Genomic DNA, 57671 nt, shown 5'->3' on the forward strand with positions numbered 1-57671 from the left:
ATCGGAACTTACCAAGTCTGGCCTGGGCGCCCAGGGGGAGTCGAATCAAGGTCAACCAGGCTTCTTCCAGGCCGACTTCACTTTCATCTCCTAAAAGGTTTTCTCCGGAGAAGAACACATCGGCTCGAGCATAAGGATCTACCGAGGCTTGAAATCCAAGTTCGACCTCTTTCACGGTGAATCGATTTCGAAGTATGTCTGACTCTGATTCTGCTTCAGGGCCTTCTTCATTACCTTCCCCCTTAAAGGTTTTATTTCCGATGAAATTAACTTCTACCCGTATATCCGGGTTGAGGGATTGTAAAAATCCGGGCCGCGGTGGGGGAGCTTGTTGTAGGAGCGGAGGTTGTTGGGCTAGGGAAGATAGGGGAGAGGGTGCTGAAGGAGAAGCCTCTCCGGACAGAGTTTCTGAAGAACCCGGCGCCTGGGAAAGATAAAAACCGGGTGGTCCCAACCCTACTTGGGTTGAGGGAATATCCGGTGACAACTTCAGAGAAACATAAGGGGGATCCATGTGATTGGCCCAACCTATCTGGAGATTTAGATTTAAAGTGAAGATCCAAAAACCTGCGAGAACCGCATTTTTAAGAAAAGTTCGCTTCAGAACTCCTATCATTCTTTGCCTCCTTCGCCGCTTTAGTTTTATTCTGTTTCTCAAAACCCCTGCTATGATCGCATAGATATCACCTACGTATTTCCCAGAGGAATCTCTTCGGCTTTCCCTCACCCCCAACCCTTCTCCCAAAGCTTCGGAAGAGGGGAACTGGTAGATCTCCAAGCCAACCTCTCACAGGAGGTTCAGTTAATCTTATCCTGGTGCTTATGTCCCTTAACTCCCTTCCCGTGTCGGGAAGGGAAGTCGGAGGGGTTAAGCCCAAAAATCTACCCCACAAAGAGGTTAGGGTGGGGCGGTCTCTACTTTATACCCCATTTCAATACCGACTTGGTATAAGACATTCCCCTCAAAGAGGGTCGCTGGCCGGGTATACGGAAAAATAGCCGAAAATTTAAGCCGATTAAGACTCTGAACAATTTAAAAAGCAGGGTCTATACCAACCGGAATGTGAAGGGATTGAAGTAAAGGGAAACTCTGTTTAAGATCTGCTATTTTGAGGGCTTAGAAGATAAAATAATCGACTTGAGGTTTCCGTCTAAAGGAAGAAAAAAGATGGGTCAAATCCCCCAGTGGGGGAAATCACACACCGGATTCAGGAGGAGTGATTCCAAATTTCTCCATCCGATATCGAAGGGTATCTCGGGTCAATCCCAAGAGTCTGGCGGCCTGAACCCGATTCCAGTTGGTATGCTTAAGGGCTTGCAGAATAATTTGCCGTTCCAGTTGATCCAAGATAATCCCTCCCGGCGGGAAGTTTATAACCGGTTCTTCCAGGTTTATCTGTGCTGTTAAATTTTTAACCTGACTCAAGGAGCCCAATCCCAGATGCTCCGGTTGAATTTCCTCGCTATCCACCAATAGGACAGCTCTTTCCAAGACATGACTCAACTCCCGTACGTTACCAGGCCAGGGATAGGTGGTTAGAACTTTTAGGGTCCGTTCTGAGAGTTTCTTCATGGATTTATTGTATCGGGCGCTGAATTTTCTAAGAAAATGCTGGGCCAGCAGGAGGATATCCTCTCCCCGTTCCCTCAAAGGAGGAAGGTCGATGGTTAAGACCTTCAATCGATAGTAAAGATCTCTTCGGAAAGATCCTTCCCTCAAAGCCTTATCCAGATCTTTATTGGTAGCGGCCAGGATTCTTACGTCTACCTGTCGGTCCCTCAATCCTCCTACCCGCCGAACCACTTTTTCTTCTATGGCTTTCAACAGTTTACCCTGTAGACTCTGATCTAAATCTCCAATTTCATCTAAGAAAAGAGTTCCCTGATCAGCCGCCTCGAATAAACCCATTTTAGATGTTTTGGCATCTGTAAAAGCTCCCTTTTCATAACCGAATAACTCTACTTCCAGCAAGTTGGTTGGAATAGCTGTACAATTAACTTCTATAAAAGGTCCCTGAGCCCTACGGCTGGTATAGTGAATGGCTCTGGCTACTAACTCCTTGCCGGTTCCGGTTTCTCCGGTGATCAACACGGTTAAAGCCTCACCGCCTTTTGCTATATCCAACTCGGCAATTTGCCTGATTCTCTTGAGAACCAATTGCATCTTCTCACACTGACCGATAATATCTCTTAACCCAAATCTTTTGGATGCCCGGTCCCGGTAGTAGCTGAGCTCCTGTTGAAGTTTGACCATCTCCTGAACTCGATCTGCTAAAAGCTTTAATTCGTCGAGATCTACAGGTTTCCTGATATAATCGTAGGCACCCAGCTTCATGGCCTCAACGGCACTTTCTATAGATCCATAGGCCGTTATTATGATGACATAGATCGAAGGGTCCAGCTCTTTAATTTTCTTTAAGAGTTCCATACCCTCGATTTTAGGTAAACGCATATCCAGAAAGACGAGATCCGGCCTCATTTCCCGGACGAGTTTTAACCCCAACTCCCCGTCCTCGGCGGTCAGGGTTTCATATCCGTATCCAGATAAAAATTTCTGGATAGATTTAGCCAACATTTTCTCATCTTCGATAACCAATATGGTAAAAGACATACCGATAACCTCTTACTTCTTCAAAGCCCATCTGAAAATCTCCAGAGAATCCGATTTCTCGGAGAGAAGATTTGTAAGCCTGACCTTAACCGGTTAAGATTTAACCGGCAATAAGATCTTTACATGGGTTCCATGGCGGTATTTACTTTCTATGTGGATTTGGCCCCCATGCCTTTCAACTACTTTCCGTGCAAAAGCCAGACCCAATCCACTGCCGTCGACTTTTGTCGTAAAGAAAGGATCAAAGACTCTGGGTAAAGCTTCCTCTGGAATTCCCTCACCTGTATCCTGAAATTCAATCTGAATATACGCCTCTCCAGGATCAGGATGGGAAGATTCCGATAAAACGAGTCGAGATCGGATGAACAGGTTGCCACCGGTGGGCATCGCCTCCAGGGCGTTTGAAATAATCTCCGATAGAATCTGCTCCATCTGGACAGGGTCCAGGAAAATCTCCGGAAGATCCTCTTGTAAATCCGTTTCCAGACAGACTCCTCGCCCGGCGAACTGGTTTTGGAAGGTAGAAATCAGATGGCCCAAAAGGATATTAATGTTTTCTTTAAAGGGATTAAAAGGAAACGGCCGGGTAAAATCCAGTAAGTGGCTGATCCTCTTCTCCAGTCGATCAACCTGGGAGATAATATCCCTGAGGTTTTCTTCCAGGTTCCCGTTATTTGAGTTTAATTCCCGCAAACTTACCTGTGCAACCGCCCGGATATTGGCCAGCGGATTTCTCATCCCATGGGCTACGGTGGCCGACATCTGTCCAATGGAGGCCAGCTTTTCAGACTGAATCAGTTGATTTTGAGCCAGTTCGAGTTCTTTTATTTTAATCTGTAAATCGAGGTTGGTTTGGGTCAGGTGTTCCTGAAATTCTTTAAGTTTTTTGGCCATTTTGTTAAAGGAACTGATCAAGGCTCCTATTTCATCCCGGGTCCACAAGGGAATTTCATACTCCAGGTGACCTTCCCCAAAAATTTCTGTAGCTTTTTTGAGCTCCTCGATGGGTCGAGAAATGTTAATAGAAATAAAGGTTGCTGCAATAATCCCAAAAATCAAAGAACAAAGGATTCCTATGATCAGAACAAGCCAGGAGTCACTTTCGATGCGTTTAATAGTCTGTAGAGCGGTTATGGAAGCCTGTTTAGAAACCCAGATAAGTTTCTGAATGATATTTTCAAATGCCTCTAAAGTCGTTTGTTCCAGGACTTTTTCCATCAATTCGATTGCTTTTTCCTTCTCACCCCGGTCGTAAAGGGAGAGGATCTCCTGGGTTTCTTTATCGATCTGTAGGTAAAGAATTTCCAGATCTTCAATATCACGGGCTTCGCCGGATGGAGGGGTGAGCTTTTTCAAGTCCTCTATTTTTTCCGCTAAAATCTGATGGAATTTAATCAGTTCCTCTCTGGCATCAGTATCTCCTTCCGTAAGGTAATCGGAAATCTCTTTAAGTTGCCGGTTAACGGTGGCTTCTATCTCTCCCAACATAAGCGTCTGGATATATTTCGGTTCTAAATCTTGAAGAGCCGAGTGAATATGTTGAGAGGTCCAGATCGATAACCCTCCCACAAAAAGCAGAGGAAGCATCATGATCAGGGAAGCAAGTAAAAGCTTTTTCTTAAAGGTCATATTGTTTTCTTAAAGAAGGTATGCATTTACCCTCAATAGAATCAAATAATCCACGGATTTAACTTAAAAAGTCGATAACGGTTACTTTTTGCTTCATTTTTGCTTTAAAAGGCCGGATCAAACCCGATAGAAATATCTAAATTATATAGTATTACAAGTTCAAAGGGAGAAAAAGTTCTATCTTTACCTTCATCAGTTACGGTTGAACAGGTTAAGATTCTTGATGATTGATTCAGTTTAAAAATGGGATGTGGGCAAACCTACATAATTCAGTTTGCAAATTTTTACGGACAGAAACCAAATCCAAGGATATTGACGGCTCTCTTTTCAGAGCATAATCTAAAGAGAGGAACCCGAACACTTTCTACTCGGTTCTTTCCCTTAGGAAATAGGGACAAAAAAAGTAAGGTTATTCATTCTGCTTCAGAATTAACCGATGATTCCAATAGGTATTTTAAGGTTTAAGGAGGAAAGGTAATCAACTTGAAAAAAATTGCAGTTTTAACCAGTGGGGGGGATGCGCCGGGGATGAATGCCTGCATCCGGGCCGTTGTTCGTACTGCCCTTTACAAAAATCTCAGGGTGATTGGAATTCGACGGGGCTATAGCGGTCTTCTTTCTGGGGATTTCATGAAAATGACTACCGGCTCCGTCGCCAATATCATTCAACGAGGGGGGACTATTCTGGGTACTTCCCGGTGTGAAGAGTTCAGAACTTCAGAGGGGAGGGCCCGGGCCTTTGAGATGATTCAAAAAGAAGGCATTGAAGGGCTCATCGTCATCGGCGGAGACGGAACCTTTCGAGGGGCTTATGAGCTGTCCCGACAGGGAGATGTTCCCATCGTGGGAGTTCCAGGGACCATCGATAATGATGTGTATGGGACTGATGAGACGATCGGTTTTGATACGGCCATCAACACGGCCCTGGAAGCCATTGACAAAATTCGGGATACCGCGGCTTCCCATGAGCGGGTTTTCTTTGTGGAGGTGATGGGGAGATCCTCGGGTTTTATCGCCGCCCAGGTGGGACTGGGTGGAGGTGCTGAGTTCGTGGTAGTTCCCGAAACAAGAACCGATCTCAACGAGCTTTGTGAAAGACTTCTTAAAAGCATTCGACGGGGTAAAAAAGCCTGTATCGTCATCGTAGCCGAAGGAAAGGAATCTGGAGGGGCTTTCCAGATAGCCCAACAAGTCAATGCCTGTATTGGAACCGAATATCGGGTTTGTGTACTCGGGCATATTCAACGGGGAGGTTCCCCCACAGCCCGAGACCGCGTCCTGGCCAGTAAATTGGGCTCTGCTGCCGTAAACGCTCTACTTGCCGGTCATAGAAACGTCATGGTTGGAGAAGTCAAAGGAGAAATCGTCTTGACCCCCTTGGAAGAAACCTGGACCAAAGTTAAACCCATCGATCGCTCCTTGCTGGAACTGGTCGATATCCTGGCCGGAGGCACTAAGAATTGACGGGAGTGTGGGAGGTGTGGGAGCATGGAAGTATGGAAGTATGGAAGTGGGAGAGTATAGAAGTGAGGGATTTCTTCTATACTTTCCCACCCCTATACCTCCATACTCCCCTACTTCCATACTCCCACACCTCCCACACTCCCATACATTCTTTAGATGGACCTGTTATCACCTGAAGTTCAAAGTGAAATACTTAAGTGTGTTAGATGCCGGACTTGCTTGCCAGTTTGTCCTACCTTTGCAGAACTAGAAGTAGAGATGGATTCTCCCAGAGGACGTATTGCCCTGGCCAAAGCCTTATCCGAGGGAAAAATTTCAGTTACAGAAAGACTGGTTGGACATTTGTACTGTTGCCTGGATTGCAGAGCTTGTGAAACGGTCTGTCCCTCGGGGGTTAAATATGGAGAGATTATTGAAAGTGCAAGGTCTTATGTGGAAGAACACTGGAAGCGCCCCAAACCGGAGCAGTTCCTTAAAACCCTCTTTTTGAAAGAAATCTTTCCTTATCCCAGACGGCTGGAAGGGTTAGCCTGGATACTTCGACTTTATCAGAAAAGTGGTCTTCAAACCTTCCTTCGTAAATTCAATTTGACCCGTTTATTGCCTGGAAATTTAGGAGAACTGGAAAAAATGACGCCGGTTCTGTCCAATCGATCATCCCGCTCCACACTTCCTTCGATCATCCCTCCCAAAGGAGAGAGGCGATATCGGGTAGCCCTGCTCTTAGGATGTATCACAGATATCGGTTTTGCTTCTTTGAATGAAGCAACGGCCCGGGTTCTCTCCGAGAACGGATGTGAAGTCCTGACGGTCAAAGAGCAGAAATGTTGTGGAGCTTTACAGGTCCATAACGGAGAGTCTAAAATAGCCCGAGAGATGGCCAGATACAACCTCCAGGTCTTTGAAAGCGCGGGGGTCGATTACGTGATTGTAAATGCGGCAGGGTGTGGAGCCATGTTGAAAGAATATGGCTTCTTACTGGGCGACGACTCGCAATATCGGGAACGGGCCCGAATCTTCAGTAGCCAGGTACGGGATGTCAACGAATTCCTGGTCGATGTGGTACAGGCTAACGGAGGACTTCGAGGAACCCTAAATCCGATACCCAAGCGGGTGGCTTACCATGATGCCTGCCATCTGGCCCATGGTCAGAGGGTCAGAAAACAACCCCGTAAACTCCTCCAGTCCATTCCGGCACTGGAACTTGTCGAACTCAAAGAATCCGACTGGTGCTGTGGAAGCGCCGGAATTTATAACATCACGAACTATAACATGTCCATGCGGTTACTGGATCGAAAGATGGATAACGTGGCAAAAACTCGGGCAGAAATCCTTGCTGCTGCCAACCCGGGATGCATGATCCAACTGGAAGTAGGGATCAAAAAGAAGGGTCTGGCAATGAAGGTCATGCATCCTATTGAGCTTTTAGATAAAGCCTACCATCCAGAACATCCTTTCTTATAATAAAAAGTTATTAAGAAAGATAAAAGAAAAGGATGGAAAACCCATTTTTTGATCTTTAGGCCCTTCCAGGGGTTAGAGGGAAGAATAAATAAGGAAGTTATAAATCTTCCAATAACTCCGAAGCCCGTTTACTTACGGAACGAGGAACGACCTTCTGCCCAGGGAAGCGAAAGCTGCTATAACCCAGGACTCCGGAGAAGACCAGGGAAGCGAAAAGAACAATGCTGGCTCCGGAGGCGATATCCAGATAATAGCTGAGATACATGCCTACTACGGCAGTTAGAGACCCCAGCAGAACCGATAAACCCACCAACTTACTGAAACTATCGGTTAGGAGGCGGGCCGTAATGGCCGGGGTAACGATGGCGGCAGCGATCAAAGTGACGCCCATGACCTGCATGGAAGCAATAATAGCCGCAGCCAGGATGAGAGAAAACAGGGTGTTTACCCGGCGGGTGGGAACTCCATAAACTCTGGCGACTTCTTCATCAAAGGTGCTAAAGAGGAGCTGTTTATAAAAAAAGAAAATTCCCATGGCTGCAAACAGGGTCACTATGAGAATAACCACAAGATCGGTGGAAGTAACCCCTAGAATATTACCGAATAGAGCGGCCTCAAAGTTCCTTGTAAATTTTCGGGCCCGGCTGATCAATGCGACCCCCATGGCGAAGCTGGCGGTGGTAACAACCCCGATGGCGGCGTCTGCTCCGATTTTTCTCCGTCGCGTAACCTCGTTAATCACCAACGCAGCTAAAAATCCCCACAACGCTGCACCTACATAAAAATTAAGACTTAATACATAGCTGATAACCGCTCCCCCAAAAACGGCATGGGATAAACCATGGCCAATGTAACTCATTCTTCTTAAAACAATATAAACTCCGATGAGTCCACAAAGTCCTCCGACCAGAAAGGCGGCCAGGAGTCCTCGGCGAAAGAACTCATATTGGAAAGGATGTAGGAGAAATTCCATGGGAGAACGGGAAGGTGGGAGAGGGAAAGAATGAGGTGTGGAAGAAATATGCAGACTCCCACACTTCTATCTTTCCACACTTCCACCTTTTATTCATGGGATTTAAGCACCAGAGCGCTATTGGCAATCAGAGTAAGTGGACCTTGCTTGATAACCATCATCTCCGAGTTATAGGTTTGCCGCAGGACTTCGGTTGTAAAAATTTCCTCAGGAGCCCCCTGGGCAATAACCCTTTGATTAAAGCAAATAACCCAGGGAAGATGCGCGGCGATTGCATTAAGATCATGGGTAGTTAAGAGAATCGTAACCCCTTTTAAATTAACTTCTGCCAACAGATGCAAGATATCATGTTGCGTTTTGAGATCTACACCGGCCGTCGGTTCGTCCAATAAAATCAGCTTGGGGTTTCCAATAAGCGCCCGGGCAAGAAAAACGCGTTGTTGCTGTCCACCGGAGAGGTTTCGTATCTGACGTTTTGCATAGGCCGTCAGCCCAAGCCGTTCCAGAAGTTCTGAGACCAGCCGACGATCTCGGGAGTTAGGCCATGGTAAGATCCCCATCTCTCGATATCGCCCCATCAGGACCACTTGCTCTACGGTTACCGGAAAGTCCCAATCCACACTTTCCAATTGGGGCACATATCCGATGAAGGGAGGGGCTTTTCCTTGAACCGGTTGGCCTAAAACGGTAACCATCCCCTGTAAGGGTTTAACAAGGCCTAAAATAACTTTAAGCAATGTCGTTTTACCAGATCCGGTTGGACCTACAATTCCTGCAAACTGACCTTGATATATGTTTAGATCGACCTTCTCAAAGACTGGAGAGTGATCATACCCACAGGAAACATCCACCAATTCAATAACCGGACGTTCTTTGATCCGAGTCTGTTGTCCACTAATTGTTGTCGGGGGTTGACTGTTCATCTATTTTTTAGCCTCCAGAGTTATTAAACCTCTCCTTTTAAGACTTGTACCTTTTCCGGCCAGAAATACTATCCCGGTAAGGGCGGATTTTAAACCCACTCTCTTTCTTCACCTTTGATTTCTAATTATTAAGATCTGCCGGATCGATCAGATCTAAGCCTTTGGGGTCACCTCCCAGGGAACTAACCATCGTCCGTACGTCTTCGATCATCATACCAATGTAGGTATGCTCAGGGGATCCCACAGGACCTGGCAAATCATCGTCTCGCAACGTATCTATATACTTTACTCCGGCTTCCCGGCCTATTTGATCCAGGACCTTGCTGGGAAATACCTCAGAACCAAAGATGGCAGGGACCTTTTCTTTTTTAATTTGGTCGATGAGCCTTGCTACTTCTTGAGGAGAAGGCTCTGAAAAACTGGCCGGTTGAATAGCCCCTATTACAGTCATTCCATAACGTCTGGCAAAATAAGCCCAGGAATCATGATAGGTTAATAATTTTCGATTCTGAGGGGGAATAGTCTGAACGGCCGCTTCAATTTCCTTATCCAATTGTTTCAGTTTCTCCAGATAAACCTCAGCATTTTTAGCAAAAAAATCTTTATTTTCGGGATCCAGGGCTATCAATTTATCCCGGATGAGCTCTACATACTTCATGGTGTAAGGAACATTGAGCCAAAGGTGAGGATTGGGATCTCCCTGTTCTTTGGGAAAGCTGAAGTCAAAAATCCAATCCTTTTCGGTAATGGTATTATCTCCCAATTTAAGCACGACTACCCCGGGTTTCCCATTCGCCTCGATCAATTTCTCTGTGGGAGTTTCCAGATGTAAGCCGTTGAGGATGATTAAATCTGCGGCAGCAATATAACTGATGTCCGAAGGTCTAGGTTCAAAGGTATGGGAATCTGTTCCTTCCGGAATGATCCCGTGCAAGTCAATCCGAGATCCTCCTACGTTTTTAACCAGATTGGTAAGGGGAGCCACCGTCGTAACCACCTTTAACTTTTTCTCCGCTGCTAAGGAAGATATCGAGGTTAACCCCAGGATCAGGAACAGCATAAAACCCCAACCAAACCAGGACCGACAAACCTTCTTCCAATAAACAAAACTTTTCATAGAGATCTTCCTCCTAAAAAATCAGGCGCAAGTTTTCTGATTCCATATTTCTGTAAAGCATAAAAATTTTATGTTTGTATTAACAATTATTAAAGAAGATCTCGTTTTGTCAAGCTTTTAATCTAAAAAATTCAAGGTTAATCCACACGCTCTTAAATATCTTTACCTGAGGTGGTTTTGGTAAGCTGGCCGTGTTTAACCCCTTTGATTCCGATGAGTTTATAAGCGAATTTTTCTATCTCAGAACTCTTTCCTTTCACAACAATGGCTTCCAGGCAATTATCGGAGTCCAGATGTACATGGAGTGCAGAATTAATCATGGTGTTGTAGGCATGCTGGATATCCGCCAGTTTATCGGTTAATTCACGGATATGATGGTTATATACGATAGTGACCACACCCACCGTTTCTTCATCACTTTCCCATTCACTTTCGACAATATAGTTACGAATAAGATCCCGAATAGCTTCCGAGCGATTTACATAACTTTTCTCTTCGATAAGTTTATCGAATTTCGCGAGGAGGTCTGAGTTGATCGAGACTGCAAAGCGAACCAGATTTGCCATAGCCCTCCTTTACAAATTAATCGTAAGGACACCACCGCTTATTAATGCTTTAACAGCAATAATAAAGCCTAAGATGGTGACAACAAATGCACTGATCACCGGTAACCTTCTCATAAAGGTCCCATGACCTGTGTAACGATCCAAGAGAGGTCTGGCCAGAACCATTAAAATACCAATCGTAATTAAAACCGCGGCCAGACCTAAACTAAAAGCCACCAAAATAACCAATCCAAAGGCAATACGGTTCAAAGCCACAGCAATCAACAAAACCACTAAAGCATCCGGGCAAGGAACAATACCTCCTGAGACCCCCAGGGATAAAAGATTCCAGAAGGAAACTTCAGATTTGCGGTGCAAGTTCCAAAACCCGGGTTTTCGGGGAGAGGTCTGAATCACGGTAGCAGAATCCGTTGAAGACCCATGGGGATGGGGGTGGGCCTCAGCGGGGTCTTGATCATGCCGGTGAGGGTGATCAGGTCCATGATGATCATGCCCATGAATAGGGTGATCATGATGATAACCGGGTTCATAATCCTGTCCTGGATGGACATGCTCGTGGCGATAGTCTTGGGGAGGATGATGGGGGTTTAAGAAAACGGACGATGGCACATCTAGAGTTGTCTCATGGGAAAGTTCAAAAGAGCCGGCTTGAGAGTCAGGTTTATGGGGAGAGGGGTGGGAATGGGTATGACCCTGGAATCCATGACTGTGGGAATGGTTATGATGGTGGGTATGCCCATGATGATGGGTATGTTCGTGTCCGAAAGGATTTTTGAGTCGTTTAATAAAGAGCCAGATACCCATACCCATGATTAACAGCCCGGAGAGAAATCCCAGCCATGGGAAGATATCCTGGGGAAGCACATATTGGGAAGCATACAGGGTAATAAGTCCAAGCAGAATAACACTGGAGGTATGGGTGAAAGTTACTACCGTTCCCAGAATAATGGCGTCGAGGACACGGCCTTTACTCCCAACCAAATAGGCCGCCACTACCGTTTTACCGTGACCCGGCGTCAGAGCATGTAAGGCGCCCAGGATGAAAGAAATAACCAGAGCCATCAGGATAAATCCAATTCCCAGTCGAGGATTTCGGATCATATCTTTTAAATGCTCGCTAATTCTCAAACCTCCAAAAGCATAGGAAGATTCCAGATCCTTCCTCGAAGAAGATGGAGAAGAGGTATCTTCTGAAGAAGCAACCACTCTCTCTGCATTTAGCTGGTCTTGAGGAATATTTCCTAACTCGGATAAAGCTGCTTCCCCGGTTAAATAGACCGCCGTTAGCATCCGCTCCAGGTCATTGGAAGATTTCTTACGAGAAGCTGGGGAAATTTCTTTTTTTGTTTTCCAAAGAGAGGTATCGATAACTTTGACACGACCCACTTCCACCAGGGAAGTTTTCATAGAGCCAGGAATGTCTGTAAACGTCCAATCGTAAAAACTTACTTTATGCTTACCGGAAGGAAGCCCCTTAAGAAGGGCCGTAAATTCGTACTGTCCGGCTCGAGGCGTATAAGAAATAACTCGCCAGGATAACTCCTGCTCCTTACCGTCAACCTCAACGGATAGAAGGGTTTTTAAAGTGTTCATCATTTCCGTTACAAAGAGCTCTTCCTCCTCCTTGGAAATTTCATTATCTCCGTTGATATTCATGGTTTTCATATCGGTCAAAGCCGCTAACTCGGTAAGTGCAGTTGAATAAATAATAATGACCCGATCCTCCAGGATTTTTACCTGAGTCCAATGATCAACCCCGGTTCCGGTAAAGGTATGAGCAGCCGATAAGCCGGGAAAGGTCAGAACAAATAAAACAAGGATAAGATAAAATTTGATAGAATATATCATAATCTCCTTATTCGACTGAATCTCCACAAAGTAAAGGGTCAGATTAAATTAAAATAACAGATTACTTAAATACTGAAATATAAAAAAACCAGAAGTGCAAGAAAAATCTTTAAAAATCCCTAAGTTCCTTCGACTCCAGGTATCCTAAAAGGGACGAAGACGGAATTTTTGAAAAGGTTTTCTGAAGTCCTGGTTTATCCTCACCCTCAACTCCCATTGCACCAGGGTAAGGCATCCCACCGGTCTCTCCCTCGTTTCACAGGGGAGGGGACTTCGCTTCAAAGTTCCTTCCCCTGCCAAGCGGGGAAGGTGAGTAGGTTAAACGTCTCGTTTGACAGGTAGGTTAAACATCTCGTTTGACATTAAGGGGGGCCCTTCATGGACCTCACTCTTATCCTGACCCCTATGCCCCCTTGCTCCTTCTCTCCTGAAGCTTCAGGAGAGAAGGACGGGAAGCAGGGTCCAGCTTTTCTACCTTATCCTGGTGCCTATATCAGTAACCTTTCTTCCACAGTGTGGGAGAAGGAAGGGGGCTTATAAAGTGGATCTATATAATAAATAATATAAAAGTTACCGGTTTGCATAATTATTTGCCCTACCTTAAAGTTTAATTGCTATAGTACAAACTGAGGTGATAACAGGTTAAAATAAAACTCGGGTTATTTGAACCCATCTGCTCTAAAATTCTAAAATAAGGCGGAAAACCGATGTAATTGTAACAAGAACCGATTTTTTCTTTGACACACAACCCTCTGTTATGTTACAGAATAAAAAAACCATGAAGGATCAGTTCCTATATAAATTGGAAAGTCTTCTCGATAAAGGAAGCCTCTGGATAGGATCGAACATTCCAGGGAAATATTATACCGATGAAACCGGCGAAGTGGGAGAGCCTGAAGGCGTAGGTCTACCTTCTTCTGTGGAGGAGGTGAAAGCATTAATTCAAGTTGCTTACGAAGAGGAGATTCCCATTACCCCTCGAGGGGGGGGAAGTGGTTTACGAAGAGGAGCTGTCCCCTCAAAAGGGAGTTTTGTGCTGAGTTTGGAAAAACTTAATAAAATAATCGATCTTGATAGGGTCAATTACATTGCTAAGGTTCAACCGGGTGTTATTACGGCTGATCTTCGCCGGGCAGCCCAGGAACAAGGGTTGTTTTATCCGGTCGATCCTTTAAGCTCCGAGATAAGTACATTAGGGGGCGATGTTGCCGAGAACGCCCATGGTCTCCATGGAGTTCGGTATGGGGAATTAAGGGATTATATTCGACGGCTTGATTTCATTCTCCCTACAGGAGAGATTGCACATACCGGTGCAGTTCCCATGAAATCTGTGAGTGGATACGATATGAATAAACTTTTCATCGGTTCAAAGGGAACCTTAGGTATCTTTACAGAAATTACCCTCAAGCTCCTCCCCCAACCGGAGACCACCAGAACCCTTGTAGCCGGCTTTCGGCATCTGAAGGAAGCAGCGGCGGTGGCAAGTGCCATAATAACTCATCTACTAACTCCCTCAGCCCTGGAAATCCTGGATAAAAATTTTATTCAATTTCTTCAGAAAAATTATAGAGACAGCCTGCCGGCTCTTCCGATCCCGGAGGGAGAGGCCCTCCTACTTATAGAAGTGGACGGATTTGAAGATTCGATTAAGCAACAACTTCAACAAGTGGAAAATATTTGTCAAAACCACAAAGTCCTTGACATACTAAGAAATCTCTCCCAGGACCAGGAGCAAAAGCTCTGGGATGCGCGAAAATTGTGGTCTTACGTTGTACTGAACAGCAGAAGAAGCCAAATTTCCGGACCGAAAATTTCCCCTGTAGAAGACATCTCCTCTGTATTATTTTTAAGTTTTTTTATTCCTCCGGCTGATTTAGAGAAAGCCATAGCAAGGTTAGAAGCCATTCTAAATCAAGTTCCTGGGTTTACCACTCTTTTCGGCCATGCCGGTGAAGGAAATCTTCATGCTGCCGTTTCTTTCCCTTCAAATCAAGACTTCAAGTCCGTTGTCCCTTCCGTTTGTCGGCAGGTAGCCGAGATGGTCCATACATTTCAAGGTCTTTATGCTAAAGAGTACTTTATAGGTATGTCTCCGATATCCACGGCTTTTTCTCAAAGGATCTCACCCGGTCTTCAGGAGGTTTTTTCTCAATTCAAAAAGAAGGTAGATCCTCGCAATATTTTGAATCCGGATAAGGTTTTGGTATAAAACCCAAAGGGTAAAACGTAAATAAGGTATCCCCCTTTCCTCCCCCTGTGTACGGGGGGAATTAGTCCGGATCTTATCTTTTATGTTTTACCTTTGAGGTTTTCAGGTATTTATGAAAATAGACAAAGCCAAATGTGTAGGATGTGGCAATTGTACGTATGTCTGTCCTATGGGAGCTATCTATCTCGATCCCGCAGATCACCGGGCAACCATTGATGCCGATGCCTGTGTGGAGTGTTATACATGTTATCGCGGAATGAGCACAGAGCACCTCTATCCACCTCTTATTAGAGGTATTCGGAAGCTCCTAAGCTTTTTCCGTCTTCGTTTTGAGCCGGAGCCGGATGTTTGTCCAACTGCCGCTTTTGTTCCAGATGACTTACAATGGCCTCGAATCGTTCGGAGAGCTTTTAGTGATCCTCAAGTTCCCCATGAAAGTACCGGAATTCATGGAAGAGGAACCGAAGAAGTGAAAACCAATGACGTAACCAACCGGGTAAAGCAGGGAGAGGCCGGATTTGTAGTAGAATTTGGTCGTCCGGGAGTCGGCGCGCGTTTTTATGATATCCAGAAGATGACCATGGCTTTGGCCCGGCTTGGTGTAGTGTTTGAGCCGAATAATCCGGTAACCCATCTCATGAACAATCCAAAGACCGGGGAGATCCGTAAAGATATCCTCAACGAGAAGGTCTTATCTGCTATCGTAGAATTTAAAGCTAACTTAACGGAAGTACCCGTCTTATTGAACGAAATTGAAGAAGTTTCCAAACAAGTCGATACGGTGGTCAGTCTGGGGGTTTCGACCCGATGTGACGAAAACGGAGACAATCCGTTGGAAGAACTTTTACAAAAACAGGGTTACCGATTCTGGCGTGGAAAAACAAATTTAGGGATGGGGAGAGCCTTAACCTAAAGGAAGCTAAAGGAAATTTTAAAGCTTTAGATCCTTGAGGTAGACCCTTTTTGAAAGTATGACCAATACACTTCATCGATATGGAGATCCGGATACTTTAAAAAACGATTACATTGTTTTTGCCATTGCGACCCGGAAACGTAATGATGAGAACAGTGTCGAGAAATTTAAAACTTTTCTCCGATTAGCGGCCCAACATAATCCGGTCAACATGGGGGATGCAACCAAAGGGGGCATGTATCAACCCTCTAAATCTTTAACTCCTATTGTGCACTGGCATCGAGAAGATCCCGTCCGAATTCAAGAAGTCATCGAAGGGATTGACAAGCCTACCACGGCGGCGGCTGTTTTTGATAACTTACAAGCGGTTAAGGAATTTCTTGAAGATTTAAAAAAGGCAGATCTCGGTTTATCTATCAATATCAGTGCTTTAACCGACGATGCCAATCGATGTTGCAAGGAAGTAGGTATTACCCGTCACAGTGTGGAATACTCCTTAGGATTTCGAGGTGCTTTAGATAAACTTCCCGATAAACAAGTCTTAGAGATCACCACCATGTGCGGTCATGGAATGATTTCAGCCCACTTTGCTAAGAAGATGATAGATTGGGTCAGGGAAGGACGGCGAACTCCCGAAGAAGCAACCCGATACATGGCCCGGTTCTGTAGCTGTGGGGTCTTTAATCCAGTACGGGCTAAACAATTGCTGGAACAGGTATGCAGGCCTAAAGTCGGAGGTAAGTGATTTCAGCCGGCGGTTCAAAGGTTATTATCTCTCTTCTATTCTATCTAACCGATATAAACTGGGAAAGAAATATATATCCGTATCCATTTAGTAGGTAGAAAAAGAAACACCCTCCCACATCCCCCCTCCAGGAGGGACTGACGTAGGGTTGCTGCCGCTGAAGTCCCCCCGGAGGGGGGATGGGGGGGTATTCAGATAGAAAAAGTGACACCTACTAAATGGTTACAGTTACAGGAATATTTGATGGCTTGACAAATTCATTCAGCTCTTTTACACTTTTTCTCATCAAAGGGTAAAAAATCCATAACAACCATGATTTAAGTAAATGGAATGCAGGACCCGGAACTTATATTCCGCAACTGTATTCTATATTTGAAAAAGAGGGGTTCCTTATGGCTAAGATGGCTACAACTAAACTACCTATTCTTCCCAATGAAGAAATTATGAATCGGCTCCCCAAAGAACTCCCTAAATGGGAGCTGGATAATGAAGGATGGATCAAGCGCATTTTTAAGACCGATGGGTGGCAGACAACTCTGATGGTGGTAAATACCGTTGCTTTTTTAGCTGAAGCGGCCTGGCATCACCCGGACATGTATGTAACATGGGCCAAAGTAAGTGTTAAGTTGAAAACCCATAACGTGGGAGGTATTACAGAGAAGGATTTTGCTCTGGCCAAAAAGATCGATGAGGTCATAGGATGGATGCCTGGAGAAGATTCCGTTCTGGACGGTAATCCGAAAAGGGAAAAATGGGTAAGTTAAACCTATATGGATCGAATCGCCCAACTTCAAGAATTACTTAAAACGGATCCCAACGACGATTTTTTATATTATGGATTAGGATTAGAGTACCTCAAGGCAGAACGTTATCAAGAGGCCGTGGAAGCTTTTAAAACGGTCATCAAGTTGAAACCGGATTATTCAGCGGCTTACCGGGAATTGGGAAAAGCCCTTACCAAGGTAGGACAACTTGAGGAGGCCAAAAAAGTTTATCAAGAAGGGATGATGGTTGCAGAGAAAAAAGGGGATCTTCAAACGAAGAAAGAAATGAGAGTTTTTTTGAATAGACTGCTGAAGCCATAAAACCTCATAACTTCTTCCCTGTCTCCTCTGCTATGTCTTTCTGAAACAGGTTTTTAGAATCGGAAGGAAGCTGGCTCCCGTTCCCATTTTCCCCTTTCTGGAGTAGGTTTTTACCCCTTCAACTCTCCTTCCCTCGTCACTCCCCTTTCCCCTCTCCTGAAGCTTCAGAAGAGGGGGAGGGGATTAGGCGTGAGGGGAGAGCTAGGATTCAAGCCATCCTCGAGTTCCCCCTTCCCGATGCGGGAAGGGGATAAAGAGGTTAGGTTAGAAAAACTACCCTTATAAGGGTCCGGAAGGAGTCTCTTTACCAACATACCCTACACGTCTACCCTTGTAAGAGTTAAAGGGACAGGAATATTTCAAGCAGCACTTTATCTATCCAGAACTAAGGTATCACCCCGATTCCTTTCCAATACAGTAATGTCAACGGCATCAATACCAGGAGAGTTAAGATCGCCAGTGTCAGGGTCATCTTCAGGGTTTGAGCGAAACCCATCCAGCGAAAACTATAAGCCAGAATCAGAGGGGTAGCCTGGTAAGGGAAGAAGGGATTAGAATAAGCTACACTCATGGAGAAAACGGCGGGTAGGACAGGATGGTTTGTGGTCTGAGCAATTTGAATTAATAAAGGGGTGATAACGGCGGCTTCTGCAGCCGTATCGGTTAAAAAGGAGAAAACAAAGGTTAGAAGAAAAAAGTAATAGTGAAAGAAAAACCATCCATAATCCCGAAAATTCAGATACCCCTCGATAAAATGTACAACCTGGTCATTGAGCTGGGTGGCTTGAAGCGTAGCACTTAAACCAAACATGGCTCCAAGGTAGAAAATGATGGGATAGTTAATCTGATGAATCGTTTTGAACTCGAAGACTCCCCATTTTGGAAGAAAGTAAAGTAAGGCTACCAACAGGGCAATATAGGTCGGATGCAAATGGTGCCAGAAATCCAATACCCACAGGAGAACGGCCAGTCCCAGTAGAACCACTACTTTCTTCTCCTGGGTGGAAAGTTTCTTAATGTTTAAAAACTCTGAATTGGGTTGTTTTGGCTTTAACGGCGTTTCAGGGACGATATCCTGAAAGGATAGATCTGTTTGAGAGACCGGAAAAAATTTCAAGATCAACAGATAAATTAAAAAAATGCGTCCGATTCCTAAGACAGGGAACATTACATAAGCCCATTCTCCCCAAGAAATCGTTTGGTTCAGCATATTCTCCACGACACCCAGAACGACTACATTGGGCAAACCTGCTGTGAGAATGCTATGACCTCCGTAATAGGTGGAAAAAATGAGGGCCGAGACGATGGCCGCCGCCTCATGGGAATGGGGTTTAACTCCCAAAGTTTCTGCCAGTTTAATAGCCAAAGGCATGAGGATAAGAACCCGAACCGTTGCAGAGGGAATAAAACAGGCAATCAGAAAACCGAGCAGGACCAAACTTAAAATCAACCGTTTAAATTTAAATCCCGAACGTTGAATGAGTAAAGTGGCCATAGCTTCTCCCAGATGGGTTTGGGTAATTCCCAATCCCAGGATAGAACCGCTCAAAACCAACCAGGTTGCCCGAGAGGACATACCGGAAAAGGCAATTCCAAAATCTACGGTGTGGGTGATAATCAAGAGAAACAAAACAACGAGACCGGTATACTCGATTTCGACAGGTTCTGTCACCCACCAGATAACGGCGAAAAGCGTTATAGCCAGGGCTTGTTTAGCTGGCAGGGAGAGAAAAGGAAGGGGATAAAACCAGATAACCAGGAGAACTACAATTCCTGAAAGGCCACCGATTTGTCTGATCCAGGGTTTCGGCAAAAGATAATACAGTCAGTGTAGGGACGCAAGGAATTGCGTCTCTACCAGGCGACGAATGAAGCAACCCGCTTCACGATGAAGAAGCTCAGCGAAAACGTGAAGTGGAGCTGCAATTATTACCTGTCGTGGAGGACCCGGTTGTTGAGTGGGACATGGCAAAAGCCGAGAATTGCTTGACAGGTTTAGGAGCTCCACAACTGGGGCAGACCAAATTTTCATTTCCTGCACCCACACGCTGGAAGACTTCAAAGCGTTCTTCACAACGGGTACATTTGTATTCGTAAATCGGCATAGTTAATCCTCCTGGGAGATTCATAAAGCTTCTAGAAGCTGTAATAAATATAATTGCATCCCCCGGGATGTGCAAGGGTTAAAGGGAAAGTCAGAAGTTATAACCGGCTCAAACGGTAAATTTTTGTATTGCATGATTTTTACCTGATTTGTATCTTTGACGCAAAGATCTTTTTCACCCGGGGATCTGCAATCCTAAAAACCCTTAAACTTCGGAGAGGTGTCCCTGTTAAGGAGATTTGGAACAGGTCACTTCTCAGGTATTATAAAGAATAACAAAATAACCAATGAAAGGAGGAAAGGAGTATGGCGGCCATAACCCCCTATGCAACCAATCACGAGGGACTTGGAGAATTAGACTCCCGTTTGGTAGAGGTCAACAGTTTGCCCTGGATACCCACCCGATATAGAGGAATAGAAATGAAGATCCTGCTTGAAGACAAGGAAACGGGTATGATTACGGCACTGTTTCGATGGCAGCCGAATTCCAGGTTACCACTCCATGAGCATACCGAAATTGAGCAGACCTATGTCTTGGAAGGCAGTATTGAGGATGAAGCCGGAGAAGTCACTGCAGGTAATTATATCTGGCGTCCGGCCGGGAGCCGACATGAAGCCCGATCCCGAAATGGCGCCCTGATCCTCAGTTTCTTCCTTCGCCCGAATAAGTTTTTTGATGACGGTGACGGCTGGCTTTCCAACGGAGATATGGGAGAAAATACTAAAGTTCATTAAAATTCAAGCAACACTTTCCTGATAAGTCCTTAGAATCTATCGAGTACTTGCAACCGCAGAGCATGTACAGGTCTGGGATATTCTGCGGTTAAATTTTTACCTAAAAGGAGGTCGAGATGAAAACTTATAGAATTGGAGTTATTCCCGGGGATGGGATAGGAAAAGAAGTTATACCGGAAGGTAAAAAGGTTCTGGAAGCGGTTGGGAAGCGGTTTGGTCTTAAGTTCGAGTTTACAGATTTTCCCTGGGGAACCGAGTACTATCTCTCTACAGGAAAGATGATGCCGGAAGATGGACTGGATACGCTTAAATCCTTCGAAGCTATTTTATTTGGAGCCGTGGGAGATCCCAAGGTTCCGGATCATATTACCTTACACGGATTAATTTTACCTATCCGGCGTGGGTTTGATCAATACGCCTGTGAACGCCCATCCTATCTCTATGCCGGGGTTCCCTGTCCCCTTGTCGGTAAGAAGCCCGGGGAGATCGACCTCATTGTTATTCGGGAAAACACGGAAGGAGAATATGCCCCTATTGGAGGGCATGTTTATTTAGGAACTCCAGAAGAGGTCGCGGTTCAAACGGCTGTTTTCACACGGAGAGGGTGTGAGCGGGTGATTCGTTATGCCTTTGAGCTGGCACGGAAACGAAATAAGAAAAAGCTGGTTACCTCGGTCACCAAATCCAACGCCCAGGGATTTGGTATGGTACTTTGGGATCGAACCTTCAGAGAAGTTGCCCGATCTTACCCGGATATTCAAACAGAGTCCCTTCTGGTCGATGCCGCCTGCATGGACTTTGTTCGCCGCCCCGAACATTTTGATGTGGTCGTGGCCTCAAATCTTTTTGGAGATATTTTAACAGATATCGGCGCCATTATCAGCGGAAGTATGGGTTTAGCACCCAGTGCAAATCTGAATCCGGAACGGCGATTTCCCTCTATGTTTGAGCCGGTTCATGGATCAGCACCGGATATTTATGGAAAAGGAATTGCCAACCCCTTAGCCACCATTCTATCAGCCAGAATGATGCTGGACTTTCTCGGCGAGGGAGAAGCCGCCCAGGTGGTCGAAAGCGCTGTACGAAAGATCCTGGCCGAGGAAAAGATTCGAACGCCGGATTTGGGTGGAAAGGCAACAACGAAAGAAGTTGGAGATGCTGTGGTTGAATTGATCTCTCAAACTCCATAAGAAACCTCTGTAGTAACGACTTTAGTGAATTCTAAACTGGAGTCGTTACTATTCGCCCTCTGAAAGAGCCATCTTACCAAACTTTGCTCAACTTGACTTACTCTATAAAAGATTTATATTGATAAAAATGAGTATAATTTCTGTGATTATGAAGAGATAGAATTTTTATTTGACAGTTCCAAAAAGTGCTATATAAAAACTTTTTGAAGAAAGGAGACCAAAAATTTAAAGCTAATCTGGCTTTAATAGCAGATTAAAAATAAACCATTAATCATTATGGATCCAAGTACCAGCAAAACCATTGCAGAGCAAATTTGTAAAAACAAATCTGGTGAATTGTCTCAAGTCTTGACCCTTCATAAGGGAGAGAAACATATCATCGCCCTTCAGAATTTTCCTGACCCCGATGCTATCTCTTCAGCGTTTGCTCACAAACTCATTTGTTTAAAATATGACATTGACGTGGATATCGTTTATGATGGGAAAGTCAGCCATCAACAAAATATCGCTTTGATCAAACTTCTGGATATAGAGCTCATTCGATACTCAGAAAGCCTGGATCTTACCCAATACCACGGAAGTGCATTCATCGATAATCAAGGAACAACTACCAGTTTAGTAAAAAAGCTAGAACAGGCGGGAGTAAAACCCCTTATTGTAGTAGACCATCATGAACGACAAAATATCATCCAAAATCCAGAATTTACAGATATTCGAAAAATCGGAGCAACGGCTACTATTTATACCAACTATATCAAGGATGGACTGCTGGAGTTATCCAAATCCGATCGAGATCACGTAAAGTGTGCCACTGCGCTTATGCACGGAATCCGAAGCGAGACTTCGGAATTAATTCGGGCTAAGGAAGAAGATCTCATGGCAGCGGCATTCCTGAGTAATTACCACGATCCCGGCCTTCTGGGCGAAATCGTTAATCAATCTCGATCCAAGAAGGTCATGGATATTATCCATAAAGCTTTAGAAAATAGGGTCATTAAGGATAACTTCAGTATTTCCGGCATCGGTTATCTTCGGGCAGAAGATCGAGACGCCATTCCTCAAGCAGCAGACTTCCTGGCAACGGAGGAAAACGTCCACACGGCTATTGTATACGGAATTATAGTAACCGACAAAAACGAGGAACTCCTGAGCGGTTCGTTTCGTACCTCCAAATTAACCATAGATCCGGATGAATTCATCAAGGATACTTTTGGAAAGAATGAAATTGGAAAGTATTTTGGAGGTGGAAGGCAAGAAGCCGGAGGCTTTGAGATACCCATAGGATTTCTTTCCGGTTCTTCCGGCAAAGAATATGATGCCTTGAAATGGCAGGTTTACGATCTTCAGGTCAAGCAGAAGCTTTTTAATAAGATTGGGATTACGGAAAAAGGCAAGGATTAGAGGTAGGAAAGAAAGTGTGGGAGTATGGAGGTACCCTCCCACACTCCCATACTTCCCTTATCTTCCTCTATAATTCGGGGCTTCCTTGGTAATGATGACATCATGGACGTGGCTTTCGATGAGTCCGGCGTGGGTAATCGGGATAAATTTTGCTTTTTGTTGTAATTCTCGAATGTTCCGGGCTCCACAGTAACCCATTCCAGCTCGTAGTCCACCTATCAATTGAAAAGTTACTTCCGAAAGAAGTCCCTTGTAAATAACACGTCCTTCGACCCCTTCGGGAACCATTTTATCCATTCGCTCTCTCCGCTCCTGGTAAAAAATTTCCTCCTGGGATTCATCCTGGAAATACCTATCTCGACTTCCTTCACGCATGGCAGCCATGGAACCCATACCCCGGTAACTTTTATATTTTTTCCCTTCATAGTAAATCACCTCACCCGGGCTTTCTTCAGTTCCGGCAAAAAGGCTCCCAATCATAACAGAAGAGGCTCCTGCAGCCAGAGCTTTGGTAATGTCTCCCGAATGCTTAATACCCCCATCGGCAATAATGGGAATGTTATACTTATTTGCCTCCTGTGCGCATTGATAAATAGCGGTTAATTGGGGCACACCGGTTCCGGCAACAATCCGCGTGGTACAGATACTACCCGGACCCATACCTACCTTTACAGCATCAGCGCCGGCTTTGATCAGGGCGGCAGTTCCTTCAGCCGTTGCGACATTCCCGGCGACCACTTCCAAGGAAGGAAATCGAGACTTTATTTTTTTAACAAGATTTATAACCCCCTTCGAATGACCATGGGCGGAGTCTACGGCAATAACATCCACCCCGGCTTTAACCAATGCCTCCACCCGTTCCAGCGCATTAGGAGTAACTCCCACGGCTGCACCAACCCGTAATCGACCCATGGCGTCTTTACAGGAATTGGGATACTGGATGATCTTCTGAATGTCCTTGATGGTGATAAGACCCCGAAGATTAAAATGTTCATCAACCAAAGGAAGTTTCTCAATTCGATTGCGATGAAGGATCTCCTTGGCTTCTTCCAACGTCGTCCCAACCGGAGCCGTAATCAGGTTTTCCTTGGTCATTAAAGTTCCTATCTTTGCTTTACTGCTACGCCGGAAGCGAAGATCCCGATTGGTGATGATCCCTACAAGTTTCCCATTCTGAGTAATAGGAATACCCGATATGCGATACTTTGCCATGAGTTGCTCGGCCTCTTCAATCATGTTATCCGGCGAAAGGGTAATGGGATCTTCAATGACCCCATTTTCAGAACGTTTCACAATATCTACCTGCGAAGCCTGCTCTTCAATGGGAATATTCTTATGGATAAATCCAATGCCTCCTTCTCGGGCCAGAGCAATGGCTAAAGCTGCCTCTGTTACGGTGTCCATGGCAGAAGACACCAGGGGGATAGAGAGCCTGATACGCGGCGTAAGTTGAGAAGAAACGTCTATATCTTTGGGAAGTACATCTGATTCCTGAGGAACCAGAAGTACATCATCAAAAGTATATCCTACAGGTAAAAATTTTTCATTCTGTTCCATTATGGTATGAACTCTATTCCAATGGTATGGGTGACCCCTCCCAGCACCCGTACAAATTACCATCGTACTTATAAGTTAATAAAAAATGTAAACCTTCTTTTCTATTCTTCCAATTGTACTATCAAACGAGACGTTTGACCTACGTCATTTAAACCGGCATAAATTCTGCAAAAATGTCTCCTTGACCGTATCGATAACGAATCTTAAAATTCCAGGCTTCCTGAGTCAGAAAGTTTGAAAGTTAAAGAATTTCTCAGCACCCCAGAACCTGTTACCTTATAAAGAATCTCTTGCATGGATACCTATCAAAGTTAATTTACAAAACGATAAGATTTCAGATATCTGCTGTCAAGGGAAATGAGATACTGGCCTTTACTAAGAAAACGCTTAGAAATGCATCCTTTTAGAAAAACATCCCCTTTCTACTTTGGTAAAGTTCTCAGAAACGAGTATCTTATTGTGGCTTTTCTTCTTAGCTGGATTCTCAGTCTGTTTTTCTGGCGGTCTATTTTTTTAGGAGAGAGCTTCATCAATAACAAGCTTTCTATAACCGATCCGATTTATAAAGAACTTAACATTCAGGTTAATCCTGACCTCTTTTTTCATCCGGATCCAACCTATGTTCTTCAGGATCGCCCTTTTCTTCTGTTTAGTGCCAAAACGATCGCTTCCGGTTATCTTCCGCTCTGGAACCCTTACCATGAAGGTGGAACCCCCTTTTTGGCCAACTTTCTATCCTCCCCACTGTTTCCCCTCAAGGGAATTTTATACCTCTTTTCGCCTTTATCCGTTTACCCCTATTACCTGATTCTCTGTTTATGGATGGCAGGATTTTTTGCATACATTTTTTCCCGTTTAATAGGGCTTAGTGGATATGGAGCCTTCTTTGTGGCGGCTACCTACATGCTTTCAGGCTACCTTATCAGCCATCTTCAATGGAATATTCTGGCGAGCCTAGCCGCCCTTGTACCGGTGGTCTTCATAACTTTTCAACGGGCTTTCCTTCAAAAGAATCTCAATTCTATCTTACTGGCGGGACTTGCCCTCCATCTTCTGCTTATGACAGGCAATCCCACTGCGGCCTTTGTAACCGTTCTTTCCGTCTCCCTTTACTTTATTATTTTAATTTTGATCCAGATCCGCCAGGATTCTCAAATAAAAATATGGATCACCTCCCTCCGAAATCTGGCTCTGATGGGTAGCCTGGGTATTCTTCTAACTGCGGTATTGCTTTTACCTTTCTTTGAACTGCTTCAATATAGTTATTCTTATAAAGAAGAACCCAACAACATTATGATAGATTTTAAACGGTTGGGCGCAGATGGGCTGAAAAGTATGGCCAGTCTCTTCCTTCCTCATTATAAAAGTGTTTGGTTCCTCTCGCCTTTATACCGTTCCAACACCTATGCTTATCAAGGATATTGTGGACTGATTGCCTTAATCCTTGCAGCCTATGCCCTGGTCATAAAACCTATTAACTGGCCTCTGGTAGGGATTCTTCTCTTCAACAGTGGCTTTGCGTTTGGAATAGCTCCCATGAGCGCCCTCAACCTGGTTTTCCCTTTTAATCAAGTCCCTGCAGAATATGGCCTGATCCCTTTTTCCTTTAGCCTTATTGTTCTGGCCGGTGAAGGTTTAGATAAAATCCAGAAGAATTTCAAACCCTTTCTGTTCTATGGAATTATTTTAGTCCTGTCCTGGATAACCTTTAATTTCTTTGCCGGATTGAGTCGACAAACGAACTGGCTGGATTCCCCCTGGGAAGAGTGGAGGGTCCTGCAGTTTAGCCTCTTCTTTTTTATCCTCGTTACACTGCTTCAGTATATTTTGAAGCCTCCCTCTCGTCCCATGGCCTTTATCCTCTTAAGTTGTTGTGATTTGTTTTACAATGGGTATTGGGTTAATCCACCTCAACCTAAATTCCATTATCCGGAAACCTTTCCCATTCAGAAGCTCAAAAGTGATAAAAGTATTTACCGTATCCTGGGTATGGAAGGCGTCAGTCGCTTAAACACCGGAATGATCCATAACCTTCAGGATCTGCAGTCCTATATGACTCTGATCCTTCGTCGCCATCGGGAGTTTATGACCCTGGGTGATCCAAAAATATCAACCGGAATTTCCACGGCAACCGAAGTCTACGACTCTCCTTTGTGGGACTTGATGAATGTCAAATATATCCTTCGCAGAAGTGACAGGCCGATTCCCCTTAACGAAAATTTTCGACTGGTTTACCAAAATCCCTATGTACTGATCTATGAAAACTTAAAGGCCTTCCCACGGGCTTTCGTGGTCCCCAGGATCCGGGTAGCCGAAAGTAAATCCCAGGCCCTTCAGATTCTCAACGAATCCAAGATGAGTTTACGTCAGATAGCCGTCATCGAAGCCGAAGAGGACAGGGAAGCTCTGGAAAAAGCAGCTCTTCTGAATGCTTCCTTCAGCCAGGGGGAGGTTTACAACGTTAAGATCGATTCTTATCACCTCCACAAAGTCATCTTAACAACCGACTTAAAAATCCCTGGATTCCTGGTATTAAGCGATACCCTTTATCCAGGTTGGAAGGTTCGGGTAGATGGAAAAGAAGAGAAGATCTACCTAACCGATTATACCATTCGAGGTGTTTTCCTCGATAAAGGAAGCCACTCCGTGGAATTTTATTACCAACCAACTTCCTTTAAGCTGGGTCTCTATCTGAGCCTGTCTGGATTTTTTTTCACTGCCCTGGGTTTTACCGTTTGTCGGAGGTCTGGAATTCGGAGAGAGGCGTGAAACGATAGAATAACCCTTGAAAGACAGATCGGGAAAAATGAAATTTCTCAAAAACGAGTACCTTCAGGCGGCTTTTGCAACCGCTGTTTTTCTAAGTGTTTTTTTCTGGCAACCCCTCTTTCTAGGCCGTTCTATTGTTGATACCCGCATCCACTATACCGATCCCATTTATCAGGAACTGGGCATCCATTCTGACCATTATCCTTTTTTCCGTCCAGATCCGTTTTATGCTTTGTTCGACCATCCAGCCCTTATCTACTCATACCAGACCCTTAAGGACGGGCAGATTCCGTTATGGAACCCTTATAGTGCCGGAGGTATGCCTTTTTTGGCCAACTTTACAGCCTCTTCCCTGTTTCCTCTGAAACTTCCCTTCTATTTTTCTTCTTCACCCATGAGGGTCTATAATTACTATTTAATTTCCAGGCTTTTTTTCGCGGGATTTTTTACCTATATATTGGCCCGGATGCTGGACGTTGGTCGTTATGGAGCACTTCTGTCAGGTATCTCTTATATGACGTGTGGATTTTTAATCGCGTATTTCCAGTATAACGTTACTCCACCTGCCTTTATGCCTTTACTCTTTGTGACTCTACAAAAAGTCCTGACAACGTCAAAGAGTTCCTCGATCTTATTTTTAGGTGCGGTTATAGGCTTAATATTTCTTGCGGAGCATGCCAGTACCTCGATCATTCTACTGGCCGGGCTCGGTTTATATTCCCTGGTCTGGATTTTTCAACATGGCACAAAAAGCAGCAGGTCACGGGCAATGGACCATGGTCCCTTATTGGCCCTCCTCATGGCAGGAATTTTAGGAGTTTCCCTGTCCTTTGTCACCCTCCTTCCTTTTCTAGAATTTCTACAAAACGCCCATACTTATAAGGAAGAAGAGGGACATACCTATTTAAGGGATAAAAGATTAGATGAGGATGGATTAAGGAATCTGGCAGGCCTTTTCATCCCCCATTACAAGGCCCCCTGGTTTGCTTCTTCCCCTTATCTTTCCAGCACCTATGCCTATCAAAGCTACGCGGGATTGGTAACCCTCACTCTGGCTTTATATGCTCTCATCAGCCGAAAGATAAATTGGAGCCTAGGGGCCGTCCTGGTCCTTGGATGTGGACTGGCCTTTGGTTTGGCTCCCTTCAGCATCCTAAGTTATATCGTCCCCCTGCGTTATACCCTGGCGCAATACGGGCTTATCCTGGTAGCTTTCCCTTTAGCCCTATTCGGCGGGATGGGATTAGATGCCCTTCTAAGCCAGGAAAGGAAAGCCAGAGGAAGGCTTCAAAAACTTATCGGGGTCGTCGGATTTATTGCCATAAATTTTTTTGCTGGATTCTCTCGCCAGGTAAACTGGATAAATAGTCCCTGGTCCGATTGGAAACGACTCCTATATACAGGGGTTATTTTAATTTCAATCTATCTGATTTATCTGGCTTATCTTCGATTTGATTCCGTTAAACCCAAATTTCTGGCGAAAGGTTTAATTCTCCTGGCAATCCTGGACCTGTTTTACAACGGATATTGGGTTAACTTTCCACAACCCGAATTTCACTTTCCCGAAACGACCCCTATTCGGGTCCTAAAAGAAGATCGAGGAATTTATCGTATTCTGAGTATGAACGGAGTTAACCGACTAAACAGTGGACTCGTCCATCAACTCAGCGATATCCAGGTTATCAATCCGATCCTGGTGTATAGATATTACGAATTTTTAAAGACCGCAGAAGATTCGGCTGGACAACCCTATAGCTTGATTCCCGATTTCTATGACTCTCGATTTTGGGATCTCCTGAATATGAAATATATCCTGCGAGATTCCGGTAAACCGCTTCCTGCAACAGAAAAATTCCGCCTTATCTATCAAGATCCCCATATGCTTATTTATGAAAACTTAAAAGCTTTTCCCCGGGTCTTTCCCGTTCATCAGGTTATCATAACTGAAAATCCGGACCAATCTTTACAGCGACTTAAAGATCCTGCCCTGGATTTACGCCATACAGCCATTTTAGAGCTTTCTACCGAAAGTCGTTTAAGGAAGGAAATCGATTCCCTTTCGTCTTTATCCCTGACGTCAAAGGAGGTTGAGAAGATTGAATCAACCGCCGAGATTACCCTTTATAGCCCCCATCGAGTAATTATTGAAGCAAACATGAAAGTACCCGGGATTTTAATTCTGGGAGACACCTGGTATCCAGGCTGGAAAGTTCGGATAGACAACCGTCCGGATACCCTTTTACCTACCGATTATCTATTCCGGGGGGTTTATTTAAAGGAAGGCCCTCATACCGTAGAATTTATCTACGACCCTTTATCTTATAAACTAGGACTTTATGTCAGTTTATTTTCCCTCTCTTTATATGCGTTGAGCTGTTTGATCTGTATAATTAACAGGGTTCGGCCCTATGGATGGGAGTTCTGCCGTTAATGCCAGTTCAAATCCATTTTCTTCCCCGATAAATATTCAGGATCTTCCAGATCATCCCAAAGAAGGAAGTTTTTAACAGGTTATGTCTCGTTTTAGGGAGGGTTTTTATTAATCAAATCCTTTGTATTGGTGATTCTTTCGCCCCGTTCAAAAACCATTAAGATTTCACCCGGGCAGGGGATAACTTTCTTTTTTAGCCAGATATCCCGTTTATTTAACTCTTCCACCAGACGTTCCAATGCGATTTCCCTGAGATAAGGTACAGCAGATTCTGGGGGTATCCAAAAAGAATGGATTCTTTTGATAAGTTTCCAGGAAAGGCTTCCAAAAAGAGGTAGGCATAAAATCAAACGGCCTTTCGGTTTCAGGACTCGGGCTATTTCCCGAAGATGATCCTCCTGGGTCAATGCGTCTATATGTTCTAATACGTGGCAGCTTATGACCTGATCAAAGGATTCATTAGAAAAGGGAAGGAAACAGCCATCACCCTGGATAAGGCGTCTGCCTGGAGCGCGTTTATACCGTAATTTAGCCAGGTTCAGATCTATCCCTACGGAGTTCGGTAATACATCGACCAAAAGGTCGGATCCACAGCCAAGATCTAAGATTTTGCCGAAATCGATACTATTTTTCAGGATACCCTCGAACCGTCGTCTGCGCCACCATCTTTGAACGAGATTTCGACTAAAATAGGCCCTCTCTTCATGATCTGCAACTTCTGCTCGAATACGAAGTCTTCTAAGACTTGGAAGAAGTTTCAGGTAGCGAATTCCGAAGGCAAATATCCTTGCATGGCTCTGACCATGTTTCCTTGGTCGATAGCGGAAAGGGGCCTCAACGATACGATAACCCTGGATGTGGAATTTGACCAGGATTTCTTCAAGGATTTCATAACCACCAGATTCAAAGTTTAAGGACTTCAATGCCGAACGTTTATAAAGCCGGAATCCACTTGAAAGATCTTGATAAGGCAGATCCAGATTAAATCGGAAAAACTTATTTAAAATCTTACTTAGAAAGGCCCGGAAGAAAGGGGCTTCTGTTCCACCGCCCCGGATAAAACGAGAACCGATCACCATCTCGGCCTGGGATACCTGTGCTACCGCAATCATGTCGGTGATAACCCCTGGATGGTGAGACAGATCCGCATCCATGGTGGCCAGGAAATCTCCCTTAAATTGAGCAAAGCCAGCTTTCAACGCTTCACCATAACCGGGCAGCTCTTGTTTTATGACCCGACATCCTTCCATTCCCTTCACCTGTTCGGGAAGGAGATTTCTGGTAAATGTTTCAACTACTTCGCAGGTCCCATCTCTGGAGTTGCCATCAACAACAAGGATCTCATATCTGCAGCCTGATGCGCTGAGAGTCTCTACCAGACGAGGCAAAAGAAGCCGCATACTTTCCGCTTCATTGAGAGTTGGAAGAAGAACGCTCAAGAAAATCCTTCCTGAAGATTCAGAAGATTCGGTCTTTGGGAGTCGGTCTGACATAGGATCAGAGGTAAAGGTGAACGGCCCCAAAGATTTTAAGGTTTTTCCGCAACGGCTGCATAGAACACAAATAAATCATATTGGCTGAGAGAAATAGATAAAATCCGAAATCCGGCCCTTTCAAGCTCAGATTTGATATGCGACTTTGACCTTGCTTTATTAATCTCCTCCGGAAAAAAACGAAACCCAGGTCTATACAGCCTCCATAAGAACTCCAGACCATCCTTCAAGAGCATATACGGGGTAAACATCCCGGGCCAAAAAATAATCAATTTACCTTTAGGCTTTAAAACCCGTAAAAATTCTTTAAAGATTGTTCCATTTTCCTGGGGGGAGAAATGTTCATGAACCCCTACATTCCAGATTCCATCCACACATTGGTCTTTAAGAGCCAAATGTTTAATATCCGCAACCATACACATATAGGAATTCGGTTGATTTCTGGCAACTAATAACGGTTTTTGAACTAAATCAACCGCAATGAATCTTCGATTATACTTGTTAATAAACAAATCAGATTCTGCCGTTCCGGATCCTGCATGTAAATACACACCCTGGGGTGAAAAATGATGCTCAATAAACTTGCCGACCGACTTTGCAATGACTTTCCTCCTGATCATGCTAAGGAAGGACGATCTAACCCTTGCCACCGTATCCAGGTTACTCCAGTGTTGGCTCCACTTAATATGATCTTTAACACTCTGATCCATCATAGTAGTCGGTCAGAAGCCGGAAACTGAAAGTCGGGAATCAGAAGTGATCCTTTGGTTACTTTTTCAGTCCAAGCCACAAATAAAAGACCGGTCGTAGAATACTCCACCAACCGGTAATAGGCTTCATTTTGGTATAATCCAGTGGGTGAGGAGGATAGATCTTGGTCACAGGAACTTCACAATGACGATAGCCCAGTTTGATTGCTTTATACATCAGGTAGGGTTCCAGCTCGTACTTATTTAACCACTCTTGTCTCCAATTAATGCGGGAATCCTGTAAAATAAGCGTACGAAAGGCTCTGAACCCGTTGGTACTTTCGGTCACCCGTTTTCCAACGGCCAATGTAAACAGGAGAGGATGAAGGTAACGGGTAGCAAATATTCGATATTCAGGCATATTCCCATAACCCCCTCCGGGTAGAAAACGAGAGCCCTGGACAAAATCGGCTTCATTGTTCAGGATAGGCTTCAAGAGACGTGGAATTTCAAGCGGATCATCTTTATCATTACCCGCCTGGATCACCAGGATATCGTAACCGTGCTTTAAGGTATATTCAAAGACCTGCTTCATTGCCGCCCCGATTCCCTGATTGGTAGGATTACGCAATACAATGATATCATCCAGGGGCAATCCTTCTAAAGCCCCGTCCGTGGATCCATCATCCATAACCAGCAGATCGTAGGAACGATCCCTGGGATGCCGGAGGAGAGTACGTCGGATTTTTTCACCCTCATTATAAGCAAAGGTCGCTGTTAAGATCTTCATAATTTGTGGGTAACAGATCATGAATCCTGGGTCGCAAGCCCTTAAATCCCTGTCCACAGCCTGCGACTCATCGGTCTGGTCTTTGAATCGGTCGTGGAAGAGGGGGTACGGTTTCCCATTCGGGACGGTGACGCACATCCAGACCGTCCTGATAAGGCTTTACAATACCAAAAGGACACTCCAGATCATCTACCCTCCCAACAGTTCTTGCAGGACTGCCGAGGACCACGGTACGTGGAGGTACATCCCGAGTTACCAGACTACCCGCACCCACCAACGCCTGTTCACCGATGGTGACATGGGGCATAAGGATCGCGTTTACACCAATCCGGGCACCTCGCTCAATGACAGGCCCTTGCATACATTTTGTACAAATGGGATGGGGATCATTGGCAATCATGACCCCAGGTGCGAGAAACACATCGTCTTCCAGGACCGTATACTGAGCTACATACACATTACAATGAATACGAACCCGATTTCCGAGAATACAGCCATAATCTACGGTAGAGTTGTTCCATATGGAACATTCATGACCTAACTTCGTCTGTTCACGTACAACCACATGGTGCCCTGTCTGGAAATGATCCCCAATCTCAACCGAAGCATAAATCACCGTACCAGACCGGATCCGGGCTTCCTTTCCAATTCGTACCGGTTGGAGTTCGATCCTGCGTCCCGGGATATATCCCAATATCACATCGGGATCCACCAGACAATCCTTACCTAATTCTACCGGTACCCGGCTCTCCAGGGAGTAATTAGCCATAACACATTAACCCTCGATCTTAATAGGTACCGCAAGACCCTGTTTTTGCAGGGATTTTTCAATTGCAACGAGGGTTTGAACAATTTTATATCCCAATCGACAATCTGAGAAAGGCTTCTTGTTCATCGTAATGGCCGTAATAAAATCAATACATTGGTTCTTTAAGGGTTCACTGGGTTCTATCTTGGGGCTGATAATATCCCCATCCCGCACCAGCAGCTTAAACTCGCCGTAGGATTCGGCAACCGATTCTCCTACCGAGACCCCTCTCTCGAAGATACGCACACGTTCCAGGTTGTTAAGATCGTCGAATATCACCCGTCGACGACTCCCTACGGCCACTACTTCACGGACTTTATTGGGATCCGCCCAACTCACGTGGATATTGGCAATCACATCATGGGCATAACCCAGGGTAATAAAGGCGATATCCTCACGCATAGAGTTTAGCATGCGGGTACCTACAGCACTGGCCCACTGAGGTTGCTGATCTAGAAGATAATTAAAAATAGATATATCATGGGGGGCCAGATCCCAAACCGCATTCACATCCTGACGGATGGGTCCCAAATTAGTACGGGTTGCATGAAGGTAGTAGATGCGTCCAAAATCCCGTGGACTCATACATTCCTTCATTTTGCGGATCCCCGCATTGTAGAGAAACGTATAGCCCACCATCAAGATGCACCCGGTTCGTTCCGATAAATCACAGAGTTTCTCCGCATGCTTTAAAGTCAACGCCATCGGTTTCTCTACCAAGACATGCCGACCCGTTTTTAATGCAACCTGAGCAAGCTCGAAATGGGTAGAAGCCGGAGTAGAAATAATAACAGCATCTATATCTTTCCTGCGTAGGATCTCCTTTACATCCGTATAACCCTCAATGTGAGGATAACGACCCAAGGCTTGCTGGAGTTTACCTGGATTGACCTCGCAAACGGCCACTAACCTGGTTTCAGGTAATTCATGGAGGACCCGTGCATAATTGGGACCCCAATATCCATAACCAATAAGTGCCACCCGAACAGATAAATCGGCCATATTTTTTAAGATAGATCCCTGGGTTGATCCCCCATTTGGATCTGATCTTGCATATAAGATTAGGGAATATGTTATATATCGTCTTACCAGCTTATAATGAAGAAGAAGGTCTAGAAAAGCTTTTAGAACGTATCCGTCGTATTGCTCAGGCTTTTTCCCTGGATTATCAACTCCTGGTTATTAACGATGGGAGTACCGATCATACTTCCCTGGTAGTAGAATCTTTCGCAAAGGTTATGCCAATCGAGCTGATTAACTTCGAAACAAATCGAGGCATCACCCAGGTTTTCCGAACAGCCTTAAAGAGGATTTGTGAGTTAGGCCAGGAAAATGATATTTGTATTACCATGGATTCGGATAATACCCAAAATCCTTATGTCATCCTGGATATTCTTAAGAAGCTTGAAGAGCCTTTGGATATCGTCATTGCCTCCCGATTTGAACCGGGTGGGAAAATGGTCAAAGCTCCCTGGTTACGTAAATTGCTCAGTTTAGGAGTTGCCTGGCTGCTAAAACGTCTGATTCCTATTCCGGGAGTCCAGGATTATTCTACCTTTTATCGCGGCTATAGAGTAGGCCTCCTGAAAAAGGGCTTCGCCCGTTATGGAGAAGCCCTCATAGAAGGATATGGATTTTCCGGGATGGCAGATCTGTTGATCAAGCTAAGTACGCTCACCCCTCGGATTGGAGAAGTTCCCCTCATCCTCCGATACGATTTAAAAGAAGGTGGGTCCGGGATGAGAATCCTTCGGACCATATGGGGATATTTAGATCTTATTCAAAGGCATAAAACCTACCGATTGAGAAGTAAAGATGGAATCCTCTAAAGGCCAGATACCAGAAACCGGAAGTCGAGAATCAAAGCCTGGAGATCAAGAGTCAGAAGTCATTCGCGATTCTACTCATAGGATTCGGATCCCAGAATTGGGAATATTCGCCCTTTTCCTGGTTTCCATCTTTGGACGGGTTTTATTCGCCAACCAAATCTTTGCCCTGCGGGATATCGCAGTTTTTGTATTTCCCCTTAAACACTTTGTTTTGGAACAGATGCAAAGGGGCATCCTCCCCCTGTGGAACCCTTATGTGGGATGTGGAACTCCTTTTCAGGCTGAGATTCAATCCCACGTACTTTACCCCCTCAGCCTGATCTTCTTTCTCTTCCCCTTGAGATTGGCTTTTAATCTTTTTATCATTATCCATTTCCTTCTGGCCGGACTTTTTATGTATCGGATGATGAGGGAATTTCAATATAACAGCGGGAGCGCCCTCCTGTCGGCCCTTACGTTTATGTTTTCAGGATATCTGGTCTCCCTGATCGATCTCACCAATAACCTGGCCTCATTAATCTGGATGCCGCTCATTCTACTTTTTACCCGAAGGTTTATAAGCCATGAAAAAGCCAGGACAAAAAATGCGATCTGGCTGGGTATCTTTCTCGGAATTCAGTTCTTAGGTGGAGAACCCCAATACGTCTTAATGACCCTGGGAGTCAGCCTGGCCTGGATAGGCTATGAAATTATTTTTAAAAATATACCCATAAAGAAATCTACCCGGAACCTGAAGGAAATCGATCCAGGAGTTTCAATCTGGTCCAGGATCGGTATATCCAAGGGCTTGAGGCTCCTGGGAGATATAGGAATCGCAGGACTGGTTTTTATGGGAGTGACGGCCTTTCAACTACTCCCTTTTCTGGAATACATCCGCTATTCTACCCGGGCCCAGGGATTTAGTTATACCGTAGCTACCAAATGGTCTTTACCTCCCTGGCAATTGCTTCAACTGATTCTTCCCCGTTTCTTTGAATTTTATTACGGATATTTCTGGGGCTATATTCAGACCTGGGTACCGGATATTTATATGGGAATCGTACCCATCTTTCTTATTTACTACGGCTTACGATCTTCTCTAAAGGAAAAAACGGTAGGGACTTTTTTTGCCATCTCACTAACCATTTTTGTCCTACTTTCTTTGGGAAATTATTTTCCCGCTTATCCCCTTTTTTATCACTATCTAAAGTTTGATACCATCCGATATCCCGTTCGCTTCTTTGCACCTGCAGTTTTTTTTTATCCTTTTTTGTTGGGGAAGGACTCCGGATTTTCCTTTCCCGACAGCCTGTACCTAAAAAAAGCTATCTGAGTCTTTTCCTGATAGCCATCTTTTTAAGCCTTCTGGGTTCCCTTTCTCCTTTTATTATTCCCCTCCTTCCGAAAAAAGTTCCCCATCAGGTTTATTTTTCATTTCTGAAATCGGCCATACTCTTCTTCCTCCTTGGACTTTTAACTTACGGATTTCAGCGGAACTCTTTAATATCTAAAAAAGTTTTCCAGTTAGGACTTCTGACTTTGTTTTTTTTAGATCGGAGCTTAATGAATCCTCCCCAATTCCTTACAGCGAATTATGATTTCTTTGTTCAAGAAATTCCTCTTATCCACAATCTCAAATCTAAATTAAAGCAAGAGGGGTTCTTCCGATTTTTTGTAGAAGACACCTCAAGCATCCAGTCTTACATTTTGGATCCAAGAAACACTCTGGAAACCCAACTCGCCCGACAAAAACATTTTCTGCTCAGTCACCTTACCTACCGGATTCCTTCTATTCGGGGATCCGGAGTCATGGACCTTGAGAAACTCGATCGTATGGTTACAGAACTGGAAGTGAGTAAAGATTCCAAACTCCTCAGTCTTTTGGGGGGACGATATGTCCTAACTCTGAGAACCGACCGAGGAACGTCCGAGCCGCAGGTCTATGAAAATCGTTTCTATTTACCTAGATTGGTATTTATAAGGCAGATCAAGGTTTTCCAGACCGAGTCCGACCTGTTCAACTGGATGCTTAAAAATTCCTACGAACCCCAAAAGCTGGCCCTGGTTTTGAAACCCGTTGGGAAAGCAGGAAGTACCGGATTCGAAATGTGGCCTGAGCTTCAAACTTCAGATCTCGAAAATCTGATCGTTTCCGGGGTAAATAGCCGGCACCCATCGGCTGTAGATTACCGGAAACCCCAGATACAAATCACCCAAGAAACGGTTAACAGGCTCTCTGCCCACATTGAAACCCCCACCTCTGGACTACTTTTATTGAACGATACGTTCTTTCCGGGATGGAGGGCCCGGGTTAATCAAATTCCCGAAGAGCTACTAGAAGTTAACTACCTCTTCAAAGGAATTCTATTAACCCCCGGTCGCTATGAGGTTACTTTTTCCTATGAACCATTTTCTTATAAGTTGGGTGTTTTTATAACCTTGTGGACCTTTATGATGTTAATCGGTTGGAGGATATATGGGCCTCTCCGTAGCAAGATTCATCCATAAACGATTTCCAGGGATTTCGATAGCTTTTCTTCTTGTCTGTCTTTTTCTGCAAGCGGTACTTAGCATGCGGTTACTTAACGCTTCCAGTGATGAAACGACCCACCTTCCCAGCGGCTATACCTATCTTAAAACCGGACAGTTACGCCTCAATTTACAACACCCACCTCTTATTAAACTACTTTGTGGAATTCCCCTGCTCTTTTTGAATCCCCTCTTAAATCTGGAAGATCCTGCCTGGAAAAGCGATCCTCCCGACGAGTGGCGCTTCGGTTTTTATTTCCTTTACATGTATGGAAACGACGCGGATAAACTACTTTTTTGGGGACGCTTACCGGTAGTTTTCCTCTCCCTTCTCTTAGGGATTTATGTGTATCAATGGGCCTACGAGCTTTTCGGAACCCTCGCAGGAGTGATGGCCCTCTTCCTTTATGCTTTCTGCCCCAATATCCTTGCCCATTCACGTCTTGTTACCATGGATTTGGGCTTGAGTTGCTTTTTCTTCATGACCCTCTACTACCTTTGGAAGTTTGTGCGAGAAGGCCGAAAGAGGAATCTTATAGCTACCGGGATAAGCCTGGGTCTGGCCCTTGCGACAAAATTTTCTGCGATGATCCTCCTTCCTCTTCTAATTCTGCTACTAGTCCTGTCGGCACTATGGTCTCCCGAAGATAGAACCCTATCTAAAGGGCAAAAAGTTAAAGAAAAAACGGGGGCTACTCTTATGCTCTCTAGGGTCTTGCGGTCTAAGAATTTTTACCCCCGGCTAAAGCATTTCACCCTGGCTTACCCGATCATACTGGTTATGGCCAGCCTGGTTCTTTATGTCGTTTATTTTTTTCCCCACGATCCACTTTTTTATGTGAAAGGCATGATGCGTGTGAACGCAGATCATAATCCCGATTATCCTGCCTACTTGATGGGTCACTTTAAAAAAGGGGGTTGGTGGTATTACTTTCTCCTGGCATTTTTATTTAAGACTCCGATACCGACTTTGATCCTACTCGTCCTTACTCTTATCCTGATCAGGCAGTATCCTGCTAAGGATTGGATAGACGATGCTTTCTTAGTTCTACCCATTGTCATCTTCATGGCTTTTACCTGTGCTTTTGCCCATAATCTTGGAATCCGATACATTTTGCCCATCTACCCTTTGATATTCGTTTTTGTCAGTCGGCTGATCGATTTTTTCCTTCACCATCGACTCCGGGGATACTTTGTTGGGTTCCTGCTGGGTCTCTGGTACCTGATAGCTACCGTGAGTATATATCCAGATTATCTGGCTTATTTTAATGAGCTGGTCGGGGGACCTGCTCGAGGCTATAAATATCTCGATGATTCGAACCTTGAATGGGGTCAGGATCTGAAGCGATTAAAAAGTTATCTGGATCAACACCATATTTCCAAAATCAAGCTACTTTATAGCTGGAACGCCTCCCCCGATTATTACGGAATCCAATGGGAACGCCTCAGCAAGGAGGACTGGCAAGAAAAACCCTCTCCCGGCATCTATGCCCTCAACACCCATGCCCTCATCCGGGGCGAATTCTTTGCTAAGACTCAAGGGGTACATACCAATTGGCTAAGCCGTTATAAGCCCATAGACAGAGTCGGTTACGGCTTTTATATTTTTAAATTCGACTAAAATCCTCCCAAGGTCCTGGCATGGATGTTGAAACATTTTATTCCTGTTCTTATTCCTGTTCAAGATTTTCAAGATTATTTTATCCTTTATGACAAACCGGAGGGGCTTCCTACGAGGAGGGATGGCCCTTTACGAAGTAATCCTCAAAACCATCAACCCTTTAACCAATAACAACGAACCGTTAACAGAATGTTCACCGCTCGTTGTTCTCAACACCAGGTGATCCTTAAAGAGCCAACTGTTTTAGTAACGGGTGGAGCAGGTGCCATTGGAAGTCATCTTGTAAAGCAATTAATTGAAAATAACTGTACCGTGGTTGTGTTAGACGATCTATCTTCGGGAAGGAGGGAAAATTGTCCCAACGACGCCCGGGTTATTTTCGTGAAGGGCTCTATTTTAGATATAAATCTTTTAGAGCAAATATTTACAAAATATCCTATAGAACTTGTTTTTCATATGGCTGCACATTTTGCCAATCAAAATTCTGTGGAGCACCCGGAAGCAGATCTCCTCACCAATACCCTGGGAACCTTACGCCTTTTGGAATTCTCCCGGAGAGCTTCTGTAAACCGTTTTGTATATGCTTCTTCTTCATGTATTTATGGAAACTCCACCGGCTTAATCAGTGCAGATTTTATCACAAAGTTAGAAACACCCTACGCCATTTCTAAGTTGAGTGGAGAGGGCTACGTCCACTTTTATCATCACTTCCATAAATTGAAAACCACCGTGGTTCGATACTTTAATTCCTACGGTCCCTATGACCGACCGGGTCCCTATCGAAGTGTAATTCCAAATTTTATATGGCGGGCTATGAACCGACAACCTTTGATTATAACCGGAACCGGTAAGGAAACCCGAGACTTCACCTATGTGGAAGATATCGTGCACGGAACCCTTTTAGCTGCCACGCAAGAGAGTGGAATCGGTCAGATTTTTGATATTGGAACGGGGATTGAGACGGAAATTATCCAGCTGGCCGAAAAAATCAACCAGATCACCGGAAATCCGGCCGGTATCCAATATCGCGAACGGCGTAAATGGGATGATATAACCCGACGAAAAGCTAATATTGAAAAAGCTCAAAAACTTTTAAATTATAAACCCCAGGTCAGTCTGGAAGAAGGGCTTAAAAGGACGTATCAATGGTTACAAAACGAGAGTCTTTCCTATACCTATCCAGGAAGAGAATCCTGCATTCCTATGTTTTGATCCTGGGCCTTCTGGGCTTCATAACGGGCCTTCTCTATGCAAACTCTTTGGAAAACGGATTTCTCTCCTGGGATGATCAAAGTTATATTGTAGAAAACACTCTTATCCAGAAACTGAGTCGGTCCAATATTTATCAGATTTTTTCATCCATTTTGGTGGGTAACTACACGCCTGTTACCATTCTCTCCTATGCCTGGGATTATGCAATCTGGAAATTGGATCCTCGGGGTTATCATATTACTAATCTGCTCTTATATCTGTTCGATACCTTCCTGGTCTATATCCTGGCTTCTAAAATTTTCCAACGCCCACCTTTTGCCCTTTTATCCACCCTCATTTTCCTCGTTCATCCCCTTCATGTAGAGTCGGTTACCTGGTTATCGGCCAGAAAAGATGTCCTTTCTCTGGCCTTCTTTCTGATTTCTTTTCTCTTATTTGTTCAATATCTGGAATCAAAGCCTGTGAAAAGGGAGGGATCCGGGAGTCAGACTAAATTTTCTCTTCAACTTAAATACCTGGGAGCCCTCTTAAGTTTGACCCTGGCCCTACTGTCCAAGGCGACAACCCTTGTCTTACCCCTTGTACTGGTCCTTTATGAGGTTTGCAAAAATGGACCTGAGAGTCACCCTCGGATGATCCGGCTAAGATTCCCAATTTATTTACCGTTTTTTTTAGTCAGTGCCCTGCTGACATATGTTCACATCAAGGTCTCCCAGGTGGCCGGGGTTATACAGGAATACCACGGCGGAAGCTTTTATCTAACGCTGTTGACTGTTCCCAAAGTGCTCTGGCATTACCTTCAGCACTTTTTTTTCCCGGTGAATCTATCGGTCTGGTATGAAATCCCTGTAGCCGCTTCTATCCTGGAATTATCCACGTTGTTGCCCTTGTTCACCTTGCTTATCGTTGTTGGTCTGACGATGAAGAGTTATACCCTTTCGAGGCGCGTGTTTTTCGCCCTGAGTTGGTTTTTCATCACCCTGCTGCCGGTCTCGAATTTAATCTCCACCAGTACCTTAGTGGCAGACCGGTATCTGTTCATTCCATCCATAGGTCTTTCGATCCTCCTGGGAATTGCCTTAGAAAATCTGTTTTATTTCTTTGACAAATTCAAAATTCCCTTTCATAACCGCCTATTCTCTCCGGACTTCCCACGTGCCCTCGCTTTAATTGGCTCCATTTTTTTGCTTTTGTCTTATTCTATTCTCACTATGGAACGGAATACGGTTTGGTTCAATGATTATACCCTGTGGTCAGACGCCCTGGAAAAATCACCGAATAGTTACCTGGTCCATCATAATCTGGGAACTGCATATTTTCAAGCAGGATACCTGGAGGCAGCTAAAAAAGAATACGAAGAGGCCCTGAGAATCAAACCCACCGCCCTGGGAACCCGTTACAATCTGGGAATTCTTTATGCCAAAAAAGATCAGGTAGATCTTGCAGAGGCCGAATTTCAAAAAATTTTAGAGTTGAGCCCCTGGCATGCCGAAGCCCATTACAACCTGGGATTACTTTATGATCGGCAAAAACGTTGGGATGAGGCCATATCTGCCTATCAGAGCGCACTCAGGTTCAGACCGGATTATGTCGAAGCCCACAATAATCTGGGAGTTTTATATTATCGAAAAGGTCTTCTCGATCAGGCCATCGAAGAATTCAATCAGGCCTTAAAGTTGAAACCGGATTATGTAAAATCCCAGAATAATCTGAAGCTGGCCTACTCCCGGAAAAACCCTTCTCATTCATCCAATGGATCCGAAGGGACTCCTCAACCGTAAGCCGAATTCTGGCATTTATGAAATTGTTTTCTATTACCTGGAACTGAACCAAACCTGGCTTTGCCGGATAGTAGGAAAAGAAAAAGAGGGAGTGACTTTTTTTGTTACTCCGTTAACTATTTTTGGCTTGATCTCCGGATAACTGTTGAGAGGCCAGAAGTCGGAAAATCAGTTCGAATTCTGACTCCCGACTCCTGCCAGATTTTTTGATGTTGTTCAAATTCAAATATAAACACTCTCTTTTAGACACGGCCGGGATCGGGCTTATTCTCCTGGGAGGGTTGCTCATCCGAATTTACCGGATCGGAGAGCCCTTTGATGGATTTCAAGCCTTTAACGAAGGATTTTATGCCCTCCTTGCAAAAGAATATTTTAAAGGCTCTCTTCTCTATCCTAAAACCTGGAATGGTGAGATCGATTATATGGTTCCCCCTTTTCACTCTTACTGGATATTCCTCCTAAATGGGTTGTTGGGGGTTTCAGAAGCGGTGGACCGATGGGGTTCCGTAATTCCTAACCTGCTAACCCTTTATGGGGTCTATCTTCTAGGAGAAAAACTTTTCAATAAAAGGATCGGGCTTATTGCTGCGAGCCTTCTGGCGTTTATCCCCATGAATGTCCTGGTGGGAAGAAATGTGCAGGTCGATTCAACTTATATTTTCTTTGCTTTGACTGCCCTTTACTTTTATCTGAAATCCTTAGAAGCCCACGAATACCGGAACAAAATCCTCAGCGGGCTTAGTCTGGGTTTATCTCTTTTTTCAAAACAGTTTGCCGTTTTAATGTATCCTTCCCTCATACTCTGGGAAACCTGTTGCCGGAATCAAACAGGTTTTACCCTTCGAAATGGGAATCTTAATTGGCTCAATAAGAAATTTTTCATTTTCCTGGGATGCAGTCTTATTATCCCTTTACCGTTTTATCTGTATCATATCTTGTTTAACGGGGCCGAATTTTGGCGTATTCAGAAACTCCAGGGGGGAATTTTGGGCGTCCCCACGCTTTCCTTATTAAAGCTCCATCATGCAGAGATATTCTGGGGCTTTACTCCCGTCATCTATTTCCTTGGCGGAATCAGCATCATCTGGATTTTACTCCGGCGACGGCAGGAGGAGGTAGAAACATTCCCTGCCGTATCTCTGCTTTTGATTCTCTTTGGGATCTATCTCATCTTTTATCTAAGTACCCACAAACACAGCTATTATGTTCTTATGGTGGCTCCGATTCTTTCCCTTCTGATCGGAAAATTTCTACATGACCAACTTAAAAGTTCCGTTTTGTTAGGCGGTGTGGTTATCCTCACTTTGACGTCCCTGTTTATTTTCTCTCTTTTGACACTGGCCGGAAATAAGTACGGCTATAAATCCTTTAAAGATATGGGTAATTATCTCGAAGGGATCGAAAAGAATGGGTATTATCTTCTTGCCCCCGGATATATCATAGGAGCTTATGGACCTGTTATTCGGTATTATGCTCCTTCCGGTATTCTGCTTAACGGGGATGATCCTTCTTTTTTTCAGGAAGAAACCGGAGAGCTTAAGATTCCAGAAAGTAAACCGGTTTATATTTTGGAACCTTTCCGATCCCTTTCCCTGCCTGACCGGCAAGCAGGTCACTCGCCTACGAAGATTTTCTACAATGAACTCTGGGCACCGATTTTATTGGGAAAAGCCATTTATCAAAGACCGGTTAATCATCACTTCTTTGCCTACGGTGGGATAGAAGTTGAGGATTCCGCAGAATTCAAAATCTTAGGTCTCTCTAAACTGGGTGAATGGCCGGTGATGAGTCTTACCAGACTTCCCGAAGATGTAAAAATATTCAGAAGTAAAGGAGATTTTGCAGGAAAATAAACCGATGAAACCTTCCAGACTATTCTTTCTGATTCCTGTCGTTCTCTTGCTTATCCTGGGTTTACAGGTCTTTTTAAGCATGGGGCAGATTTCGATAACCTACGATGAGTTCGCCCATCTCCCGGCCGGATACTCCTATTTAAAAACGGGAGATTTTCGTATGTACAGTCATAATCCTCCTCTCATCAAACTGATTACGGCCTTTCCTCTCCTGTTTATGGAGATCCGATTACCCCAGAGCAACTATTGGGACTCTGAAGAAGTACCTGTACGACCCTGGTTTTATGGTATGGACTTTATGCGGGCCAACCGTACCCAATATCTTCATTTCTTTTTTTATGCCCGGCTCATGACCTTATTTCTTTCAGGTCTTCTGGGATTTCTTGTTTTCCTATGGTCTCGTGAATTTTATGGAACCCCGGCAGGATGTTTTTCTCTATTTCTCTACGTATTCTGCCCTAATATTTTGGCCCAGTCAGGTCTCGCTACCGTCGATTTAGGAACCAGTCTTACGATATTTCTGGCCGTTTACTGCTTTTATCACTATTTAAAAATCAGGACGTACGGTCCCACATCTTTACACCTTCTAACCCTGTTTCTCTCCGGGATAACCTTAGGGTTGGCTTTGCTATCCAAGTTTACAGGCCTCCTGCTGCTGATCCTCTATCCCATCCTCCTGGGCTGGCAGTTTATCCGCTCTCGTGGGAAATCCCGTACGACAAACAACCGACGACAGGCCCTGGTGACTCCTTTTCTGGGGATCGTTCTCATAGCCTTTCTTACTGTCCATATAGGTTATGCTTTTCAGGGAAGTTTCTCTCCGTTGGGAAGTTACCATTTTACCAGTAATTTTTTAAAACCTCTGAATCATCCCCTTCTCAAGAATATCCCGGTTCCTTTGCCGTTTTATTACCTCAAAGGATTTGATAACCAAAAGGTAAAGGAGGAATACGGCTCCGAGACTATGCTTCTGGGAGAAGTTTCCAGAACCGGCTGGTGGTACTATTATCTGTTTGTCCTCTTATTTAAAGTACCCCTTCCTATCTTTATATTCCTGATCCTGATTTTTTTGCGACGAGCTACCGATGATAGACGACCCCGGGTGGATGATATTTTTCTTCTGGTTCCCACAGGGGTTATTCTGATAACCTTCTCTTTTGTCAGGCTTCAGCTCGGAATCCGCTACGTTCTTCCGATATTTCCCTTTTTGTTTGTTTATTTGGGTCAGACCGTTCATGTTCTCCAGAAAAATAAAAAAGCGCAGGAATCTACCCCTTGCTTTGAATCTGTTGAGGATCCCCCTTCTCCCATCCCCGTGAGCGGGGAGGAGATCCTCCTTCGAAAGGCTCAAAACCAACAGGATACCCCCTCCCTTCAAAAAAAGCCTACTCCTGAAAGCAAAAAAACCCGGATAACTGCCCTGATTATAGGTTTATCTTTTTGGTATCTTATTTCATCTCTGAGCGTTTACCCCAACTATTTGTCTTATTTCAATGAACTCGCAGGTGGGCCCAGAAACGGATACCGGATTTTATCCGATGCCAATCTAGATGTAGGACAGGGTCTTATCCAATTAAAGAAGTATTTAACAGAACAAGGGATTGAAAGAATAAACCTTTTATACTTTGGGTGGGTAGATCCCGGCCTTTATGGAATTCAAGCCCATCAATTCCCCAATTTATCCCCGCATGGAGTTTATGCCATCAGTGTAGCCTATTTACAGGGTATTCCTTTTATTCGGATGGATGCACAAGGGCGGGTTTATCGTTTGTCTCCGGAGTTTTTTGAGATGTTTAAGAACCTGGAACCTGAGGCACAGATTGCCAATTCGATTTTTATCTATAAGATTCCAGAAAAATCATAACCTCTCCTTTCCCTTGTTTAGGCAGGGATAAAGGCAGGTGAAGAGGATACTTTTAGCCTAGGCTCCATGGCATTTTTTATATTTCTTTCCACTTCCGCAGGGGCAGGGATCATTACGACCAATCTTGGGTGTTTGTCGGACGATTGGAGCCTGTTTGACCTCAGACTCGCTGGTATTGGTCTGGAGCGCATCGGTATCGATATGGATACCCCAGGTATTGTTGGTGACTTCACTTGTGGCGGTGACAAGGGAGGATTTTTTTCGGGTTACGACAGAGAATTTAAAAACCGCCTCGACCGTTTCTGTGTTAATTCGGTCTATCATTTCGGAGAACATTTCATAACCCTCCTTCTGATACTCCAGAAGGGGGTCCTTTTGTCCGTATCCTCGGAGACCGATTCCTTCCTTGAGTTGATCCATGGCATACAGATGGGCCATCCAGTTCCGATCGATGGTTTTCAACATAATCCATCTGAGGAAGGCATTCATTTTGGTCTCTCCGGGGGCAATCTCTCCAAAGGCATAGGTGAAAATATCGTCGGGAATTCCTTCAATCTCTTTCTCTTTCAGTTCATATTTCTCCTCAAATTCTTTACGAAGAATTTCCAGAAGATGTTCCCAGGTTAATTCCTCGATCACTATATTTTCAAAGGAAACGTATACCGAGTATTTATCCAGAAGCTCCGTCTTTAGCCCGTTCAAATCCCACTCTTCAGGGTATTGGCCTTCGGGAGCGTATTTATCGGCCAGATCATAGAGCACATCTTCGATCATATCGAAGAGATCTCCCTTGAGGTTTTCACTGTAGATGATATGATCTCGTCGGGTGTAGATAACTTCCCGCTGTTTATTGTTTACATCGTCGTATTTGAGGAGGTGTTTTCGAATCTCAAAATTACGGCCTTCTACCTTTTTCTGGGCGTTTTCAATGGCTTTGGTAACCCAGGGATGCTCGATAGGCTCATTTTCATCCACCCCGAACCGTTCCATAATGGCGGCTACTTTTTCTGAGCCAAAGATTCGCATGAGATCATCTTCCAGAGATAGATAAAATCGGGAAGATCCTGGATCTCCCTGCCGTCCGGAGCGTCCGCGCAACTGATTATCGATTCTTCGGGCTTCATGGCGTTCCGTTCCTATGATATGAAGACCTCCCAGTTCCACAACTCCCGGACCCAGTACAATATCCGTTCCGCGGCCTGCCATATTGGTTGCGATGGTAACTGCATTCCGCTGCCCGGCCCGGGCTACAATCATGGCCTCTTTCTCGTGATGTTTGGCATTCAAAACATGATGGGGAATTTCGGTCCCTTTTTCACCGCGCTCCTTTAACACCTGTCGAAGCTGTTCGAATTTCTCAGGACTTAAAATTTTCTTTAAGTGGACGAGCTCCAACATCTTGCTCAATCTCTCCGACTTTTCGATAGAGACCGTTCCTACCAGGGTAGGTTGACCTTTAATATAGCAATCTACAATTTCATTTACGACGGCATTAAACTTAGCCCGTTCGGTTTTGTAAACGACATCGGGATAATCTACCCGGATCATGGGTTCATTGGTGGGAATAACCACCACGTCTAACTTATAAATATCGGCGAATTCGGCTGCCTCGGTTGCGGCAGTTCCTGTCATACCTGCCAGCTTTTTATAAAGACGAAAATAGTTCTGAAGGGTAATGGTTGCAACGGTCTGAGTTGCCTTGGCAATTTTAACGCCTTCCTTGGCCTCTACGGCCTGATGAAGTCCATCGCTCCACCGACGCCCGGGCATCATACGGCCTGTAAATTCATCGACAATGATAACTTCTCCGTTATGCACCACATAATCCACGTCCTTTTCAAACATGGTATAGGCCCGAATGAGTTGATGAATATTATGGAGCTTCTCGCTTTTCTCCTCGTACTCTTTAGTCAATCGCTGCTTGGCGTTTTCCTTCGCAATCCGACTGAGAGATTCATCATGTTCGATCTGGAAGAACTCCGTATCCAGATCTGGGAGAACAAAGAGATTTTCTTCACCCCGGGAGAGAATTCTCTGTCCCTCTTCGGTCAACTCGACACTATTCTCCTTCTCATTAATTACATAGAGTAGACCCTCTTGAAGCTCATGGATACGCTTATCCCGGATAAAATCGTCTTCCACCCGAACCATCATCTTTTTGGCGTCTTTGTGTTCGGCAATATAAGCAAGGAGTCGTTTATTTTTGGGATCCCCTTTCTCCACTTGAAGCAATTTAACGTACTTTTCATAGGCATCCGGATCCGTTTCATCATACTTGAGGACTTCATCGAAGATTTTATTAACGATATTTTGTTGTCGTGCCACCAGATTTTTGACGGGAAGTTTAAACTCATCGTAGCGGTGGGAATCCTGTTCTACCTCTCCGGATATAATCAGGGGCGTTCTCGCCTCGTCGATCAAAATACTGTCCACCTCGTCCACAATAGCATAAGCCAATTCCCGCTGGACCCGATCCTTGGGAGAATCCTTCAAATTATCCCGCAGATAGTCAAATCCAAACTCATTGTTCGTCCCATAGGTAATATCACAGTTATAAATCTGCTGTCTTTCCTGAGTACCCATGTAGTTCTGGATGGCTCCAACCGTCATTCCCAGAAACTCATAAATCTTGCCCATCCATTCCCGGTCTCGTCGGGCCAGATAATCGTTAACGGTTACAATATGAACACCTTTTCCAGAAAGGGCGTTGAGATAAGCAGGAAGGGTTGCAACCAGAGTTTTCCCTTCTCCGGTTTTCATCTCGGCGATTTTCCCCTGATGCAGCACTATGCCACCCATTAATTGAACGTCAAAATGCCGCATTCCCAGAGTTCTCTTGGAGGCTTCTCGAACTACGGCGAAAGCTTCAGGAAGAATTTCGTCTAAGACCCGCTGCATTTCTTTATAAATCGCTTCATGGATAAAAGCTTTAACACCTTTTGTCAGGGTATTCTCACTCACCCCTTCAAAGTCCGCTTCATCTTTTACTTCCTTAACAATTTCTTCGATTTCCTTCTCCAGAGCGCTGATGACACTTCGGGTTAAAAAGTCTTGCGGGCATCGGTCGAGGTTTATCACAGCGCTTTCTTTATTCTCCTGATCTCCGAACTTTTCCTTGAGAAACTTAATAACTTCCCTTCGAGCTTCCAACTTAGCCTGTATGCCTTCTTGAACCCCTTCCTTTAATCGAGCTCTAAAAATTTCTGTCATCCCCCGGATTTGCTCGTCACTCATAACCCGAAAATCCTCTGGGAGTACCTGGGCTAAGTCCTTTTCTTCAGACAGTTCTCGCCGACAGAGGGCAGTTTTTTCCTTTAAAGCTTTCTCGCCGAGTATTTTGAGTTCCGGGAATATTTCTCCCAGACTTTTTCCCTGGGCCAGTCCCTCTCGACAGCGTAAGGTTTTTTCTTTCAGTTCCTTTTCGCTGAGGAAACGGTTTTCTAAATAATTAATCCGATCAACGATAGGTTGAAGACTTCTTAAAGTTCTATCGTTTTTTGAAGGAATGAGAGAGGTAAGTAACGACATCCACATATTTGCTATGACTCCTTTTAGCTTTTTCTAAAAAAGCAAATTTCTCTTATTAAAAAATAAGCTTATCCGGGTTCAGCGCTTTAATTTAACTTATTTTAGCTTAAAAGTCAAGGAGTTTTCCAGATAAGGACCCGTATTAGTTTAGCCGGTACACTTTCTCAACCCCCGGGTACCGGGATAAAGTTTATGGATTTCAAATTAGGGCTTTTCATTAATCTTTGTCCTGGCGCGTATGCTCTCAGGGGTGGAGTTGGGAAGGTACCGGATCTTACCGGTTAAATGGATAGGAATCCTCCAGGTGAGAGGAAAGACTTTACGAAGCAGTGGGGATAGTGCGAAAGAAGCGTCGTTTACAGTGACATGCCCCCATCGATAACAAGGGCAGAGCCGGTCATGAAGGCGGCCTCGTCGGAAGCGATATAGAGGGCAGCATAGGCAATTTCCTCGGGTTTACCCATTCGTCCCATGGGTTGGCGGGCCATAAAAGCCTGACGAGCTGTTTCCATATCAGCATAAAGCTTACTGGCTACTCCATTAAGGATAGCGGTCTCTACCGTTCCAGGACAGAGGCAGTTAACCCGAATATTATCCTTTACAAACCCCAGAGCCATCCCTTTTGTAAGGGAAATAATAGCTCCTTTGGAGGCCGAATAAGCATCACGGTTAGCATAGGGTCGAATCCCGTTTGCAGAAGCCATGTTAATGATACAACCTCCCCCTTGTCTCCTCATATGGGGAATTGCGAACTTAGACCCCAAGAAGACCGATTTCAAGTTAACTCCCATCACCCGGTCCCATTCCTCTTCCGTTAAAGTTTCCACGGTACCTACGACAGAAATCCCTGCATTGTTAAACAAAATGTCTAACCGATTCCAGGTATTAACTGTTATCTCTACCATTCGTCGGGCATCTTCAATTTGTGAGACATCGGCTCGAATGAATATTGCACTTCCTCCCTGATCCTTAATAAGTTGAACGGTACCCACCCCGCGTTCGTTATCCAGATCTACCACACTCACTTTCGCACCTTCTTTTGCAAATAGAATAGCCGTTGCACGTCCAATTCCCGAACCGGCTCCTGTAATCAAAGCAACCTTATCTCGAAGTTTCATCAATTTGTCCTATGCCCCGTGCCCGTTGAGTTTAGTCCATAGTCCGTCATTGAATGGTTTTGTCTATCACCCGGATGCTTTGGGATGGAGGACCAACCCAAAACAACAGGCAACGGACTATGGACCCAAGAACCCGATCAATCCTTAAACTGACTCATTACCGCTTTGAAAATTTTATCCGGATTGGGAAGATAAAAATCTTCTAAACTCGGACTAAAAGGAACCGGAGTTGGAGGCGCGTTGACACACTTGATCGGGGCATCCAGGTAGTCAAATGCTTTCTCCGCGATAATGGCTGCGATATTACGACCCATGGAACAATTGGGAGTACTCTCATCCACGATCACCACTTTTCCGGTTTTCTTGACAGATTCCAGGATTGTGGCTTCGTCTAAAGGCCAGAGAGTTCTCGGATCTACGACCTCGGCGTCGATTCCTTCACTGGCTAATTTGTTGGCGGCTTCTAAAGAAAAATCTACCATACGGGAGATGGCTACAATCGTTACATCTTTACCGGGTCTTTTAATATCTGCCTTACCCAGAGGGATTGTATAACTCTCCTCAGGTACAGGACCTTTTTTCCAGTATATGAGCTTATGCTCGAAGTCAACGACGGGATCGTCATCTCGAATAGCGGAGATGAGAAGTCCTTTCATATCATAAGGAGTTGAAGGAGCAATGAGTTTGAGGCCGGGAATATGGGCAAAGATAGAATAAAGGGTCTGGGAATGTTGGGAGGCTTTACGAAGACCTGCCCCGATGGTGGTTCGGAGGACCATAGGAACCTTAGCTTTTCCTCCAAACATATACCGGAGCTTGGCAGCCTGGTTTAGAATCTGATCCAGACAGGTTCCGAGAAAATCGTTATACATCAATTCCACAACCGGTCGTAGTCCGGTCGTGGCTGCCCCTACAGCCGCCCCTACAAACCCTGCTTCAGAAATGGGACAATCCCGAACACGCTCTTTCCCGAATTCCTTAATAAATCCTCGCGTTGTCCCCAATGGTCCACCCCACGCATCCTCATCTACCGTAGTCGCCCCTCCGGCAATATCCTCTCCCAAGAGGATCACAGTGGGATCGGCCCGCATTTCACTTCGCAAAGCTTCTTGAATGGCTTGTTGATAGGTTATTTCTCTTATGGCCATATCTTATAATAATGCATACGATTCAGATACCAAAGGAGTTGCATAGAGACCCCTGAGGGTTGATTCCGGTTCCGGGTACTCACTTTTTTCTGCAAACTCAATGGCGTCTTGAATCTCTTTTTTCACCTTTTCTTCGATTTCCTTGAGTTCGACCTCTGATAAAAGGTTATGGGATAAAACCCGTTCCCTGAAGCGAGGAATAGGATCTCGTTTTCGATATTCTGCGATTTCCTCTTTAGTCCGATAGCGCTGCGCATCTCCTTGATAGTGACCGTAGAAACGGTAGGTTTTACATTCTACCAGGGTAGGTCCTCCTCCAGATCTCGCCCTTCGAATGGCTTCGTCGGCTACTTCGTAAACTGCAAAGACATCCATTCCATCTACCACAACTCCGGGTATGTTATAACTGGAAGCCCGATCGGCAATATTTTGAATCCTTTGATGGTATCGCTGGGGCGTCGCTTCGGCATACAGGTTGTTCTCGGCAACAAAAATAACCGGTAAATTCCAGATGGAGGCCAGATTCAAACCTTCATGGAAAGTTCCCTGGTTACTTCCACCATCCCCAAAAAAGCAGACGGCCACCCGATCCAACTTCTTATATTGAGCCGTTAAAGCAGCTCCACAGGCCATAGGAATACTTCCCCCGACAATTCCATTGGCCCCTAACATGCCCTTATCGACATCTGCTATGTGCATCGACCCACCTTTTCCGTTACATAGACCCGTCTTCTTACCGTACAGCTCCGCAACCATGCGTTTGATATCACACCCCTTCGCAATGGTATGACCATGCCCCCGGTGAGTGCTTGTAATATAGTCTTCATCCCTTAAATGGGCGCAAAATCCAACGGCAACGGCCTCTTCTCCAGCATACAGATGAAGAACCCCGGGAATTTTTCCCTTGGCAAACTCATCGGCCATAGTCTCTTCAAAGGTTCGGATCTGTAACATTTTTTCATATATCCAAAGCAGTTTTTCTTTGGGTATATCCATAATTCTTTCCTCCTTGGTCTTGATACCTGAGATTCCTACAAACAATATATACTATCTAAACGCGTTTCGTCCAGGTATTGGCCTAAAAATCCATAACTCTAGCTGAGTAATACCGTGCCATACCACCTAGCGTATTATACCCCCAAGGGAATTTAATATTATTCGACTGAATCTGTCAAAAGTTTTTTCATAGCCAGTAAAAAAACCCTTGGGTAGAATAATTTTATCTGAAAAAAAAGAATAGGAAAAAATTATCATAATAAGCTCAGAGGATCTTCCTGAAGTGGAAGTCATGCGTTAAGCATTCCAAACTCCGGTAAGGCAAAGGAGCAGAGGAGAAGTCTGGAAAGGATGGGGTACTTTCCTATAGATCTCCCATGAAAATCACTCCGGAATTTTCCGGTTTTGTGGTCATTCAGAAAATCATGGGCGTTTGGGTATCCGATAAGGAGGAAAGATGATACGGAAACCAGGGATAATTTTATTTTTGACCTCGGTACTCTGTATGTCTCAACCCGAGGGATTTGGCTGGGATTACACAACTCATATGGTGATTGCACAGATCGCCTACAACAGGTTGAATAATAAAGCAAGAGAGCGTCTGGATGCGCTTGTACAAAAAATCAAATTCCACGAAAAGACCTACACCTTCATTACAGCCGCATGTTGGCTGGATGATCTTCGAGATGACCCTGCCTATGAGGCACTTAAAACGTGGCATTTTATAAATAAGCCTTATTTTGATGGAGTTCCTCCCAGGGAAATACCGTTACCGTCCGACCCTATACTTTCACATCTCCGTTCAAGCATCGAAAACCTGAGAATAGGGACCGGTTCTGAAGAGAAAGATGCAGAGGCCCTAGGGGTCCTTTTACACCTTGTAGGAGATGCCCACCAACCGCTTCATTGTATCAATCGCTATAGTGAAAAAAACAATGATGAGGAAGGAGACCGAGGGGGTAATGAATTCAAAATTATTACCGATATTGAGGGGGTGAATAACTTACACAGGTATTGGGATGGAGCTGCCGGTTTATTTAAATTTGAAACTATCCAGCGCCCACTTAGTCAAGAAGATCAGCAGCGTATCCAGAAGTATGCCGATGAAATTCTATCTGCCTATCCACCTGATGCACATAAGGAATGGAAAGAAATGGATCCTGACAGGTGGATTGAAGAGAGTTATCAGATTGCTCGGACAATGGTTTACAAAACTCCAGAAGGTGAAAGGCTTACGGAAGATTATACTTTTCAATCCCAACGGGTAGCCCGTGAGCGTATTGCTCTGGCAGGTTATCGGCTCGCTGAGTTATTGAACATGCTTTTTGGCAATTAGAAGGTTTCAGTCCTTATAGCGTCTCGTTACGGGTAAAAGGGTTATATATAAGGGAAGAAAACTCTCTGGGAGGGTTGGAGAATTTTCTTGCAGTTCTCCTGGAGAAAAGTTATCATATCCCTGTGAACCAGGTATCTCTTATCGATCTAGCTCGACAGGTTTTAAAAATTGAGTCGGAAGCCCTATTGAGGCTTGCAGATAGGCTGGGAGAAGAATTTATCCAGGCCGTTGAAGTTCTCTATGCCTGCAAGGGTCGGGTAATTGTAACAGGAGTAGGAAAGTCTGGATTAATCGGGCGAAAGATCGTCGCTACCCTATCCAGTACGGGAACTCCGGCTTTTTTTCTCCATCCCACCGAAGCTTTCCACGGTGATTTTGGGGGGGTGGTTCGAGGTGACACCTTCTTAGCTATCTCTTATAGTGGGGAAACCGAAGAGGTCTGCAGGCTCCTCCCATGGATTAAGCGGATGGGATTGCCTTTAATTTCCATGACGGGGAATAAGAACTCAACCCTGGCAAAAAATAGCGAGATTGTTTTGGATATCCACGTGCAACAGGAAGCATGCACGTTAGGACTGGCCCCTACCACCAGTACAACGGTTTCATTGGCACTGGGCGATGCCCTGGCCATTGCCCTTCTCAATAAAAAGGGGTTCAAAGTGGAGGATTTTGCTTTTCTCCATCCCGGTGGAAATCTCGGTAAAAAGCTCACGAGGATTGCAGATCTTATGCATGTGGGGAAAAAATTACCTGTTGTTACAGAAGATACGCCCATGAAAGAGACTATTTGTGAGATTTCGTCTAAGGGCTTTGGCGTCACCAGTGTGGTCAATCAAATGGGGAAAGTAACGGGTATCATCACCGATGGGGACCTTCGACGGGCCTTAGAAAAAGGGGGCGATATTTTAGATAAGCCCTCTAAGTTGTTTATGACCAGAAACCCTAAAACAATCGAAAAAAACGAAATTGCGGCTACTGCCCTTCAAATGATGGAACGTTATGCCATCACTTCCCTGTTAATTCTCAATGAAGCCGGAGAATTGGAAGGGCTTATTCATTTACACGATTTATTAAGGGCAGGGGTTGTTTAAACAATGAACTATGCTAAGCCCCGAACTGGAAGAGAAGATCCAAAAGATAAAAATTCTCCTATTAGATGTAGATGGTGTATTGACCGATGGCCGGATTTTTATAGATGATAGTGGTTTGGAAATCAAAGCCTTTGATGTGAAAGACGGTCACGGAATTCGGATGGCTCAGCGGGTTGGATTAAAGGTTGCCTTTCTATCTGGTCGTGTCTCAAAAACCGTTATAAAAAGAGCTGAGGAGTTGGGAGTCGTCGATGTTTTACAGGGGGTGTTTTTTAAGCTAGAAGGGTATGAAGCTTTGCGGGTCAAATATCAATTGAAACCTGAAGAAATGGCGTATGTAGGAGATGACGTTGTCGATATTCCGGTCTTGAAACGGGTGGGATTCTCGGTAGCCGTTCCAGATGCGGTCCCCGAGGTAAAAGAAGTGGTCCACTACATCACCACACGCCCCGGAGGACGAGGGGCCGTTCGGGAAGTCATTGACTTGATTTTAAAAATTCAAGGTCGCTGGAATAACGCGATGGAGAGATACCGGTAGGGGCAACGGGCGCCCATCGTCCTTACTAAAAACAGCAGGCAGGAGGTCGTTAAGTAAAGAAACGGGTAATTCACCGATTGTTGTTTACTGCTCACTGTCTCTATCTATGGCTTTTTTGGTTCCTATTCTCATCATCCTTCTAACCCTGGGTATTCTCCTCGCCATTGTGAACTTTGTTCTCAATAACCTAGAAATGTTCCAGCAAGCGTTTGTTATCCACTTTAATTTACCGTATCTGGGGAACTACGCTTCCCAGCCTATTCAATTTGCCTATCTGATCGCTGCCTGTATTCTTATAGGGGCTTTGGCTACCGCTATACCCGGCTGGTTAGTAAATATCCGACTCATTCGGGTAATCAAAAAGCAGAAAAAAGAGCTAGAAAATCTACAAAAGGAGTTAGACTCCCTTAAACCACCTCCTACAGAACCTGGAATAACCTCTTTTCCAGAGACCGGGGAAACGGAAAATTGAAAATGTTTACGTCTCGATACCCTTGCATTTTTTTCCTAAGTTAGGACTTTTATCCATGAAGGACCCGGAAAAGTGTGGAAGGATGGGGGGATGGGAGGGTGGAAGGATGGAAGGATGGAAGGATGGAAGGGTGGAAGGATCGGAGTATAAGGGTAGAACTACAGCTATCCTCTACTCCCATCCTCCCATACCCCCATACTTATCCATGCAGTTCAAGAGAAAACGTCGCTACCAACCTGAGATCAATGTAATCAATTTTATTGATGTCTTATTGATGCTGTTGATTTTTTTCATGATTTCTACTACTTTTATAAAGCAACCCGGAATCCGTGTAGATTTACCTCTTGCCAAATCTGGAACCGGAGATACACAGGAAGGTATCGTCATAACGATAACCAACGATAATACTCTCTTTTTAAATGGGCAAAAGGTTACAAAGGAAGTATTATATTCCAATCTGAGACAACTTAATTTAGAGCGTCAGGATCATCTGGTAGTGATCCGAGCCGACAAAAAAGTTGAGCACGGATGGGTAGTAGCCGTTATGGATACGGCAAAGACTGCCGGGTTTAATCGGTTCGCCATTGCTACCAAATCCCAATAATATGCTCCTTGCTCCGGAAGTAGAGGTAACCGGAGGCTCGTCTTGGATCTGACAGGTTCCATCCCGGGCTTCTATTATAAAGGGAGAGATTGTCTCTACAAACCGGGGCTGTTTAGCCGAAAGGAGATGTTAAAATGCGAATTTATGAAAGTGTTTTTATTGCAAACCCTTCCCTCTCTGAGGAAGAAGTTAATCAAACCATTGATCTGATTCAGAATGTAATCACCGGTAACGGAGGAGAAATTGTTAAGGTGGATAAATGGGGTAAAAGACCCCTGGCTTATGAAATCAAAAAACAGAAAGAAGGGTATTACGTTCTTTTGCTTTTTAATGCCGATTCTAAAGTCCTGAGCGAACTCGACCGCAGATATAAATTAACCGATCACATTCTTCGGTATAATATTATAAAACTAGGTGATAAACCGGGTGAACTACCTCCAGGATACGGGCAATATACTCTGGATACCCAGTTTGTAGGTTCAGAATTCGGTATGCATGCCTATGATGAGTATGAAGAAGGAAAAGAAGAATATGATGAAGAGGAAGAGGCGGATGAGTCGTTTGATGAAGAAATCGAGTAAGGAGGGAGAGTGTTATGTTTAAACCCAAGGGAAAGCGTTTTAGACGTAGAAAAGTTTGCCGGTTCTGTGCAGAAAAA

Annotated in this window: 47 protein-coding genes (1 of these 47 running past the window's edge); 27 read left to right on the plus strand and 20 right to left on the minus strand. The window is 44.6% G+C overall.

Annotated features, from left to right (window positions below):
• The 3 genes from VNM22_14140 to VNM22_14150 all read right to left on the minus strand — a co-directional run.
• Window positions 1-616: hypothetical protein (locus VNM22_14140; protein HWP48300.1), on the minus strand; the 616-nt coding region annotated here is incomplete at its 3' end.
• Between the two features lie 579 nt (window positions 617-1195).
• Entirely contained in the window at window positions 1196-2611 is a 1416-nt protein-coding gene (locus tag VNM22_14145; protein HWP48301.1) for a sigma-54 dependent transcriptional regulator, read from the minus strand.
• A 93-nt stretch (window positions 2612-2704) separates the two neighbouring features.
• A complete protein-coding gene (locus tag VNM22_14150) occupies window positions 2705-4240 on the minus strand; it encodes an ATP-binding protein (GenBank protein ID HWP48302.1) in 1536 nt (511 codons plus the stop codon).
• A 483-nt stretch (window positions 4241-4723) separates the two neighbouring features.
• Here VNM22_14150 and pfkA point away from each other — a divergent pair, with 483 nt between their 5' ends.
• Together pfkA and VNM22_14160 are read left to right on the plus strand one after the other, a co-directional pair.
• Complete coding sequence (gene pfkA / locus VNM22_14155) at window positions 4724-5704, plus strand: 6-phosphofructokinase (GenBank protein ID HWP48303.1); 981 nt, start codon at window positions 4724-4726, stop codon at window positions 5702-5704.
• A 156-nt stretch (window positions 5705-5860) separates the two neighbouring features.
• Complete coding sequence (locus tag VNM22_14160; protein HWP48304.1) at window positions 5861-7168, plus strand: heterodisulfide reductase-related iron-sulfur binding cluster; 1308 nt, start codon at window positions 5861-5863, stop codon at window positions 7166-7168.
• 97 nt (window positions 7169-7265) lie between these two features.
• Here VNM22_14160 and VNM22_14165 read toward each other — a convergent pair whose 3' ends face one another.
• The 5 genes from VNM22_14165 to VNM22_14185 all read right to left on the minus strand — a co-directional run bounded on the left by VNM22_14165 (window position 7266) and on the right by VNM22_14185 (window position 12595).
• The gene (locus VNM22_14165) at window positions 7266-8141 is read right to left on the minus strand and encodes a metal ABC transporter permease (protein HWP48305.1); all 876 of its coding nucleotides are present in this window, start codon (window positions 8139-8141) and stop codon (window positions 7266-7268) included.
• 89 nt (window positions 8142-8230) lie between these two features.
• Window positions 8231-9064: a metal ABC transporter ATP-binding protein gene (locus VNM22_14170; protein HWP48306.1), complete on the minus strand. Its 834-nt coding sequence runs from the start codon at window positions 9062-9064 to the stop codon at window positions 8231-8233.
• Between the two features lie 121 nt (window positions 9065-9185).
• The gene (locus VNM22_14175; protein HWP48307.1) at window positions 9186-10181 is read right to left on the minus strand and encodes a metal ABC transporter substrate-binding protein; all 996 of its coding nucleotides are present in this window, start codon (window positions 10179-10181) and stop codon (window positions 9186-9188) included.
• A gap of 152 nt (window positions 10182-10333) precedes the next feature.
• Window positions 10334-10747, minus strand: coding sequence for a nickel-responsive transcriptional regulator NikR (gene nikR / locus VNM22_14180; protein ID HWP48308.1), 414 nt, complete (start codon window positions 10745-10747; stop codon window positions 10334-10336).
• Window positions 10748-10756: 9 nt separating this feature from the next.
• Complete coding sequence (locus tag VNM22_14185; GenBank protein ID HWP48309.1) at window positions 10757-12595, minus strand: hypothetical protein; 1839 nt, start codon at window positions 12593-12595, stop codon at window positions 10757-10759.
• A gap of 778 nt (window positions 12596-13373) precedes the next feature.
• Between VNM22_14185 and VNM22_14190 the strand changes: the two genes are divergently transcribed.
• From VNM22_14190 to VNM22_14210, 5 genes are all read left to right on the plus strand, one after another.
• On the plus strand, window positions 13374-14804 hold the full coding sequence (locus VNM22_14190; protein ID HWP48310.1) for an FAD-binding oxidoreductase: 1431 nt from the start codon (window positions 13374-13376) through the stop codon (window positions 14802-14804).
• A 112-nt stretch (window positions 14805-14916) separates the two neighbouring features.
• Window positions 14917-15717, plus strand: coding sequence for a 4Fe-4S dicluster domain-containing protein (locus VNM22_14195; GenBank protein ID HWP48311.1), 801 nt, complete (start codon window positions 14917-14919; stop codon window positions 15715-15717).
• 58 nt (window positions 15718-15775) lie between these two features.
• A complete protein-coding gene (locus tag VNM22_14200; protein ID HWP48312.1) occupies window positions 15776-16462 on the plus strand; it encodes a hypothetical protein in 687 nt (228 codons plus the stop codon).
• Window positions 16463-16854: 392 nt separating this feature from the next.
• The gene (locus VNM22_14205) at window positions 16855-17226 is read left to right on the plus strand and encodes a 4a-hydroxytetrahydrobiopterin dehydratase (GenBank protein ID HWP48313.1); all 372 of its coding nucleotides are present in this window, start codon (window positions 16855-16857) and stop codon (window positions 17224-17226) included.
• Window positions 17227-17232: 6 nt separating this feature from the next.
• A complete protein-coding gene (locus VNM22_14210; protein ID HWP48314.1) occupies window positions 17233-17547 on the plus strand; it encodes a tetratricopeptide repeat protein in 315 nt (104 codons plus the stop codon).
• A 385-nt stretch (window positions 17548-17932) separates the two neighbouring features.
• Here the strand turns inward: VNM22_14210 and VNM22_14215 are convergent, their stop codons facing one another.
• Both VNM22_14215 and VNM22_14220 read right to left on the minus strand, forming a co-directional pair.
• Window positions 17933-19360, minus strand: coding sequence for an SLC13 family permease (locus VNM22_14215; protein ID HWP48315.1), 1428 nt, complete (start codon window positions 19358-19360; stop codon window positions 17933-17935).
• 85 nt (window positions 19361-19445) lie between these two features.
• Entirely contained in the window at window positions 19446-19652 is a 207-nt protein-coding gene (locus VNM22_14220; protein ID HWP48316.1) for a zinc ribbon domain-containing protein, read from the minus strand.
• A 305-nt stretch (window positions 19653-19957) separates the two neighbouring features.
• Here VNM22_14220 and VNM22_14225 point away from each other — a divergent pair, with 305 nt between their 5' ends.
• From VNM22_14225 to VNM22_14235, 3 genes are all read left to right on the plus strand, one after another.
• Window positions 19958-20386 carry a cupin domain-containing protein gene (locus VNM22_14225; GenBank protein ID HWP48317.1) on the plus strand — a complete coding sequence of 143 codons (429 nt, stop codon included), beginning with the start codon at window positions 19958-19960 and terminating at the stop codon, window positions 20384-20386.
• Between the two features lie 116 nt (window positions 20387-20502).
• A complete protein-coding gene (locus VNM22_14230) occupies window positions 20503-21576 on the plus strand; it encodes a tartrate dehydrogenase (GenBank protein ID HWP48318.1) in 1074 nt (357 codons plus the stop codon).
• A 276-nt stretch (window positions 21577-21852) separates the two neighbouring features.
• On the plus strand, window positions 21853-22977 hold the full coding sequence (locus tag VNM22_14235; protein HWP48319.1) for a bifunctional oligoribonuclease/PAP phosphatase NrnA: 1125 nt from the start codon (window positions 21853-21855) through the stop codon (window positions 22975-22977).
• A gap of 57 nt (window positions 22978-23034) precedes the next feature.
• On the opposite strand, the gene guaB is transcribed toward VNM22_14235, so the two are convergent.
• Window positions 23035-24534: an IMP dehydrogenase gene (gene guaB / locus VNM22_14240; protein HWP48320.1), complete on the minus strand. Its 1500-nt coding sequence runs from the start codon at window positions 24532-24534 to the stop codon at window positions 23035-23037.
• A 459-nt stretch (window positions 24535-24993) separates the two neighbouring features.
• Between guaB and VNM22_14245 the strand changes: the two genes are divergently transcribed.
• On the plus strand, window positions 24994-27303 hold the full coding sequence (locus VNM22_14245; protein ID HWP48321.1) for a YfhO family protein: 2310 nt from the start codon (window positions 24994-24996) through the stop codon (window positions 27301-27303).
• 37 nt (window positions 27304-27340) lie between these two features.
• Entirely contained in the window at window positions 27341-29734 is a 2394-nt protein-coding gene (locus tag VNM22_14250) for a hypothetical protein (GenBank protein ID HWP48322.1), read from the plus strand.
• A 92-nt stretch (window positions 29735-29826) separates the two neighbouring features.
• Here the strand turns inward: VNM22_14250 and VNM22_14255 are convergent, their stop codons facing one another.
• From VNM22_14255 to VNM22_14275, 5 genes are all read right to left on the minus strand, one after another.
• Window positions 29827-31173, minus strand: a complete 1347-nt coding sequence (locus VNM22_14255) for a glycosyltransferase (protein HWP48323.1) — start codon at window positions 31171-31173, stop codon at window positions 29827-29829.
• 89 nt (window positions 31174-31262) lie between these two features.
• Entirely contained in the window at window positions 31263-31940 is a 678-nt protein-coding gene (locus VNM22_14260) for a class I SAM-dependent methyltransferase (protein ID HWP48324.1), read from the minus strand.
• Window positions 31941-31995: 55 nt separating this feature from the next.
• Window positions 31996-32727: a glycosyltransferase family 2 protein gene (locus VNM22_14265; GenBank protein ID HWP48325.1), complete on the minus strand. Its 732-nt coding sequence runs from the start codon at window positions 32725-32727 to the stop codon at window positions 31996-31998.
• A gap of 46 nt (window positions 32728-32773) precedes the next feature.
• Window positions 32774-33475: an acyltransferase gene (locus tag VNM22_14270; protein ID HWP48326.1), complete on the minus strand. Its 702-nt coding sequence runs from the start codon at window positions 33473-33475 to the stop codon at window positions 32774-32776.
• A gap of 6 nt (window positions 33476-33481) precedes the next feature.
• A complete protein-coding gene (locus VNM22_14275; protein HWP48327.1) occupies window positions 33482-34516 on the minus strand; it encodes a Gfo/Idh/MocA family oxidoreductase in 1035 nt (344 codons plus the stop codon).
• 68 nt (window positions 34517-34584) lie between these two features.
• Between VNM22_14275 and VNM22_14280 the strand changes: the two genes are divergently transcribed.
• From VNM22_14280 to VNM22_14315, 8 genes are all read left to right on the plus strand, one after another.
• Window positions 34585-35343 (plus strand): glycosyltransferase family 2 protein, encoded by a 759-nt coding sequence (locus VNM22_14280; GenBank protein ID HWP48328.1) that lies wholly within the window; start codon window positions 34585-34587, stop codon window positions 35341-35343.
• The gene (locus VNM22_14285) at window positions 35330-36655 is read left to right on the plus strand and encodes a hypothetical protein (protein ID HWP48329.1); all 1326 of its coding nucleotides are present in this window, start codon (window positions 35330-35332) and stop codon (window positions 36653-36655) included. Before VNM22_14280 ends, VNM22_14285 begins: the two co-directional genes overlap by 14 nt.
• Before the next feature lie 206 nt (window positions 36656-36861).
• Window positions 36862-37830, plus strand: coding sequence for a hypothetical protein (locus VNM22_14290; GenBank protein HWP48330.1), 969 nt, complete (start codon window positions 36862-36864; stop codon window positions 37828-37830).
• A gap of 64 nt (window positions 37831-37894) precedes the next feature.
• Complete coding sequence (locus VNM22_14295) at window positions 37895-39472, plus strand: glycosyltransferase family 39 protein (protein HWP48331.1); 1578 nt, start codon at window positions 37895-37897, stop codon at window positions 39470-39472.
• A gap of 189 nt (window positions 39473-39661) precedes the next feature.
• Window positions 39662-40684 (plus strand): NAD-dependent epimerase/dehydratase family protein, encoded by a 1023-nt coding sequence (locus VNM22_14300; protein ID HWP48332.1) that lies wholly within the window; start codon window positions 39662-39664, stop codon window positions 40682-40684.
• Entirely contained in the window at window positions 40618-42465 is a 1848-nt protein-coding gene (locus VNM22_14305; protein HWP48333.1) for a tetratricopeptide repeat protein, read from the plus strand. Before VNM22_14300 ends, VNM22_14305 begins: the two co-directional genes overlap by 67 nt.
• 209 nt (window positions 42466-42674) lie before the next feature.
• On the plus strand, window positions 42675-44318 hold the full coding sequence (locus VNM22_14310) for a glycosyltransferase family 39 protein (GenBank protein ID HWP48334.1): 1644 nt from the start codon (window positions 42675-42677) through the stop codon (window positions 44316-44318).
• A 4-nt stretch (window positions 44319-44322) separates the two neighbouring features.
• A complete protein-coding gene (locus VNM22_14315; protein HWP48335.1) occupies window positions 44323-46182 on the plus strand; it encodes a glycosyltransferase family 39 protein in 1860 nt (619 codons plus the stop codon).
• A 57-nt stretch (window positions 46183-46239) separates the two neighbouring features.
• Here VNM22_14315 and VNM22_14320 read toward each other — a convergent pair whose 3' ends face one another.
• From VNM22_14320 to VNM22_14335, 4 genes are all read right to left on the minus strand, one after another.
• The gene (locus tag VNM22_14320) at window positions 46240-49716 is read right to left on the minus strand and encodes an SEC-C metal-binding domain-containing protein (protein HWP48336.1); all 3477 of its coding nucleotides are present in this window, start codon (window positions 49714-49716) and stop codon (window positions 46240-46242) included.
• A 350-nt stretch (window positions 49717-50066) separates the two neighbouring features.
• Window positions 50067-50828, minus strand: a complete 762-nt coding sequence (locus VNM22_14325) for a glucose 1-dehydrogenase (GenBank protein ID HWP48337.1) — start codon at window positions 50826-50828, stop codon at window positions 50067-50069.
• Between the two features lie 137 nt (window positions 50829-50965).
• Entirely contained in the window at window positions 50966-51976 is a 1011-nt protein-coding gene (locus VNM22_14330; protein ID HWP48338.1) for an alpha-ketoacid dehydrogenase subunit beta, read from the minus strand.
• A 3-nt stretch (window positions 51977-51979) separates the two neighbouring features.
• A complete protein-coding gene (locus VNM22_14335; protein ID HWP48339.1) occupies window positions 51980-52972 on the minus strand; it encodes a thiamine pyrophosphate-dependent dehydrogenase E1 component subunit alpha in 993 nt (330 codons plus the stop codon).
• 457 nt (window positions 52973-53429) lie between these two features.
• Between VNM22_14335 and VNM22_14340 the strand changes: the two genes are divergently transcribed.
• From VNM22_14340 to rpsR, 7 genes are all read left to right on the plus strand, one after another.
• Window positions 53430-54308 (plus strand): S1/P1 nuclease, encoded by an 879-nt coding sequence (locus VNM22_14340; protein ID HWP48340.1) that lies wholly within the window; start codon window positions 53430-53432, stop codon window positions 54306-54308.
• A 74-nt stretch (window positions 54309-54382) separates the two neighbouring features.
• Entirely contained in the window at window positions 54383-55399 is a 1017-nt protein-coding gene (locus tag VNM22_14345; GenBank protein ID HWP48341.1) for a KpsF/GutQ family sugar-phosphate isomerase, read from the plus strand.
• Between the two features lie 10 nt (window positions 55400-55409).
• On the plus strand, window positions 55410-55937 hold the full coding sequence (locus VNM22_14350; GenBank protein HWP48342.1) for an HAD hydrolase family protein: 528 nt from the start codon (window positions 55410-55412) through the stop codon (window positions 55935-55937).
• A gap of 106 nt (window positions 55938-56043) precedes the next feature.
• The gene (locus tag VNM22_14355) at window positions 56044-56409 is read left to right on the plus strand and encodes a LapA family protein (protein ID HWP48343.1); all 366 of its coding nucleotides are present in this window, start codon (window positions 56044-56046) and stop codon (window positions 56407-56409) included.
• A gap of 106 nt (window positions 56410-56515) precedes the next feature.
• Window positions 56516-57013: a biopolymer transporter ExbD gene (locus VNM22_14360; GenBank protein ID HWP48344.1), complete on the plus strand. Its 498-nt coding sequence runs from the start codon at window positions 56516-56518 to the stop codon at window positions 57011-57013.
• Between the two features lie 134 nt (window positions 57014-57147).
• Window positions 57148-57594, plus strand: a complete 447-nt coding sequence (gene rpsF, locus VNM22_14365; protein HWP48345.1) for a 30S ribosomal protein S6 — start codon at window positions 57148-57150, stop codon at window positions 57592-57594.
• Window positions 57595-57608: 14 nt separating this feature from the next.
• On the plus strand, window positions 57609-57671 hold the 5' end (the start) of the coding sequence (gene rpsR, locus VNM22_14370; protein ID HWP48346.1) for a 30S ribosomal protein S18. It continues 171 nt past the right edge of the window; 63 of the gene's 234 nt are visible here — the first part of the coding sequence; it begins with the start codon at window positions 57609-57611; its stop codon lies beyond the right edge, outside the window.

This window comes from Candidatus Limnocylindrales bacterium (assembly GCA_035559535.1).
Classification (GTDB): domain Bacteria; phylum Moduliflexota; class Moduliflexia; order Moduliflexales; family JAUQPW01; genus JAUQPW01.

What these genes read in the sequence shown, in the direction of transcription:
- VNM22_14225 (HWP48317.1), top strand. Translation starts at nt 19,958, where the DNA reads ATGGCGGCCATAACCCCCTATGCAACCAATCACGAGGGACTTGGAGAA.
- VNM22_14185 (HWP48309.1), bottom strand. Translation starts at nt 12,595, where the DNA reads ATGATATATTCTATCAAATTTTATCTTATCCTTGTTTTATTTGTTCTG.
- VNM22_14320 (HWP48336.1), bottom strand. Translation starts at nt 49,716, where the DNA reads ATGTGGATGTCGTTACTTACCTCTCTCATTCCTTCAAAAAACGATAGA.
- VNM22_14300 (HWP48332.1), top strand. Translation starts at nt 39,662, where the DNA reads ATGTTCACCGCTCGTTGTTCTCAACACCAGGTGATCCTTAAAGAGCCA.
- nikR (HWP48308.1), bottom strand. Translation starts at nt 10,747, where the DNA reads ATGGCAAATCTGGTTCGCTTTGCAGTCTCGATCAACTCAGACCTCCTC.
- VNM22_14250 (HWP48322.1), top strand. Translation starts at nt 27,341, where the DNA reads ATGAAATTTCTCAAAAACGAGTACCTTCAGGCGGCTTTTGCAACCGCT.
- VNM22_14330 (HWP48338.1), bottom strand. Translation starts at nt 51,976, where the DNA reads ATGGCCATAAGAGAAATAACCTATCAACAAGCCATTCAAGAAGCTTTG.
- VNM22_14305 (HWP48333.1), top strand. Translation starts at nt 40,618, where the DNA reads ATGGTTACAAAACGAGAGTCTTTCCTATACCTATCCAGGAAGAGAATC.
- VNM22_14325 (HWP48337.1), bottom strand. Translation starts at nt 50,828, where the DNA reads ATGAAACTTCGAGATAAGGTTGCTTTGATTACAGGAGCCGGTTCGGGA.
- VNM22_14275 (HWP48327.1), bottom strand. Translation starts at nt 34,516, where the DNA reads ATGGCCGATTTATCTGTTCGGGTGGCACTTATTGGTTATGGATATTGG.
- VNM22_14270 (HWP48326.1), bottom strand. Translation starts at nt 33,475, where the DNA reads ATGGCTAATTACTCCCTGGAGAGCCGGGTACCGGTAGAATTAGGTAAG.
- VNM22_14315 (HWP48335.1), top strand. Translation starts at nt 44,323, where the DNA reads ATGAAACCTTCCAGACTATTCTTTCTGATTCCTGTCGTTCTCTTGCTT.
- VNM22_14170 (HWP48306.1), bottom strand. Translation starts at nt 9,064, where the DNA reads ATGAACAGTCAACCCCCGACAACAATTAGTGGACAACAGACTCGGATC.
- VNM22_14200 (HWP48312.1), top strand. Translation starts at nt 15,776, where the DNA reads ATGACCAATACACTTCATCGATATGGAGATCCGGATACTTTAAAAAAC.
- VNM22_14220 (HWP48316.1), bottom strand. Translation starts at nt 19,652, where the DNA reads ATGCCGATTTACGAATACAAATGTACCCGTTGTGAAGAACGCTTTGAA.
- VNM22_14175 (HWP48307.1), bottom strand. Translation starts at nt 10,181, where the DNA reads ATGAAAAGTTTTGTTTATTGGAAGAAGGTTTGTCGGTCCTGGTTTGGT.
- VNM22_14145 (HWP48301.1), bottom strand. Translation starts at nt 2,611, where the DNA reads ATGTCTTTTACCATATTGGTTATCGAAGATGAGAAAATGTTGGCTAAA.
- VNM22_14360 (HWP48344.1), top strand. Translation starts at nt 56,516, where the DNA reads ATGGAAGGATGGAAGGATGGAAGGGTGGAAGGATCGGAGTATAAGGGT.
- VNM22_14265 (HWP48325.1), bottom strand. Translation starts at nt 32,727, where the DNA reads ATGATCTGTTACCCACAAATTATGAAGATCTTAACAGCGACCTTTGCT.
- guaB (HWP48320.1), bottom strand. Translation starts at nt 24,534, where the DNA reads ATGGAACAGAATGAAAAATTTTTACCTGTAGGATATACTTTTGATGAT.
- VNM22_14210 (HWP48314.1), top strand. Translation starts at nt 17,233, where the DNA reads ATGGATCGAATCGCCCAACTTCAAGAATTACTTAAAACGGATCCCAAC.
- VNM22_14340 (HWP48340.1), top strand. Translation starts at nt 53,430, where the DNA reads ATGATACGGAAACCAGGGATAATTTTATTTTTGACCTCGGTACTCTGT.
- VNM22_14295 (HWP48331.1), top strand. Translation starts at nt 37,895, where the DNA reads ATGCGGTTACTTAACGCTTCCAGTGATGAAACGACCCACCTTCCCAGC.
- VNM22_14310 (HWP48334.1), top strand. Translation starts at nt 42,675, where the DNA reads ATGTTGTTCAAATTCAAATATAAACACTCTCTTTTAGACACGGCCGGG.
- VNM22_14350 (HWP48342.1), top strand. Translation starts at nt 55,410, where the DNA reads ATGCTAAGCCCCGAACTGGAAGAGAAGATCCAAAAGATAAAAATTCTC.
- VNM22_14205 (HWP48313.1), top strand. Translation starts at nt 16,855, where the DNA reads ATGGCTAAGATGGCTACAACTAAACTACCTATTCTTCCCAATGAAGAA.
- VNM22_14285 (HWP48329.1), top strand. Translation starts at nt 35,330, where the DNA reads ATGGAATCCTCTAAAGGCCAGATACCAGAAACCGGAAGTCGAGAATCA.
- VNM22_14190 (HWP48310.1), top strand. Translation starts at nt 13,374, where the DNA reads ATGAAGGATCAGTTCCTATATAAATTGGAAAGTCTTCTCGATAAAGGA.
- VNM22_14280 (HWP48328.1), top strand. Translation starts at nt 34,585, where the DNA reads ATGTTATATATCGTCTTACCAGCTTATAATGAAGAAGAAGGTCTAGAA.
- VNM22_14235 (HWP48319.1), top strand. Translation starts at nt 21,853, where the DNA reads ATGGATCCAAGTACCAGCAAAACCATTGCAGAGCAAATTTGTAAAAAC.
- VNM22_14230 (HWP48318.1), top strand. Translation starts at nt 20,503, where the DNA reads ATGAAAACTTATAGAATTGGAGTTATTCCCGGGGATGGGATAGGAAAA.
- VNM22_14150 (HWP48302.1), bottom strand. Translation starts at nt 4,240, where the DNA reads ATGACCTTTAAGAAAAAGCTTTTACTTGCTTCCCTGATCATGATGCTT.
- VNM22_14260 (HWP48324.1), bottom strand. Translation starts at nt 31,940, where the DNA reads ATGATGGATCAGAGTGTTAAAGATCATATTAAGTGGAGCCAACACTGG.
- VNM22_14355 (HWP48343.1), top strand. Translation starts at nt 56,044, where the DNA reads ATGGCTTTTTTGGTTCCTATTCTCATCATCCTTCTAACCCTGGGTATT.
- VNM22_14195 (HWP48311.1), top strand. Translation starts at nt 14,917, where the DNA reads ATGAAAATAGACAAAGCCAAATGTGTAGGATGTGGCAATTGTACGTAT.
- rpsF (HWP48345.1), top strand. Translation starts at nt 57,148, where the DNA reads ATGCGAATTTATGAAAGTGTTTTTATTGCAAACCCTTCCCTCTCTGAG.
- VNM22_14160 (HWP48304.1), top strand. Translation starts at nt 5,861, where the DNA reads ATGGACCTGTTATCACCTGAAGTTCAAAGTGAAATACTTAAGTGTGTT.
- VNM22_14335 (HWP48339.1), bottom strand. Translation starts at nt 52,972, where the DNA reads ATGGATATACCCAAAGAAAAACTGCTTTGGATATATGAAAAAATGTTA.
- VNM22_14165 (HWP48305.1), bottom strand. Translation starts at nt 8,141, where the DNA reads ATGGAATTTCTCCTACATCCTTTCCAATATGAGTTCTTTCGCCGAGGA.